We start from the raw sequence: 51,358 nt of genomic DNA on the forward strand, positions 1-51,358 counted from the left end.
CGTGCAGTCAGCGAGCTACGCCGTGCTGGATGACCACCGAATCGGTGCCCAGCTTGGCCATGACCTCGGCCTGGCGGGCTTCGGCTTCCTCACGGGTCGGGAACGGCCCCATCAGCACCACCGGCTTGCCGTTGCGGTACTCCACCGAGGATGGAATGCCCTTCTCGATCAGGCGTGCGGTCATGTCGCTGAGCGCGCCCATGTTGGCGCCCTGGATCACTTCCACATCCCAGCCCTGCGGGGCCGGCTGGCCAGCCAGCGCCTCGGCGCGACGCTGCAGGTCGGCGCCGCCGCACATTTCGCGGATGCGCAGGTTGTTGCCGCTGTCATCGACAATGATTTCGTACTGGCCATCACGCTTGATCGCCACATAGCTGCGGTAGGGCTCGTACTGCCCGGCATCATCCTTGCCGCGCACCTGGCCGCAGATGGTGCCCTGGGTGTCGATCCGCACGTTGCCGAACTTGGCCGTCTTGGGGTTGTGCAGGTGTTCGGCCACCTGTTTGTGCACGCCTTCGACCTCGTTCTCACAGCCCGCCAGGGCGAGCACTGCCATTACCACAGCCAGTTTGCGCACGCGTGTACCTCCAGATTCGAAGGGGCGGATTCTAGCACGCCGGGCAATGCCCCGAAGCGCGACCAAACGTTACAGCCTGCTTCGCGCGCACAGCAAAAAGGGCGATCATTGCTGATCGCCCTTTTCGGATTTGGTAGGCACAATTGGACTCGAACCAACGACCCCCACCATGTCAAGGTGGTGCTCTAACCAACTGAGCTATGTGCCTGTCGTGTGGTGCGCATATTAGAGAGCAAACACACGTCTGTAAAGCGTTTTTTTCAGAAAAATCAAAAACTTTCGCGAACCGCCCAAGGCGAGGCAGCCTCGCGTCACAACCGCCAGCACAGCAGCCCGGCGCCAGGTAGAATCGCAATGAAAAAAGGGGTGACCCTTGCGGATCACCCCTTCTTCGATTTGGTAGGCACAATTGGACTCGAACCAACGACCCCCACCATGTCAAGGTGGTGCTCTAACCAACTGAGCTATGTGCCTGTCGTGTGGTGCGCATTCTACTCATTCCAAAAACCCTGTCAACACTTTTTTTCGCGCTAAGCTACTGAATCATAAACTCTTTATAGAAAGGTGCGCCGGCAAGGGCCGAGTAAAGGATTTTCAACGTACGACTAGCGGGTGTTTATTATTATTGATAGCATCGGTACATTCGTTAAAAATATAAAACACGAGGTTCCTGCAGCATGGCTAACACCCCCTACCCCCAGTCCTACTACGCCGCCTCGGCCAACCCGGTGCCGCCACGTCCGGCGCTGCAGGGTGAGGTGGAAACCGATGTGTGCATCATCGGCGCCGGCTATACCGGCCTGTCCAGCGCCCTGTTCCTGCTGGAGAACGGCTTCAAGGTGAGCATCGTCGAAGCGGCCAAGGTCGGCTTCGGCGCGTCAGGCCGTAACGGTGGCCAGATCGTCAACAGCTACAGCCGTGACATCGATGTGATCGAACGCACGGTCGGCCCCAAGCAGGCGCAACTGCTGGGCCAGATGGCCTTCGAAGGCGGCCGCATCATTCGTGAGCGCGTGGCCAAGTACAACATCCAGTGCGACCTGAAGGACGGCGGCGTGTTCGCGGCCCTCACCAGCAAGCAGATGGGCCACCTGGAGTCGCAAAAACGCCTGTGGGAACGCTTTGGCCACAACCAGCTGGAGCTGATGGACCAGAAGCGTATCCGCGAAGTGGTGGCCTGCGACAACTACGTGGGCGGCATGCTGGACATGAGCGGCGGCCACATCCACCCGCTGAACCTGGCCCTGGGCGAGGCGGCGGCGGTCGAGTCGCTGGGCGGCATCATCTATGAGCAAACCCCGGCCGTACGCATCGAGCGTGGCGCCAACCCGGTGGTGCACACCCCACAAGGCAAGGTCCGCGCCAAGTTCATCATCGTCGCCGGCAACGCCTACCTGGGCAACCTGGTACCGGAGCTGGCCAGCAAGTCCATGCCATGCGGTACCCAGGTGATCACCACCGAGCCGCTGGGCGAGGAGCTGGCGCGCACCCTGCTGCCGCAGGACTACTGCGTCGAGGACTGCAACTACCTGCTCGACTACTACCGCCTGACCAGCGACAAGCGCCTGATCTTCGGCGGTGGCGTGGTGTATGGCGCGCGTGACCCAGCCAACATCGAGGCGATCATCCGTCCGAAGATGCTCAAGGCCTTCCCGCAACTGAAGAACGTGAAGATCGACTACGCCTGGACCGGCAACTTCCTGCTGACCCTGTCGCGCCTGCCGCAGGTCGGCCGTATCGGCGACAACATCTACTACTCGCAGGGCTGCTCGGGCCACGGGGTAACCTATACCCACCTGGCCGGCAAGGTCCTGGCCGAGGCCATGCGTGGCCAGGCCGAGCGCTTCGATGCCTTCGCCGGCCTGCCGCACTACCCGTTCCCGGGCGGGCAGATGCTGCGGGTGCCGTTCAGCGCCCTGGGTGCCTGGTACTACAGCCTGCGCGATCGCCTGGGCTTCTGATGTAGGCAGGCCTGGCCCTGCCGCCGGCAAGCCGGCTTCCACAGGGGTAATGATGTAGAAACCTGTGGCAGCCGGCCTGCCGGCGACAGGGCCGGCGCAGGCAAAGCTATTGGCCCAGGCTAGTGACGGCCTGTTTCGCTGCAATCTCCTGCCCTGCCCGGGCCAGTTCATCGGCAGCCTGCAACCAGCGCTGGCGGTCGACCTGGGCCGGCAGTTGCCGCGGTGGCTGCACCAGCACCGCCCAACTCCCCTGCCTGGCCCACGCCGAAGCAAAGTCATCGAACGCCATCAGCTGCCGCCGGTGCATGCCCGAGCGCAACAGCACGCGCTGCTTGTAACGGTCATAGCCGATCAGCACGGCGTAACGTGGCTCACCCCACCAGGCCGCGCCGTCCTCATAACGCAACAATACCGGGTTGCCAGCTGCCACCTGGGTCAGCAATGCGTCCAGCTGCTTGTCCAGCGGATACACCACCCTGCCGTAGTCACGCGCCACCCGCGGAATGCTGCTGTCCAGTGCGTCGGCGCCCTGGGGCAGGTTCAACGACTTGTCCAGCAGCCCCGGGGTAATCGGCGCACCCTGTTGCGACAGTACTGCCGCCAGGGCCATGGCCCCGCTGTGGTTGGCGTTGCCACGGTAGAACGGCACGCTGCTGATTTCGACCCGCTGCGGCAGGCCATTGAGGCTGGCGGACGGCGTGCCGGCACAGCCTGCCAGGCTGGCTGCCAGCAGGCAGGCCAGCAGCAACCGGCGCGGGCGGGTGGTCGCCGACTTGAAGGAATCTTGCTCCATGGACACTCGCTTGTTCCAACGCCAGGCAGGCAGCGCCCGGCTCTGCCAGCGATCATAGGGCGGACAGCGGCGCGGGTATAGCCCGGCGCCGGCCAAGCGCGAAACGGACCAAGCAATAGACCTTTGGTCAATGGAACGTCACCGGCAAAAGGCTAGACTAAAGCAGTGTCTGTAAGGCAAGCGCCGGCTGGCCGAGCGCGGCCCGTAGAGTTGGAGGCACAAATGAGCCTGACCGTGGCAATTCTCATGCTGGTGGGCATGTGGCTGAGCGTCGCAGCCGCCATGCTGTGGGGTGTAATGCGTATCGTGCGGCGCCATTCCCACCACCACCTGCCGCCGCAGGCTCCTGCCAGGATGCAGCCTGCGCACCGCACACGGCGGCATGCCGGGGTGCACTGACAAAGTTTCCTCATCCCTATTCGCGGGCAAGCCCGCTCCCACAGGGGCAGCACAGGTCTTGAAAGCGGTGCTGTCTGTGGGAGCGGGCTTGCCCGCGAATGGAGCGCAAAGCGCCCCGCGCTACCTCACCCTTGCGCCGCTTCGCGCTTCAACCGCGCCCGGCGGGCCAGGATGTTGAGGATCTCGATCGCCGTCGAGAACGCCATGGCCGCATACACATAGCCCTTCGGCACATGGGCGCCGAAACCTTCGGCAATCAGCGTCATGCCGATCATGATCAGGAAGCCCAGGGCCAGCATCACCACGGTCGGGTTGTCGTTGATGAAGTTGGCCAGCGGGTCGGCGGCCACCATCATGACGATGACGGCGGTGATCACGGCGATGATCATGATCGGCAGGTGCTCGGTCATGCCCACGGCGGTGATGATGCTATCCACCGAGAAGACGATGTCCAGCAACAGGATCTGGAAGATCGCCGCGGCAAAGCCCAGGGTAACCGTCGAGGAAACCTTGGCTTCTTCCTTGGCACCGTGCGGGTCGACGTTTTCGTGAATCTCCTTGGTCGCCTTCCACAGCAGGAACAGGCCACCGGCAATCAGGATCACATCCTTCCAGGAGAAGGCGTTGCCGAACACTTCGAACACCGGGTCGGTCAGCTGGACGATCCAGGCCACCGTGCTGAGCAAGGCCAGGCGCATCACCAGGGCCATGCTGATACCGATACGGCGCGCCTTGGAGCGATATTCCACCGGCAGCTTGTTGGTCAGGATGGAGATGAAGATCAGGTTGTCGATGCCCAGTACAACTTCCATGGCCACCAGCGTAGCCAAGGCAACCCAGGCGGTAGGGCTTGCGACGAGTTCCAGCAAGTATTCCATTGTTCACATCCTGCAGCAGCGGTTATGGGTCAGATTTCCTGGGTGTCTTTTTGCTTGTCGGCGTCCTCGGGCGCACGCCCTTCACTGCCGATGGCCTCGCTCAAGGCCTGCTGGGCGGCCTTGTTGGTGTCGTCGATCGCCTGCTTGGCCGACTGCGCGGCCTGGTCGAGCATCTGCTGGGCAGACTTCTCGGCCTGCTCGCAACCGGCCAGGGTGAACAGGGCCAAGGCTAGTACCAGCGGCGTGCCGATGGATTTGAATTGCAGCATGGGTTCCTCGCTTGTGTGTTCCGGTGGCGCACAGGGCGCCTGATGGAGCGCATTCTAAAATGCGCAATACATCAGGAAAATTCGTATTTTCGGCGGTTATACTTCGGTTTTTACGAATCCGGAAAAACCCCGATGCTCAACTACCGGCAACTGCATTACTTCTGGGCCGTGGCCAAGACCGGCAGCATCGCCCGCGCCAGCGAACAGCTGAACCTGACCCCGCAAACCATCAGCGGGCAGATCAGCCTGTTCGAGCAGACCTATGGCCTGGAGCTGTTCCAGCGCGTCGGGCGCCAGCTGGAGCTGACCGAAACCGGGCGCCAGGCGCTGGTCTATGCCGAACAGATGTTCCAGCTGGGTGGCGAACTGGAGGCCATGCTGCGGGCCGGCCCGCAGGAGCAGATCCTGTTCCGCGTCGGCGTGGCGGACGTGGTGCCCAAGTCGATCGTCTACCGCCTGCTGGCGCCGACCATGGAGCTGGACGATGTGCTGCGCATCAATTGCCGCGAAGACAAGCTGGAACGGTTGCTGGCCGACCTGGCGATCCAGCGCCTGGACCTGGTCATCTCCGACAGCCCCATGCCCAGCCACCTGGACATCAAGGGCTACAGCCAGAAGCTGGGTGAGTGCGGGCTGAGTTTTTTCGCCACCGCGGCCTTGGCCCGCCGGCATGCCGGGCCCTTCCCCGCTTGCCTGCAGGATGCCCCCTTGCTGATCCCTGGCCCGGAGACCGTGGTACGCAGCCGTTTACTGCGCTGGCTGGGCGAGCAGCAGGTGCAGCCGCGTATCGTTGGTGAGTTTGATGACAGCGCGCTGATGCAGGCGTTCGGGCAATCGGGCAGCGGCATCTTCGTCGCCCCCAGCGTGATCGCCGAGGAGGTGTGCCGCCAGTACGGAGTGCAACTGGTCGGGCAGACCGAGGCCGTACACGAATCGTTCTATGCCATTTCCGTGGAGCGCAAGGTCAAGCACCCGGGCATCGTGGCCATTACCGAGGGGGCGCGACGGGAGTTGTTTCACTGGTAGCCATGAGGCTCTCTCGCGGCTAAACCCGCGAAAGGGCCGACACTGCTCGACGAAGGTCTATGGTAAAGTCGCGCCCTTTTCGAACATGCCCGGATCCCGCTGCACATGACCCCAGTCCTCCGCTTCCTCAACCGCACCAGCCTGGTGACCCAGATCGTCATCGGCCTGATCGCCGGTATCGTCCTGGCCCTGCTTGCGCCCGCCATCGCCCGTGACCTGGCCTTCCTCGGCAAGGTGTTCGTCAGCGCCCTCAAGGCGGTGGCACCTGTACTGGTGTTCATCCTGGTCATGGCCTCGATTGCCAACCACCGCCACGGCCAGGAAACCCACATTCGGCCGATTCTCTGGCTGTACCTGCTGGGTACCTTTGGTGCCGCGGTAGTGGCCGTGGTGGCCAGCATGCTGTTCCCCTCGACCCTGGCACTGAGCACCGGCGGGGCCACGCTGAGTGCCCCGGGTGGTATCGGCGAAGTGCTGCAGAACCTGCTGCTGAGCGCGGTCGACAACCCGATCAACGCCCTGCTCAACGCCAACTTCATCGGCGTGCTGACCTGGGCCATCGGCCTGGGCGTGGCCCTGCGCCACGCCGGCGAAACCACCCGCAACGTGGTCGAGGACCTGTCCACTGGCGTCACCTTGATCGTACGCGTGGTCATCCGCTTCGCCCCGCTGGGCATCTTTGGCCTGGTCAGCGCCACCCTCGCCCAGTCCGGCCTGGACGCCCTGCTCGGCTACCTGCACCTGCTGGCGGTGCTGATCGGCTGCATGCTGTTCGTGGCGCTGGTGATGAACCCGTTGATCGTGTTCTGGAAGATTCGCCGCAACCCCTACCCGCTGACCCTGTTGTGCCTGCGTGAAAGCGGCATCACAGCGTTCTTCACCCGCAGCTCGGCGGCCAACATCCCGGTCAACCTGGCCCTGTCGGAACGCCTTGGCTTGCATGAAGACACTTATTCGGTGTCGATCCCGCTGGGCGCGACCATCAACATGGCCGGTGCTGCCATCACCATTACCGTGCTGACCCTGGCAGCGGTGCATACCCTGGGTATCGCGGTGGACCTGCCGACCGCCGTGCTGCTCAGCGTGGTGGCGGCGATCTGTGCCTGTGGTGCGTCGGGGGTGGCCGGCGGCTCGCTGCTGCTGATTCCGCTGGCGGCCAGCCTGTTTGGCATCCCCAGCGAGATTGCCATGCAGGTGGTGGCGGTAGGCTTCATCATCGGCGTGCTGCAGGATTCGGCCGAGACGGCGCTGAATTCCTCGACCGATGTGCTATTCACCGCAGCGGCGTGCCAGGCCGAAGAGCGTAAAGCCTGAGTTGGCCGGCCCCCTGTAGGAGCGGGCTCGCCCCGCGAACACCGGCGCAGCCGGTGCCATGCACCGCGTCGCCTGGTTCGCGGGGTGAACCCGCTCCTACAGGGGGCCAAGTTGCCTAACACGATGGCATTACCTACCCTAGTGGCCTTTCCCCAGCAACGAGGCAGGCCATGTCAGAACACCAAACCGCAGGCGAAGGCCGGTTCAACAGCATCGAGATCCGCATTCTCGGCGCGCTGATCGAAAAGCAGGCCACCAGCCCGGAAAGCTACCCGCTGACCCTCAATGCCCTGGTGCTGGCGTGCAACCAGAAAACCAGCCGCGAGCCGGTGATGAACCTCACCCAAGGCCAGGTCGGCCAGGCCCTGCGCGCCCTCGAAGGGCAAGACATGGCCCGCCTGCAGATGGGCAGCCGCGCCGATCGCTGGGAACACCGGGTGGACAAGGCGCTGGAGCTGGTGCCGGCGCAACTGGTGCTGATGGGCCTGATGTTCCTGCGTGGCCCGCAAACCCTCAACGAACTGCTGACCCGCAGCAACCGCCTGCACGACTTCGATGACATCGAACAGGTCCAGCACCAGCTGGAGCGCCTGATCGCGCGCGGCCTGGCCCTGCACCTGCCACGCCAGGCCGGCCAGCGTGAAGACCGCTATACCCACGCCTTGGGCGACCCGGCGGAAATCGAGGCGATCCTGGCTGCACGGCAGCAGGAAGGCGCTACACGCAGCAGTGGCGGGAGTGTGTCGGAAGAACGTATCGAAGCCCTCGAAGCCCACATTGCCGCGCTGGAGGCCCGCCTGGCCGCGCTGGAAGGCTGAGCCGTCACGGCTCCGGGTCGGGGAAGTTGCGGCAGCTCTTGCGCTCGGCCAGCTCCCGGTCAGTGGGGCGCTGGTCGACGAACACGGTTCGGCCGTCGGCATAGATTTCCAGATAGCCCCAGTGCAGGTCCTGCTCCTGCTGCCCGGGCTTGGGCGGGACTAGCCACCAGGGTTCGCGGCTGATCAGGGTCATGGGTGTGATTCCTGAGGGGGTCTGCAGTAATCATAGACACCCTCGGATATTGCTTTGCCTGCGCCGGCCCTTTCGCGGCTAAAGCCGCTCCCACCGGGTACGACGTCAACTGCAGGAGCGGATTTATCCGCGAAGCAGGCGACGCGGTGGATGGCACGGGCTTCGCCCGTGTTCGCGGGCAAGCCCGCTCCCACAGGGACCGCGCCAGCTTTTAGACATTGAGCAAGACAGTTGCGCCTACCAGTACCGCACAGTTTTCGAAACCTGCGTAGTACCGGTAGGAGCGGCTTCAGCCGCGAAGTGGCCAGTACAGACTTACGCCGGCGCCGAAGTGCGGATCAGGTGATCGAAAGCCGCCAGCGAAGCCTTGGCGCCCTCACCCACTGCAATCACGATCTGCTTGTACGGCACCGTGGTCACGTCACCGGCCGCGAACACACCTGGGATGCTGGTCTGGCCCTTGGCGTCGACGATGATCTCGCCGCGCGGCGACAGCTCGACGGTGCCTTTCAGCCAGTCGGTGTTCGGCAGCAGGCCGATCTGCACGAAGATACCCTCCAGCGCCACCTCGTGCTGCTGTTCGGTGGTGCGGTCCTTGTAGCGCAGGCCGGTCACTTTCTCGCCATTGCCCAACACTTCGGTGGTCAGCGCGCTGGTGATTACCTTGACGTTCGGCAGGCTGTGCAGCTTGCGCTGCAATACCGCATCGGCGCGCAGCTGGCTGTCGAATTCGATCAGGGTCACCTGGGCAACGATGCCGGCCAGGTCGATGGCCGCTTCCACGCCCGAGTTGCCCCCACCAATCACCGCCACGCGCTTGCCCTTGAACAGCGGGCCATCGCAGTGCGGGCAGTAGGCCACGCCACGGGCGCGGTATTCCTGCTCGCCCGGCACGTTCATTTCGCGCCAGCGCGCACCGGTAGCCAGGATCACGGTCTTGGCCTTGAGCGAGGCGCCGCCGGCCAGGCGTATTTCATGCAGACCGCCATCGGTGGCCGGGACCAGCGCCTCACCGCGCTGCAGGTTCATGATGTCGACGTCGTACTGCTTGACGTGTTCTTCCAGGGCCGTGGCCAGTTTCGGCCCTTCGGTCTCCTGCACCGAGATGAAGTTCTCGATGGCCAGGGTATCGAGCACCTGGCCGCCGAACCGCTCGGCCGCGATGCCGGTGCGAATGCCCTTGCGTGCGGCATAGATGGCTGCCGAGGCGCCGGCGGGGCCACCACCGACCACCAGCACGTCGAAGGCGTCCTTGGCGTTGATCTTCTCGGCCTGGCGGCTGCCTGCGTTGGTGTCGATCTTGCCGAGGATTTCTTCCAGGCCCATGCGGCCCTGGCCAAACACTTCGCCGTTCAGGTAGATGCTCGGCACCGCCATGATCTTGCGCGATTCCACTTCGGCCTGGAACAGCGCGCCGTCGATCGCCACGTGGCGCACGTTGGGGTTGAGCACGGCCATCAGGTTCAGCGCCTGGACCACGTCCGGGCAGTTCTGGCACGACAGCGAGAAATAGGTTTCGAAGGTGAATTCGCCTTCCAGTGCCTGGATCTGCTCGATCACTTCGGCACTGGCCTTGGACGGGTGGCCGCCGACCTGCAGCAAGGCCAGCACCAGCGAGGTGAATTCGTGGCCCATGGGGATGCCGGCAAAGCGCAGGCTGATCTGGCCATTCGGGCGGTTGAGCGAGAACGATGGACGACGGGCGTCATCACCATCCACGCGCAGGGTAATCAGGTTCGACAGGCCGGCGATCTCCACCAGCAGGTCGTGCAATTCGCGGGACTTCGCGCCGTCGTCGAGGGAAGCAACGATCTCGATCGGCTGGGTGACCCGCTCCAGGTAGGTTTTCAGTTGCGATTTAAGCGTGGCGTCCAACATACGGGGCGATTCCTTTTTCAAAACGCGGATACAAAAACGCCCAGGCGATAGCGCCCGGGCGTTTATACGGGGCGGTAGAGCATTCAGCTTTGGCGGCTGCTCGCCGCCCACGGCTTACTCACGGACTTAGATCTTGCCGACCAGGTCCAGCGACGGTGCCAGGGTGGCTTCGCCTTCTTTCCACTTGGCCGGGCACACTTCGCCCGGGTGGGCGGCAACGTACTGGGCAGCTTTCACCTTACGCAGCAGTTCGGCAGCATCGCGGCCTACACCACCGTCGTTCAGTTCGACGATCTTGATCTGGCCTTCCGGGTTGATCACGAAGGTACCGCGATCGGCCAGGCCGGCTTCTTCGATCAGCACGTCGAAGTTGCGCGAGATGACGTGGGTCGGGTCACCGATCAGCGGGTACTGGATCTTGCCGATGGTTTCCGAAGTGTCGTGCCAGGCTTTGTGGGTGAAGTGGGTGTCGGTGGACACACCGTAGATTTCCACGCCCAGCTTCTGGAACTCGGCGTAGTTGTCAGCGAGGTCACCCAGTTCGGTCGGGCAGACGAAGGTGAAGTCGGCCGGGTAGAAGAACACGACAGACCACTTGCCTTTCAGGTCGGCTTCGCTGACCTGGACGAACTCGCCCTTGTGGTAGGCGGTGGCGTTGAACGGTTTGACCTGGCTGTTGATGATAGGCATGAGAGACGCTCCTTCATGGGGTTGGAATCAGTTGACGGAGAGAATCCTAACCGCTGGTCGCCGATTAGGCTCATTGGCAAACCTCATGCGTATCATTGGTTTTGGCTATAAAGCCTCTGTCTTGATAGCTACTTTGCTTTCTAAGCCCCGCCGCGCCTGCAGGTGTGCACCCGCTGCAGCGGGCTGTCGTCCAGCTGATACGCCAATGAACATTGCTCATCCGGCGCGTCACCCCACTTGACCAGCAGCGTGCCGCGATCCCTGGCGGTACGCACATGCAGCCGGCTTCCCTGCCCGACCATGCCCAACTCACCGGCCTGCTCACTGGCCTGCCCGGCAAACACCAGCGCGCCGAACGGCAGCGCGCGGCCATCCTCGAAACGCGCCCGCAGGGTGAACTGGCGACCGCTGCGCGTCGGGTAACGCAGCAACGAGGCAGCCCCGGCGCGTGGCACCACCGCTTGGGCGGTCAGTTGCAACTCGGTATCGCGGGACATGCCTTTGGGGTCGAGTTCGACCGTATTGACCTGGTAAGGCAGCAGCGATGGCATGACCGCAAAACCGCGCCGATCGAGACTGATCTGTGGGTGCTGGCGCAGGCGCGCAGCATCGGCGCCGGGCGCATGCACGATGGCAAAGCTCTCGCCCAGCGGCGGTGCGGTAATCAGGCCACCGGCATGGGCGACCACGGCACCTTGCGCGCCCAGCGTCGCCTGGCGATAGCCACGCCGACTCGACAACGACCCCTGGATATCGCCACTCGCCCCGCGGTGCTGCAGGTTGGCGTCGAAGCCACTGTCGGCCCGCTCGCCTTGCTGGCGCACCAGCGCCAGCCCATGGCCCCATTGGCCATACTCACCGCTCACGCCTTGCCAACGAACGCTGGCGCTACCCTGGCCGCGAGCGTCGCGGTTCAGCGCCGTGCTGAGCGAGGAGCGACGGCGCTCGCCAAGCGGCATGCTGGCATTGAACATGATGGCGTCGACGGCATGTCCGGTCACAGCCTGCTCGCGGCTCAGGCTGATGCCATAGCTGAGCGTCCCGATGTGGTTGTTGTAGCCAACGCTGTAGCTCTCGCTACGGCCACCGCCGGCCCAATGCTGTCGCAGGCTGGCGCGCAAAGTGAAACGACCGCCCCGCTCACCCACGGGCTGATCCACACCCAGGCCCGCCTGCCAACGCAGCGGGTCGATGCGCGCACCCGCCACGGCGCGGGCATGGTCGTTGAAGCTGTAGTAGCCAGGCCCCTCGCTGCGGGTCAACGTCGCGCTCAGGTCGGTACCGGTAGCGCTCAAGCGCTGACGCCAGCTCAAGCGCCAAGCCTGGCCACGCACTTGCCGGTTGCGCGCAGGCTCGGCGCTGGCGTGATACCCGGTCAGGCCCAGGGCCCCCAGCCCGGTATTCATGGCCAACCCCATGGCACCGGCCTGGTAGTCCTCGGCCAACCAGCTACCGCCGTGTACGCTCAAGTAATTGTCCAGGCCCTGCTGCCAGCTGCCTTGCACAAAGCCCGGGCCCGAGCGGCCGTACGCTTCACGCCATACGCCACTGGCCAGTTCGAAACGCCTTGCGCCAGGGCGCAGTGCCAGCGGCGCGGCAGCGTAGGGCTGGATGAAGGTGCGTACGCTGCCATCGGCCTCGCGCAGCGTCACCTCGAGGTCATCCTGCAAGTCGTTGGCATGCAGGTCGTCGATCTCGAACGGGCCCGGCGCGACGGTGGATTCATGGATCAGCACACCGCGCTGGCGAATGCTGACCAGCGCGACGCTGTTGGCGACACCTCTCACCACAGGGGCAAAGCCGCGTTGCTGCTCCGGCAACATGCGCTGGTCACTGCCCAGCAGTATGCCGCGCAGGGCGCTGCTCTCGAATACCTCCGAGCGGCTATAGCTATCGCCGATGGTCAACTGCGCAGCCCAGGCGGGAATATCCCGCTGCAACGAGGTTGCAGTGGCTTGATAACGCGAAGGAATGCCGGAGGACGCCTGCCAACTGCCTTCGTGCCGCCAGTACCAGTCACCGATATTGAAGCCGGAGCGCACCCCCAGATAGGCCTGGCGGGTGGCATCGCCCTGCTCCAGGTCCTGCTGCTCATACAGGTTCAGGCGGTAATCGAAGAAGCCGGCAGTGATGCCACTGTCCCAGTTTTCCGCCGGTAGGTACCCGCCGGGCAAGCGCTGCAAGGCTTGCTGCGGGATGCTCAGGTCGAGCCTCAGGTTGGCGAAATCCAGCGTTTCGCGGCTTTGCGCAACGAGGCTACCGAGCCCTGCGCAGGCGCCCTCCTGGGCAAGCAGGTGGGCGCTCTCGCGGCCAAGGCGGCGCAGGTCCACACCCAGCGCCTGCAGCAAGGTCTCGCTGTAGCAAGGTGTCGCCTGGTCACTTTGCCCCTGCGCCCGCAGCAGCACCCGATGACGCCCCAGCCACTGCTGATTCAGCATCACGTCGAGAGAGTACCTGCCCTCGGCCACTGTCGTGTCTTGCTGGTAGCGGCGCAGGTCGGTCGAGGTTCCCTGGCGAAGCAGCCCGGCATCGAACTCGACGGCGCCAGCGGGGGCCGCGAGCAACCCCATCAACACACCCGCGGTTGAATGGCAGCGAAGGTGGAATCGCACTGGCTGAGGCATCGTTCACCGTGCCTCAGTTTGCCAGCTGCACGGTCACCGCTTGCGGCCGGTCACGCACCGCCCCGTAGTCATCGATGAAGGCATAGCGCAGCCGCGCGGGTGACTGGCCAGCCAGGTGCTCGACGTTGAAGCGGGTACTGGCGAACGGCAGCACGTGGTTGGGGCCCAGTTGCAGTGGGGCCTGGCTGGCCTGCTCCACGGTCACCCTGGCCAGGTTGACCACATAAGGGCTGGGATTGCTGGCCGTCAGCACCCAGTGCGGGCCTTCACGCAGCAACTGCCAGGTGATCCGGCGGTGGGCATCCACGGCTTTCCCCGGCAGCCCTGCCGGCCGATAGAGCAATTTGATGCGCGAACGTATCGCCACCTGCAGGGCGTTCCCCGAACCCTTGGGGGGCACTTCAAGCACATTGAGCCAATACAGGCTTTCGCGGTCGGCGGGCATTGCATCGCCGCCATGAAACAGCCTCAGGCTCTGGCCTTTGCCAGCATCGAGGCGAAACATGGCGGGCATCACATCGAACGGAACCTGCAGCTCCTGCACCTGGGCCCGGCCATCGTCGACCCAGGCCTGAACCAGCGAGGGCGTGCTGCCGACATTGCTCAGTTTGACCGTGACTTCGGCCTGATCGGCAGGAAACACAACCCGCGTGTTGGCGATGATCACATTGGCGGCAAGCGGCGGCGATGCCAGGCAAATGGCCAGCAACCATCCGCGCCGCACGGCGTGGGAGAACAAACGCATGATGAAGGTGCTCAGGAACATTGAAAAAGGCAGCCCTGGAACGGGCCGCCCTCAGGGAGATGTCATGGGTAGTCCAGCGAGTACTGCACCCGGGTTGCCACCAGGCCTGGCGTGGTGCCACCGGTTGAGTAGTAGCGTGCGGTGTAACGCAACGTCGCATTACCGCCAACGATCGGCACCACCTGCGAATTCTGCGAGCCTTTTGGCGCCGCCAGGTTCATCGCTGCCTGCTTGTCGTTGAGCAGTTCCACCTGGACGTTCTCGCTACCGCCGGCATCGACGATGAGGCGCCCTTCCGGGCTGATGGTCGGGCCAGGTTCGAAATAGGTCGAGACCTGGGTAACACCTGGGGAGCAATTGCTGAGATTCAGCTGAAAGGGCGTATTTCCGGCGGTTTGGCCGGGGTTGGCAAGCAGTGCTGCGTTCACCGGGGGCAACGACACCGGCAGGTTGCCGTTACCACCATTGATCTGACAGGTTGGCGCCTCTACAAGGCCGTCCAGGCTGATCTGGCCATAATCGGCCTGGGCTGCCTGCGCACAGAAGAACAGCATGCAGCAGCCTGCAAGCAACGACTTCGAGTTCATAGTCACCTTCTTTACTCTTGGAAATAGCCAGGCATTGGTTGCCGGGCCCCTGCCGCTGACTGCGGCGCGGTGCAGTATCAGTAAGGTGACGCGGGAAAAATGTAGGCTGACTCAGCAGCCGAGCAGTTGAAAATAACCCCCTCGAGGTAGGAAGCATGACCTCGTGTACACGAGATCAGGCTTCCCGCCAGGTGCCATCAGCGGGTGATGGTGCGCAGGGTAACGAACTCTTCTGCGGCAGTTGGGTGAACGCCGATGGTCTCGTCGAACTGCTGTTTGGTGGCGCCGGCCTTGAGGGCAATCCCCAGCCCCTGGATGATCTCGCCGGCATCCGGGCCGACCATGTGGCAGCCCAGCACCTTGTCGGTCTCGGCATCGACCACCAGCTTCATCAGGGTTTTTTCCTGAATGTCGGTGAGGGTCAGCTTCATGGCGCGGAAACGGCTTTCGAAGATCTGCACCTTGTGCCCGGCTTCCAGGGCCTGTTCCTCGCTCAGGCCCACGGTGCCGATCGGTGGCTGGCTGAACACTGCCGTGGGGATGTTGCGGTAATCCACCGGGCGGTACTGCTCGGGTTTGAACAAGCGCCGCGCCACGGCCATGCCTTCGGCCAGGGCCACCGGGGTGAGTTGCACGCGGCCAATCACGTCACCGATGGCCAGGATCGATGGTGCGGTCGTCTGGTACTGCTCGTCGACACGGATAAAGCCGCGCGCGTCCAATTCCACCCCGGTGTTCTCCAGGCCCAGGTTGTCGAGCATCGGGCGGCGACCGGTGGCGTAGAACACGCAATCGGCAAACAACTCGCGGCCGTCGTTGAGGGTGGCCTTGAGGCTGCCATCTTCGAGCTTGTCGATGCGCTGGATGTCGGCATTGAACTGCAAGTCCAGGCCGCGCTTTTCCAGCTCTTCCTTGAGGTGGGTGCGCACCGAGCCATCAAAACCGCGCAGGAACAGGTCACCGCGATACAGCAGGGTGGTGTTGGCGCCCAACCCATGGAAGATACCGGCGAACTCGACCGCGATATAACCGCCGCCGACCACCAGCACCCGGCGCGGCAGGTCCTTGAGGTAGAAGGCTTCGTTGGAGGTGATGGCCAGTTCCTTGCCAGGAATGTCCGGCACCTGTGGCCAGCCACCGGTGGCAATGAGAATGTGCTCGGCAGTGTAGCGCTGGCCTTCCACTTCCACTTCATTGGCACCGGTCAGCCGCGCATGGCCCTGCAGCAGGGTCACCCCGCTGTTGAGCAGCAGGTTGCGGTAGATGCCGTTGAGGCGTTCGATTTCGCGGTTCTTGTTGGCAATCAGCGTGCCCCAGTCGAAGTGCCCTTCTTCAAGGGTCCAGCCGAAACCTGCCGCCTGCTCCAGTTCGTCGGCAACGTGCGCGCCATAGACCAGCAGCTTTTTCGGCACGCAGCCGACGTTGACGCAGGTACCGCCCAGGTAGCGGCTTTCGGCCACCGCCACCTTCGCGCCGAAGCCAGCGGCAAAGCGCGCCGCGCGCACACCGCCGGACCCGGCGCCAATCACGAACAGATCAAAATCGTAGGCCATGTATTCAGTCTCCTAGGCAGGCGCCCAGCATAACGCCGTTGGCTGCCGCAAACAAAAAAGCCACCCCGAAGGGTGGCTTTGCGGCCAGCAGGGCTTATCAGTAAGCCTTGCCGGTCTTGTAGTAGTTCTCGAAGCAGAAGTTGGTCGCGTCGATGTAACCTTCGGCACCACCGCAGTCGAAACGCTTGCCCTTGAACTTGTAGGCAATCACGCAGCCGTTCTGTGCCTGCTGCATCAGCGCGTCGGTGATCTGGATCTCGCCGCCTTTGCCCGGCTCGGTGTTGGCGATGATATCGAAGATATCCGGGGTTAGGATGTAGCGGCCGATGATCGCCAGGTTGGACGGGGCGTCTTCCGGCTTCGGCTTCTCGACCATGTTGGTGACGCGGAAGATGTCGTCACGGATCATGTCGCCGGCGATCACGCCGTACTTGTTGGTCTCCTGTGGGTCGACTTCCTGGATGGCGACGATCGAGCAGCGGAACTGGTTGTACAGCTTGACCATCTGGGTCAGCACGCCGTCACCTTCCGGGTTGACGCACAGGTCGTCCGCCAGCACCACGGCGAACGGCTCGTCGCCGATCAGCGGGCGGCCGGTGAGGATGGCGTGGCCCAGGCCTTTCATTTCGGTCTGGCGGGTGTAGGAGAACGAGCACTCGTCGAGCAGGCGACGGATACCGACCAGGTATTTTTCCTTGTCGGTGCCCTTGATCTGGTTTTCCAGCTCGTAGCTGATGTCGAAGTGGTCTTCCAGGGCACGCTTGCCGCGCCCGGTGACGATGGAAATCTCGTTCAGACCGGCATCCAGTGCCTCTTCAACGCCATACTGGATCAGTGGCTTGTTGACCACCGGCAGCATTTCCTTGGGCATGGCTTTGGTAGCGGGCAGGAAGCGAGTGCCGTAACCGGCTGCCGGGAACAAGCATTTTTTGATCATATACGTCCTTACAAAAGGCTAGGCCTGTGGAATTCGGCGCAGTCTAATCAGGCGGCAGTCACCTTACAATGCCCTGCCGCTGGCCGACCGTTGGGAACATAGAGATAACCCCAGTGTAGATAGTTCCAATGGAAGGTAAATATTGCTTTCAAGGATGGCCGTGGTGGCGTTTGTCTGTACCGGCCTCTTCGCGGGAAACCGCTCCCTCTGGGGACTGCAACAGCATCTCACGGCGAAGAGCCCGGTACCGGCCGTCAGCTACCGGTGCCCTGCCCGATCAGCACGCCATCGACCTTCTGCCCATACAGGTTTACCCCGTCATTGGCGTGGAACTTCAGCCGTGTCTTCTCGATAGAGCCTTCGACCAGCCGCGGGTCCTGCGGCCGCTCATGGCGGTTGACCCAGGCTGCCACGTCCCACGCCTGCTGGTCGCTGAGACTGCCCGGCTTGCCCAGCGGCATGTTGTACTTGATGAACGACGCCGCGGTGTTGATGCGGTGCATCCCGGCGCCCCAGTTGTAAGAATCCTTGCCCCACAGTGGCGGCATCACGTACTCACCGGCCACCCGCTGCCCTTCGCCGTTGTCGCCGTGGCAGATCGCGCACTGCTCGCGGTACACCTGCTGGCCACGCTTGAAGTCGTAGCCGCCCTTGGGTTGTGCCACCTCCGGGTAACCGCGCCCGGCAATCTCCACGCCCGTCGGCGCCTTGGTCGACAACCAGTACGAATACACCGCCAACGCCGTCATCTGCGGGCTGTCGGCGGCCGGCGGCTTGCCGTTCATGCTGAACTGGAAACACCCCTGGATACGCTCGGCGTAGGTGTTGACCTTGTCGTTTTTCTTGCGGTACGCGGGGTACATCGGGTACGCCCCCCACATCGGCGCGGAATGCGCCAGCCGGCCCTGGTCAAGGTGGCAGTTGCTGCAGTTCATGCCGTTGCCCACGGCCTCAGGCATCAGCCGACGGGTGTCGACGAACAATGCATGCCCTTCCCGTACCATCTTGCCGAAGGCATTGTCGGGCAAGTCGCTTTCGGCTGGCGGCACGAACTGCGGCGCCGCCTGCACGCCAGGCACTTTCAGCTGGGACTGGTCTTCCATGGCGATCTGCGCGGCCTCGGCGCTGCCCATGGCCAGCAGCAACAGGGTTGGAAACAGCGGTTTCATGGCATGACCTCCTGGCTGGCGGGGCGGGCGAAGAATTCGGCGATGGCCTTGATCTCGGCATCGGTCATGGCCTTGGCCACACCGACCATCAGCTGGTTGGGGTCATTGCTGCGGCTGCCGTCACGCCAGGCATTGAGCTGCGCCACCAGGTAACTGGCGGGCTGCCCAGCCAAAGGTGGGAAGTGTTCGCCAACTCCGCTGCCGCCCGGGCCATGGCACTGCACGCAGCCGGGTATCTGCCGGCTCCAGTCGCCGTACAGGGCCATGCGGGTGGTGGGGTCATGGGCAATCTGCTGGCGGCGCAGTTCGCCGGCGGGGCTGGCCGGCAGGCTGGCCAGGTAGCTGCTGACCGCGTCGATCTCGTCGTCGCTCAAGGCCTTGGCCAACGGCTCCATCACCGGCTGCTTGCGGCTGCCGCTGCGCCAGTCATGCAACTGCTTGCGCAGGTAGCCGGCCGGCAGCCCGGCCAGGCGCGGAAAGCCGGCAGCGGCAATGCCCTTGCCGTCCGCGCCATGGCAACCCAGGCAAGCCATGGCGGCGGGGTTGGCCCCGCCCTGGGTGAACACCTTCTGGCCATCGGCAGCATGCACCGCAGGCCAGGCCAGGATCAGCAGGCTGCCGACCACGACACGTCTCAAGGGTGTCATCACGAATCTCCTTTTCTATTGTTATATGCTTAGGCCCAAAACATATAAGCAAAAGGAGCGTGATCAGTTGCCCTGGATCAACTTCCGGAGATGCATTGGGTGGCTGCGGTGCGCACGTCGCCCAGGCGCAGCGGGAAATTGTTCAACCGCTCGTGCAGCTTGATGCTGCTGCCGCTGCCACGCTTGTCGATGTCAACCAGCGCCGCCGGGCCCACGCCGGAGCTGATCTTCTGCGGCACGATCAGGCGCAGGCCATCGCCGCGCTGCTCTTCCACCAGCGGGTCGCGCGTCTCGGCCAGCTTGTGCTTGACGCAATCGGCATAGGCGCGAGGCGACTTACCGGAAATAACGTCCAGCGTTTCATGCGATTGTTCCAGCTCCGCGACACTCACGCAGCCACCCAGCGTCAGCGCCAACGCCGCCACCATCCACTTCATTTGCAGCACCTCTGCCATCAAGAATCCGCTTCGACCACGACCAGGCGGTTTTGCTCCCTGCTTTGGCAGATTTATCTGCGCCTGGCCGAACAGCGCGGCAGTGTAACCCGACATCGTGGTATCGTTTGCCTTTGCAGAACCAATCCTTGCGGAGCATCACATGAAATTTGTACACCAGCGCGAGCACCTGAACGAGGACGACATCGTCGTCATCGAGTGCTCCCAGCGCTGCAACATCCGCCTGATGAACGACGCCAACTTCCGCAGCTTCAAGAACGGCGGCCGTCACACCTACCACGGCGGCCATTTCGACAAGTTCCCGGCGAAGATCACCGTGCCCAGTACCGGCTTCTGGAACATCACCATCGATACCGTGACCACCCGTCCGATCTCGGTCACCCGCAAGCCGACCTTGACCCACAAGATCAAGATTGTCCGTCGTTCGTCGTCGAAACTCAGGTAAGGCCCCATGACCCAGACCATCAAGTACGTCATCAAATACAAACTCGACGGCCAGCGCCGCTGGGACTTCGCGCAGATGCCCGACGCTTCCCTCGAACAAGCCCTGGAAGCCCTGCGCAAGATCCACGGCGAAGACGCCGCGAAGATCAGCGACATCCAGGTCAGCAAAGCCTTGTAAACCCCGCCCCATTGCATCGCCCGCCCACGCAAGGAGAACCGCATGAGCCACTGGCCCGACCGCCGCATCCTCGACCTGCTGGGCGTTGATCTGCCCATCCTCCAGGCGCCGATGGCGGGGGCAAGCGGTGCGCCCATGGCCATTGCGGTGGGCCTGGCGGGCGGGCTGGGGGCCCTGCCCTGCGCCATGCTCACGGTTGACCAGGTGCGCGACGAAATCGCCGCCTTCCGGGCTGCCTGCCCGGGCCGCCCGCTGAACCTGAACTTCTTCTGCCACCAGCCGCCGGCGCCCGATGCCGAACGCGATGCCCGCTGGAAGCAGGCACTCGAGCCGTATTACCGGGAAGTCGGGGCGGATTTCGCAGCCCCCACGCCGGTGTCCAACCGCGCACCTTTCGACGAACAGAGCTGCCTGCTGGTCGAACAGCTGCGCCCGGAGGTGGTGAGTTTCCACTTCGGCTTGCCCCGGCCCGACCTGCTGCAACGGGTCAAGGCCAGCGGTGCCAAGGTGCTGTCCAGTGCCACTACCGTGGAAGAAGCCGTGTGGCTGGAGCAGCATGGCTGTGACGCGATCATCGCCATGGGCTATGAAGCGGGCGGCCATCGCGGCATGTTCCTCAGCGACGACATCACCAGCCAGATCGGCACCTTTGCCCTGGTGCCACAAGTGGCCGATGCGGTCAGCGTACCGGTGATTGCCGCTGGCGGCATCGCTGACCACCGCGGCCTGGTCGCAGCGCTGGCCCTGGGTGCCTCGGCGGTGCAGGTCGGAACGGCGTACCTGTTCTGCCCCGAGGCCAAGGTGTCGCCGGCGCATCGCCAGGCACTGGACAGTGCATCTGCCAGCGACACAGCGCTGACCAACCTGTTCACCGGCCGCCCGGCGCGCGGTATCAACAACCGCATCATGCGCGAGCTGGGGCCGATGAGCGAGCTGGCACCACGCTTCCCGCTGGCCGGTGGCGCACTGATGCCGTTGCGCGCGATCACCGACCCACAGGGCAACAGCGACTTCAGCAACCTGTGGTCGGGGCAGGCATTGCGCCTGGGCCGGCACAGGCCGGCAGGCGAGCTCACCCGCGAAATGGCCGAGAAAGCGCTGGCCGTGGTCGGGCGAGCGGCATTTTCATAAGCAAGCCTGGCCTGCGCTGTTTGCCTCTTTCAGACTCGCGGTCTATCGCTATATAGTTAAGGCTATAACGATAACCCGAGGAGCTGTGTTCATGCGTAACCGCCTTCCCCATCTGGCCGCCACCACCCTGGCCAGCCTGCTTGCCTGGAACACTGCCTGGGCCGATGAGGTCCAGGTCGCGGTCGCAGCGAACTTCACAGCCCCCATCCAGGCCATCGCCCGGGACTTCGAGCAGGACACCGGCCACAAGCTGGTCGCAGCCTACGGCGCTACCGGGCAGTTCTATGCGCAGATCAGGAATGGCGCGCCATTCGAAGTGTTCCTCGCCGCCGACGACAGTACACCGGCCAAACTCGAGGCGGAAAAGGCCATCGTACCGGGCTCGCGCTTCACCTACGCCATCGGCACCCTGGCCCTGTGGTCAGCCAAACCTGGCTATGTCGACAACCAAGGCCAGGTGCTGCAGAAGAACCAGTACCAGCACCTGTCGATCGCCAACCCGAAAACCGCACCGTACGGCCAGGCTGCCCTGCAGGTACTGGACAAGCTGAAGCTGACCGAGGCCACCCGGCCGAAGCTGGTGGAGGGGCAGAACATCACCCAGGCGTTCCAGTTCGTCTCCACCGGCAACGCCGAGCTGGGCTTCGTCGCCCTGTCGCAAATCTACAAGGACGGCAAGATTGAAAGTGGTTCGGCGTGGATCGTGCCATCGTCCCTGCATGCGCCCATTCGCCAGGATGCGGTGATCCTTGCCAAAGGCAAGGACAACCCCGCCGCCAAGGCGTTGGTCGAGTACCTAAAGGGCCCGAAAGCCGTGGCAGTGATCAAAGCCTACGGTTATGAAATCTGATGCCGTTGGACGCCAGTGACCTGGGGGCCATCTGGCTGACCGTGAAACTGGCCAGCCTGACCACCCTGATCCTGCTCATCGTCGGCACGCCGGTGGCCTGGTGGCTGGCGCGTACGCGTTCATGGCTGCGTGGCCCGGTGGGTGCGTTGGTGGCCTTGCCGCTGGTGTTACCCCCCACGGTGATCGGCTTCTACCTGCTGATCGCCCTCGGCCCGCACGGCTGGCTGGGCCAGGCGACCCAGGCGCTGGGCCTGGGCAGCGTGGTATTCAGCTTCAGCGGCCTGGTGATCGGCTCGGTGATCTATTCCATGCCGTTCATGGTCCAGCCGCTGCAGAACGCCTTTGCCGCGATCGGCCAGCGCCCGCTGGAGGTGGCCGCCACGCTGCGCGCCAGCCCCTGGGACAGCTTTGTCCACGTGGTGCTGCCGCTGGCCCGCCCGGGCTTCATCACCGCCAGCATCCTCGGCTTCGCCCATACCGTGGGCGAGTTCGGCGTGGTGTTGATGATTGGCGGCAATATCCCGGACAAGACCCGCGTGGTCTCGGTGCAGATCTTCGACCATGTCGAGGCCATGGCCTATTCGCAAGCGCACTGGCTGGCTGGCGCCATGCTGCTGTTCTCTTTCCTGGTGCTGCTCCTGCTATACGCTGGACGCCGTGGCAAAGCTGGCTGGAGCTGAAATGAGCGGTTCGATTGTGGCACGCCTGAAACTGGCCCGCGACGACTTCACCCTGGATGTCGGCCTGCACCTGCCGGGGCGCGGCATCAGCGCACTGTTCGGCCACTCGGGCTCCGGCAAGACCAGCTGCCTGCGTTGCCTGGCCGGGCTGGAACGGGCCGCCAGTGCCTATATCGAGGTCAATGGCGAAGTCTGGGAAGACAGCGCGCGCGGCTACTTCCGGCCGCCCCACCTGCGCCCGGTAGGCTATGTGTTCCAGGAGGCCAGCCTGTTCCCGCACCTGTCGGTGCGCGGCAACCTGGAATTCGGCTGGCGCCGGGTAGCCCGCGCCGAACGCAAGGTCAGCCTCGAGCAGGCGTGCCAATTGCTGGGCATAGGCCATTTGCTGGCACGCCGGCCTGCGACCTTGTCCGGTGGCGAGGCGCAGCGGGTGGGCATCGCCCGCGCCCTGCTGAGCAGCCCGCGCCTGCTGTTGATGGACGAGCCGCTGGCGGCGCTGGATGGGCCCCGCAAGCGTGAGATCCTGCCCTACCTGGAACGCCTGCACGGCGAGCTGGACATCCCCGTGGTGTATGTCAGTCATGCCCAGGACGAAGTGGCGCGGTTGGCCGACCACCTGGTGTTGCTGGAACAAGGCCAGGCAGTGGCCAGCGGCCCGGTCGGCGAGACCCTGGCCCGCCTCGACCTGTCGCTGGCCCAGGGCGAGGACGCCGGCGTGGTGTTCGACGGCCTGGTGGTGGGCCACGACCCACACTACGACCTGCTCACCCTGCGCCTGCCTGGCAACAATGGGCCGCTGCTGCGCATCGCCCACCCGGCCCAGGTGATCGGCAGCACCTTGCGGGTCAAGGTGCAGGCGCGTGACATCAGCCTTGCGCTGACGGCTGATGGCACCTCGAGCATCCTCAACCGCCTGCCGGTGCGCGTGTGCGCAAGCCGGGCGGCGGCCAACCCGGCCCATGTGCTGGTCAGCCTGGATGCCGACGGCAATGCCCTGTTGGCGCGGATCACCCGCTTCTCGGCAGACCAGCTCGGCCTGCACCCGGGCCAGGTGCTGTTTGCCCAGATCAAGTCGGTGGCCTTGCTGGGCTGAGCATCCGCCGCATGGCCGCTGTCCATTGATCAGTCACCTGATCGAGGCCTGCTGCCGATGCTTGACTGCCCGCTTCCCGCCACACTGCACTACGTCGATGACAGCCAGCCCGGCCTGACCCGCCGACGCTGGCGCGACCGCTTCATCTACCTGGACGCCGAAGGCCGCCGGGTACGCGACCCGGACACCTTGGCACGCATCGCCGCCCTGGTGATCCCCCCGGCCTACACCGACGTATGGATCTGTGCCGACCCGCAGGGCCACCTGCAAGCGACGGGGCGCGATGCCCGTGGCCGCAAGCAGTACCGCTACCATGCACAGTGGCGGGAAACCCGCGACCAGCACAAGTACGGGCGCATGCTGGCCTTCGCCCAGGCCTTGCCCAAGCTGCGCAAACAGCTGGAGGCGCACCTTGCCCGCCCAGGCCTGGATCGGGAAAAGGTCATGGCCCTGGTGGTCAGCCTGCTGGACCACACCCTGATCCGCATCGGCAACCAACGCTACCTGCGTGACAACAAGTCTTACGGGCTGACCACCCTGCGCAACCGCCACGTACAGGTCAAGGGCAGTACCATTCGTTTCCAGTTCCGTGGCAAGCGTGGCGTCGAACACAACGTCACCCTCAACGACCGGCGCCTGGCCAACCTGCTCAAGCGTTGCATGGAGCTGCCTGGCCAGGCGCTGTTCCAGTACCTGGATGAAAATGGCCAACGGCATAGCGTCGGCTCCAGCGAGGTCAACCAGTTCCTGCAGCAGTTGACCGGCGCCGATTTCACCGCCAAGGACTACCGCACCTGGGCCGGCAGCCGCCTGGCCCTGGAGCTGCTGCGCCCCCTGGCCTGGGAACCCGAAAGCGAAGCCAGGCGCCAGGTCAGCGCCATCGTCCGCCAGGTCGCCACGCGCCTGGGCAACACCCCGGCCGTGTGCAGGCGCTGCTACATCCACCCGGCGGTACTTGAACACTTTGCTGCGGGACGCCTGGCCAACTTGCCAAAAAGCCGCCTGCGCAAAGGCCTGGACCGCGAAGAGGTGGCACTATTGCTATTTCTTCAGGCACTTGCGGAACAGCAGGACCATTGACCCGGTCTATTCAGACCATGAGGCGAAGAAATTTCCCATTGGCCACCAAGCCCCCTATGCTTGCCAGCGAGTACCTTGGCCGACAAACCCCTGGTGGTTTGTTTCGGCACCTGCGACTGAAAGCACGCAACAGAATTTGTCTGTCGGGGAATTACTATCCGCCGAAAGCGTCTTTAATGAGAAGGAAGAGGGACCAGATCCCGCCGCCGTGGCAACTAGCCCGGCGGACTTTTATATCACCAAGGAGAACTACATGCTGATACTCACCCGTAAGGTTGGCGAAAGCATCGTCATCAATGATGACATCAAAGTCACCATTCTGGGCGTAAAGGGGATGCAGGTGAGGATCGGTATCGATGCACCGAAAGATGTCCAGGTCCATCGCGAAGAGATCTTCAAGCGTATCCAGGCCGGCAGCCCGGCCCCGGAAAAGCACGACGACTCGCACTGAACGACCTGCCTCAAGCCGCACGGATGCGCTTGATCGCCGCACGCTTCAGCTGCCCAGCAGCTCGTGCACCTTGGCAATCATACAGTCCATGTCGAACGGTTTGTCGAACACTGCGGCGAACAGGTCCGGGCAGCCCTGGTTGGCTTGTGCGCCACTCATGAGAATGACCGGCAGGTCGCTCAGGGCGGGGTCTTCGCGCATCGAACGCACCAGCTCCTCGCCATTGAGCAGCGGCATCATGTAGTCGGTGATCACCAGCTGAACGCGCTTTTCCTTAAGCGCTTCCAGCGCCTTGCAGCCGTTGCTCGCCTTTTCCACCAGAAAACCTTCATCCTCCAGGGCGAAACCAAGGATGTCGGCAATCAGGTACTCGTCATCGACGATCAGGATGGTGTTCATGGGCCCGCCCCGTCAGCCACTCCCCTGTGGCACCGGCGTTCCCGAAAGCACACCACAGGCGCCTTCGAACGCCTTGCGCAGGGTGACGCCTTGTGGGCCGATCTGCAGCTCATGCAAGGCAGGGTCGTGGTGGCTGTCGCGCACCTTGAGGATCGACAGCATCCGCCGCAGCTGCGACTCCAGTTCGACGAAACGCATCAGCATCAGGTTGTCGACGATGCTCGACAGGTCCGGCGCCGGGGCACTGATTTCCGCGCCGAAGATATCGCGCATTTCCCAGGTCAGCATCACGCTGACATCGCGCGCGCGCAGCTCGCCCGTCAGCGCGCGGAAAAATGCATTGAGCCGCGCCGGGTCGGTGGCCAGGCGGCTGAATGCCCCCAGGCTGTCGATCAGCACGCGCTTGCTGCCTTGTGCCTCGACACGCTCCAGCAGGCGCGCCCCGACCTGGTCGAGCAAGCCCTCGGTAGTAGGCTGCCAGCACAGCTGCAGGCTGCCGGCCTGTTCCATCGCGACAAAGTCGTGCCCCAGCGACGCGGCCTTGATACGCAGCCGCTCGGGCGTTTCGTAGAAGCCGAAATGCAGCCCCGGTGCCTGTGGGCTGCTGGCGCCGAGGAAGGCCAGGCCCAATGAGGTCTTGCCAATGCCGGAGGGGCCGATCAGCAAGCTCACCGAGCCTGTGGCCAGGCCACCACCGAGCATTTCGTCGAGGGTTTCCACCCCGCTGCTGACTCGCTCCCGGGTTGCGCTGCCAGCTTTGCTGGGGTGACTGTACAGCGACTCCAGGCGCGGGTAGACATGCATGCCGGCTTCATCGATAAGGCATTCGTGGCGCCCCGACAGCGCCGCACTGCCGCGTGTCTTGCGCAGCTGGATATGGCGCACGGCACGGCTGCCGAACAGTTGCTCGCCCAGCTCGATCACGCCGTCGACCATGGTGTGCTCCGGGCTGCCTTCTTCCAGCCGGGCGCTGGTCAGCAGCAGCACGGTACAACCGGCAAAGGCCGCATGGCCCTGCAGCTCGGAGACGAACTTCTTGGTGTCCAGGGTGGTTTCCGCGCGGACCCGTGCATTGAGCACGCCATCGACAATCAGCAGGCTGGCCTGCTGGCGAGCGATTTCCTGGCGCAGCAGCCGTACCACCGCGTCGAGGCCTTCCTGTTCCAGGGTGTCAAAGGCACTGACGAACTGGATCGGGTCGCCGACCAGCGCCGGGTCGAAGAATTCCAGGGTTGCCAGGTACTGGAACAGCCGCTCGTGCGACTCGCTCAACAGGGTCGCCACCAGCACCCGGCCGCCGCCGCGCACATGCCCGCAGGCCAGCTGGTTGGCGAGAATGGTCTTGCCGGCCCCCGGCGGGCCCTGAATGATGTAGGACGCACCGGCCACCAGGCCACCCTTGAGCAACGCATCGAGCCCTTCGATGCTGGTCATCAGCCGCCTGAGTGCCTGCGCCATGGTGTCTACCCGTCGAGTTGGCTGTCTGCTGGAGCCTGATAGATTGGCAAGTAAAGCTGCATGCAAGTTCCCTGGCCGGGTTCACTTTTCACGCAGATCGCGCCGCCGCTCTGCCTGGCAAAACCGTACACCTGGCAAAGGCCCAGGCCGGTGCCCTTGCCAAAGGGCTTGGTGGTGAAAAACGGCTCGAAGATGCGCGGCAGTATCGCTGGCGCAATACCCTCGCCGCTGTCTTCCACCTCGAAACGCACGAAACCACCGCGCAGCCCTTCGACCTCGCCGGCCAGTTCGACCACATCGACCGTCAAGCCGATCCGGCCCGCCCCGGCAATGGCATCGCGGGCATTGAACAGCAGGTTGAGCAGCACCATCTGCAACTGCCCGGTGTCGACCTCGATCAGCGGCAGGTCGGGTTGCACCAGCACCGTCAGTTCGATCGAACCTGGCAGCGCATGCTCCAGCAGACCGCGGGTGGCGTCGATCAGGTTGGCCGGGGCGACACGGGTCACATCGAGCTTGCGATGACGGGCAAAGCTGAGCAATTGCTGGGTCAGCTCAGTGCCCCGCTGCCCGGCATCGATGATGTGCTGCAGCATGCGTTGGGCGCGCGCCGGGTCCTTGGTGGACAAGGCCAGGTGCGCCGAGCTGAGGATGATGGTCAGCAGGTTGTTGAAGTCATGGGCCAGGCCACCCGTCAATTGGCCAAGCGCTTCCAGCTTCTGTGCCTGAAACAGCTGGGCACGCACCGCATCCAGTTGCAGCGCCGCCTCGCGGCGGTCGGTGATATCCCGGATCACCTTGGCCACGCCGACTACCTGGCCTTGGTCATCGTGGATCACATGCAGCACGGCCAAGGCCCAGAATTGCGTGCCATCCTTGCGTACGCGCCAGCCTTCATCCTGCGCCCCGCCCTGCTCCAGCGCCTGGCGCAGCAAGCGTTCCGGGCGTCCTTCAGTACAATCCTGGGGCGTGAAGAACATCGAAAAATGCTGGCCGATCACCTCATCGGCACGGTAGCCCTTGATGCGTTGCGCACCGGCATTCCATGACACCACATGGCCGGACGGGTCGATCATATAGATGGCGTAATCCACCACCGACTGGACCAACTGCTCATAGCGGTGGTCAGGCATCACGGGGTTGAAGCGGTCGGCTGAAACCATGCAAACTCCACCGGTACGGCAGGAAAGGGAAAACCGGCTTGGCCGAGCGGGGCCACCAGCCAGCATCCAGGTGGCTGGCCCAGGTAAAGGGAGAAGCTCAGCGCTCGGAATCAATCGATGCCGGGCCAATGCACCACGGCATCGTCACTTTGAGTAGCCACAGGCTGACCAGCACTATGAAGCCACCACCGGCCAAGGCCAACCATTGCTGCGGCTGGGCCTGTTCGGCAGCGAACCCCAGCATCAGCAGGTAAACACCGAGGCTGATCAGCGAAATATACAGGAATGCGCCCAGGACAAGCATCTGCGCGAACACCAGGCGCCAAAAAAGCCGTGGGCACACGCCAGGCTGCGAAACATTGGACCGAGTCATTGCTGCACACTCATTGGTTGCAACCAGAGGGGGAAGTGGCGCAATGACATCAAGGTGTCAATTACCCCTTCGATCGCCCCCTTCTCTGTTGATCATAGGCGCTGCGGTTGACGCAACTATAACGATGGGTTATAAAGCGCGCTTGATTGCGAAGCCCTTCTGCTTAGAAGCGAGCCGGTCGTCACGACCCCTTCAAGCGTGCGAGTGTGGTGGAATTGGTATACACAGCAGACTTAAAATCTGTCGGCGTGAGCCTTGCGGGTTCGAGTCCCGCCACTCGCACCAAACTTTTTGAAAAGGCGCCTTCAGGGCGCCTTTTTATTGCCCGCCAGCAATCCGCGTCGCAACTGCTAGAGTGAGCTTAAACAGGCCCACTGGAACGCTGCCATGCGCTACTCACTGTTCGATGGTCAACGCGACGCCCTGCTATTGATTGCCCGCGTACTGCTGATGGTGCTGTTCATCGTGTCTGGCTGGGCCAAGCTGACCGGTTTCGAAGGCACGGTCGGCTACATGACGTCACTCGGCTCCCCTGCCCCGATGCTGGCCGCAGCAGTCGCCGTGCTCATGGAGTTCGTGGTCGGCATCCTGCTGATCCTCGGTTTCTACACCCGGCCGCTGGCCTTCCTGTTCGCCCTGTTCGTGCTCGGCACCGCGCTGCTGGGCCACCCGTTCTGGAACATGGTCGACCCGGAGCGCAGTGCCAACCTGACTCAGTTTCTGAAAAACCTCAGCATCATGGGCGGCCTCCTGGCGCTGGCCGTCAGCGGCCCCGGGCGTTTTTCAATAGACGGTCGCTGAATCACTCCTCTTCGCAGTCGTCGAACCACGCTGGGTGATCGCGCTCTTCGTCATCAAGGTCATCCAGCGTCTCTTCGTCTTCCTCGATGTCATCTTCGATGCCTCGGGCATCGGCTTCTGCTTCACTGTCGTCGTACAGGAATTCGTGATCAAGCAGGTGATCATGCTCGGGTTCGTGCAGGTCGTCTTCGTCGTGCATGCTGGCTCCTGGGCGGGTGGCAGGCCTATATAGGCTGAACAGTTGCACAGGTCAATGCATGGCGTTTAATGCTGGGTTAACCGGCCAGGCCCACTCTGCAGGCTCTCCCTTCAAACGTTGCTTGCCCGCCTTTCCCGGCGGGCTTTTTTTTGGCCGCCGTTCTCCCTCCGTCCAGTGCAGAGGAATCTCAGGGAACCCCGCCAATGCTGGCCACGCTCGCAAATGATGCAGGACCTTTGTTTTCAAGGAGAACATCCATGACTGTAAACATCGACACCCTGATCATTACCACCCCTGTACCGAAGTCCGCAACCGACCCGGTAGCGCTGGAGCTGACCGGCGCCCAGGCGCTGGCGACGCTGCCCGGGGTGGTTACCCGCCTCAGTGATGGCTCGGTGCGCCTGACGGCTCCGACCAAGGGCGCCTCCAGTAAAAGCACCCACCGCACCCGCTGTGAGTGGAAGGAGCCCGTTTACTGGCCGCTGAACAGCGCCGCTCGCCACCGCAACCACCAGACCATGGTCCTGGAAAAGGTCAACCTGGCTCAGAAAGTGGTGATAGCCCAATTGCATGTCAAGGATGACGACAGCCCGCCTATCAAAGTGTTCTGGAACAAGGCCAGGATAACCGTCGGTTTTCGCACTGAGTTCAACCAGCTCACGACAACCAGCAGCACGGTACTGACCGACGTCCCGCTGGGTGCGCGGTTCGACATCACCATCGAGGTAACGGGGGCCGGCGCCTGCACGGTCAGTGCCAGCTGCAATGGCCGCACAGGTACGACTTCGGGGCTTCAGCTCAGCGGTAGCTGGGCAACGCGCACGCTGAACTTCCACGGCGGGGTGTACAACCAGGTGGACTATACCGACACCACGCCAGCCGAGGACGGGTCGGTGTGCGTCATCAGCCAGCTCGAGCTGAGCCATGCGTGACACCCCCATCACCTGAGCTTCACAAAATGCTGACATGCGGCGGGGCACACTGATCCTGCTCCTTATGTTCTTGCAGCCCGCCGCATTGTTGCCGCGGGCTTTTCTTTTTGTGGCATGCATCGGCCCGCAGACCATGACCTGAAGCAGTTTTACCGTACCAGCCCAGGGCTATGCTTAGCCGGCGATAAGCACGTTCATCCGCATAGGACATGGAGGCTCGTATGAAAGCTGCTGTTGTTGCACCAGGCCGTCGCGTGGAAGTGGTGGAGAAAGCCCTGCGCCCGCTCGAGCACGGCGAGGCGCTGTTGAAGATGCAATGCTGTGGCGTATGCCACACCGACCTGCATGTGAAAAATGGCGATTTCGGTGACAAGACCGGGGTGGTACTGGGCCACGAAGGGATTGGCGTGGTTCAGGAGGTCGGGCCGGGCGTCACCTCGCTCAAGCCAGGCGACCGGGCCAGCGTAGCCTGGTTCTACCAGGGCTGCGGCCATTGCGAATACTGCAACAGCGGCAATGAAACCCTGTGCCGCGAAGTGAAGAACGCCGGCTACACCGTGGACGGCGGCATGGCCGAAGCCTGCATCGTCAAGGCCGATTACTCGGTCAAGGTGCCCGACGGGCTCGACTCCGCGGCTGCCAGCAGCATCACCTGCGCCGGTGTGACCACCTACAAGGCGGTGAAGGTGTCCAACATCCGCCCCGGCCAGTGGATCGCCATCTACGGCCTCGGGGGCCTTGGCAACCTGGCGCTGCAATATGCCAGGAACGTGTTCAATGCCAGGGTGATCGCCATCGATGTCAATGACGAGCAGCTGCGCTTCGCCAGCGAAATGGGCGCCGAGCTGGTGGTCAACCCGCGCACCGAAGATGCCGCCAAGGTCATCCAGGCCAAGACCGGGGGCGCCCATGCCGCCGTAGTGACTGCAGTGGCCAAGGCTGCCTTCAACTCGGCGGTCGACGCCCTGCGCGCCGGGGGACGCCTGGTGGCAGTCGGGCTGCCATCGGAAGCCATGGACCTGAATATCCCCCGTCTGGTGCTGGACGGTATCGAGGTGGTCGGTTCGCTGGTCGGTACCCGACAGGACCTGCAGGAAGCCTTCCAATTTGCCGCAGAAGGGAAAGTGGTGCCGAAGGTCACACTGCGCCCTATCAAAGATATCAACCACATCTTCGAGGAGATGCTGGAAGGCAAGATCAAAGGGCGCATGGTGATTCAGTTCGAAGGTTGAGGTTCACGTGCGCTGGCTGTGATTGCAGCGCACGCTAGCCCTTGATGAAAGCGAACCAACGGGCGCTCGCCGGGCTCTAGTTTGTATATGTGCAGGAATTCCTGCCCGGCATCCAGCCTGGCATGGGTGACACCTGGTTCGAAGGGGGTGGACAGCATGACGGAAGAAGAAGCAAACGATGTGCTTGAGCGAATCGAGTACGAGCTCAGCCTTCATCAGCCGCACACCGCAACGCGCATAATCATTCACGACCTGGGCTTATGGGCTCGTCTGGAGAAAGCCGGCGGCATCATCAATGGCGCTATGCTGTTCGACAGGCCCGTGTGGCTGGAGCCGAAGTGTGATGCTTCCTACACGGTCTTGTGCAAACCGTGAGCGGTGCGGTTGTGCAAACAGAAACCTGAAGGCTACGCCGGGGGTGAAGCTATGGGCATCCGCAGCTTGGCGAAGAATCTGCCACCCGATCCAGGCAATGAGGGCTGGGTGCTTGGCTGGGGTGTACTGAGAGACCGCTACCCCTGGCATTTCGTCGATGTGTATGCCGACCAGAACACTGCCAGGGCCGAGGCGCAGCGCCGTGGTCATGGCTACGTCGTGGAGTTCGGCTCGCACCGCTTGGGGTCGGATGAATTCGTCTGTGGGGTAACCCCGCCTGAAGGCTAGTACTTGCAACCAGGCGAGGTGGCGGGGACGCCTGGGCGCCCCGCCTTTGCTCACACCAACATTCGTCGCATGATCAGCTCGCCATCGATCACTTCGCCAGTCTCGACGAAGCCTTCGCCAGCGTAGAGGCGTCGTGCCCCGATGTTTTCCGGGGCTACGCCAAGGGCCACGCCGGGGCCGCCCGGCAGCTGTTGCAGGTACGCCAGCAGCGCCCGCAAGGCCGCGCGCCCATAACCACGCCCCTGGTGCTGGTGGTCGATCATCAGGCGATAGATCCAGCGGCTGTTCTCATCCGGATCGAGAGCATGCATCAGGAAACCGACCATTTCACCGCTGTGCAGCGCACGCACGGCCAAGGGTTCACACCAGGGGCTATCGGCGGCCTGTTCCAGCGATTCGCTGTTGCTGGCGATGAAGTCAGACTGCTCGTCGCGTACCCGCAGGGCACGGCATTGGGCTTGCTCCTCAGCCGAGCTGAGGGCCACCAGAAGCACTGATGGACAGGGAGTAGACATGTTGGGTTCTCCGCGGGGCAGCAACGGCCCCTCCAGGATTTCGTTGACGGTTCATTGACGGACACATCATTGGAAACTGGGTCATGGGCACCTCCTTGTTCGCGGATGGGAGAGAAGGACAGTCGGCAGCTCCGGCCGACCGGGCCGTGATTCTAAAGCCGTACTTGAAAAATTCAAGCGACAAACGAGGCATTGCAGTGCGGGGGGGGGGGGGGTGGCGACGGCGCAAATGCTGAAATCGGAACGATTAGCCCAGCGCCCATTTGTTCTCACCACTGACCCCGCCTCTCGCTTCTATTTTGAGCAGACGACCCGGTCGAACTGCGGCTGCGTGTCAGTGGCAATGCGGCGAGCCCGGCCCACACCCCAAGCCAAAGCCCTGGTCATGGATTCACCGGGGCGCGATTCAATTGCCTCCTCGTGAAGGGCCATGCCGCCTGCGGCGTACACCCCAATGAACATCTGTGTTTTACCCGTGCGCGACAGTCGCACTTGAACATCTATGTACGTTCCATCGCTGAGGGTCTCGTTGTGAGTGCGGTGGTGAAGGGTCGGATCAGCCCACTCCCAGAAAACTTCACCGCGATTTCTCATGTCAGCCTCCTACGACTTTAGTTGTATGCCATTGGTGAACTTTCACCATAGCGAAAGCGAGGCGGCACGCAATCGCTGTAACCCAGTTCGAGAACGTAATCGGACCACCGGCTGTTTTACCCCTCCTTGGACAGTTGCCGCGATATGGAAACCTTGAAAATGACCGGTGATATCACCTGGACCCTGTTCGCTGTCACTGAACCGCTGGGGTAAGCTTTGCAACTGGCTTCACTGACCAAGGGGAATGAACGGAATGGGCTTGTTCAGTCGATTGTTTGGCGGTCGCTTCACACAACCTCCACCCGATGAACCACGGATGAGCGACGCCGCGATAATGCGAGAGCTTTATCCACTGCGTGCCCAGTTGAAAGTATTCACCCAAGCCTTGTTGGCGCGTCTGCCAGAAAAAGAACGCATGCGTCTCGTCAGAAGGGTATTGCGCTATTACAACCAGGGAGAGGATCCAGCCACCGCGCTCGCAAGCGGTCTTCTGGACGCTGAGAAAGGCCAGCCACTCAATCATCTGATTCTCATGGCCGTGGATGTGCGTGGCTTCGATGATTTCGAGTACCAGGCACCGAAGCTGGTTGAAGCCAGCGGTATTGACCAGGTTTATGCCTACAAGCTGGAAGGTACACAATCACTGATGCAGGTGCTGATCGATTTCGATCAATGGCTAAGCGGGTTCGGAAAGCGCTTTCTGCATATGGACACAGGCGGCGCCGATTACGTGGGCTGCATAATTGAACAAGAAGGCGTCGAAGACCTTATTACTCTGGCCAGGCAGGCCGGCATCGATGCACGGCTCGATCCCTTTTGAGGCACATTGGCAGGCTGAAATGCCATGTGCGCTAGCGCCTTATTCTCGCAGCATCCATGATGCGTCGCCTATGAAGGTCAAGTCCGCAACTCAACGCCCGCAGGGCGCCTTCGGCGGGTTCAGTTATCCCCCCGGGGCCCGATCCTTTCATCAATGCCCATCTACAGCTGGACGTTATTCCAATGGGCGCTTGTGATTACCATAACACTGCGCATGGGATACCCTCGGTGGGTCCGGCGGCCCCTGCTTATGCCCTCTTCGCAAGGGAAGGTGTCGAAGTTGTCGTCACGCCCCTCTTGGCAAACGGTTCCGTTGTGAGCGATTGATCTCTGTAGCGGACCTTCATTACCGGCTGGCTGACAGCACTGTCTTTCGCTATCTACACCATACCTGTCTCTGCACATACGCACCTCTCAATGCTCAGAAGTACTGAGCTATTTGAAGTATGCGCCTCCAACGCTTTCAGGCGGTTTAAAAAGGACCACCGGGACAAGGCTTGGAATGAGCTTGAGTCCAGATCGTATGCTCAATCCAACTCGCTCATACGCCTGTCGCCTGGGTTTTCAGCTTTTACAAGGAGGGTGAAACTGCCAGTAAGGCTGTGGCGAAGCTCGCGGGGCATTGCGAAAGAAAATGGATGAGCCACGAACCATCCTTCAATCGAAATGTATCACCCCGGTAAAGAGCGACATCCGTCTCGCTGACTCCAATCCACCCGGCAATATCCAAATCACTAGGTGCCTCAACATACTTGTGCCCTCGCATTCGCTATGGAGCAACCAAGCAGTGCTGTTTTTGAACGTGCTATCGCTTGTGGATGGGCTTGGCCGTGTGAGGGTTGGTCCAAACGACCTTCGGCTTGCTCGCTAGCACTCCGCTGACTCCAGAGGGAACGCTCTCAATCTGGCCTCCCTGCTTGATGAACCGCTCGGTCTGTTCATTCAAGCGCTCATGGGCACGCTGCGTCTCGGGGGATATGGCCTGGTGCATAAAGCTACCTCAACGTGTAAAGCCGCAGAAAACGGCTAGGCATTCATTATACAGGCAATTGTGCAGAATCCCTGGCAATTAAAGCCAGATACTGAAAAATGCCCGCAAAATAAATACCAAATTCTGCAATTTTGCTCAGAGCCCCAGGAGCCAAACCTGCCGCCGCCGCTCTACCGCTGCATTTGCAGGTGCTCATGGCATTTTCCGACCCATAAAAGAAAAACCCCGCAGACGTTAATCTGCGGGGCTTTCGAATGGTGGAGGCCGAGGTCGGAATCGAACCGGCGTAGACGGATTTGCAATCCGATCCAAGAATCTCCGCTTCATGCGGCTTTGCCAATAAAATCAGTTCCAAAACGAATCGAGATTTTCTAGTCTGTAACCCGCATTCTACAAGGGTCGCCATTTCAGTTTTGGAACTGATTTTCGCTCTCCTTTCTATGGTAGCCTCATGACATCTCGACTTGGAGAATCCGCGATGGCCGATGATGGCAACAATGCTCTGAACGAGTACATAGACCAGCACAACCTAAGCCAAGAAAAGACGGTCGCCAGAGCTACCGACTTGGTCAAAACACTACTGCTTCTCAGTGGGGGTGCCTTGGCGGTATGCGCGAATTTCTTTTCGGCAAAGGTGCAGCTGCCACCCTCCACCGTTACCCCAGTTCAATTCGCATGGGTGTCCCTCACTGCGGCGATCGTTCTATTTGGTATCGTACTGACAGTCATGCTCGGGAGGGATTACCTTTTCGGGGAGATCATTGACCGCCAAATCCGCGCACTCAAACGCGGACTACCCGATCCCGATGAGCCGGAACCATCCAATACTTGGGATGCTGCTATGTGGATTGCCGGCTTGCTGGGCTTCGCGGCATTCATTATCGGCATGGCATGTTTCACCTATGCAGCCTGGCGCTTCCTGCACGAACAGATACCAATCCTGTGTTAACCCTTCCAGTACTGCAGCACTAGTGGAAAAACTCGACCTCAGGCCGCTCGTTTAGTGGCCTATGCGTCGAACCTGTCTAATGTGCATAGGCGAGTCTTTGGGACCTTCGTCCAGAAAACCGAGACTCGTCGGGCATCCATAGCCAGACAGGCTGATATTTCTGAGGCGCACCTGACTAGGCGTTGCAACCTAGTGTTGCTCACGCCAAACTGGATCTGAGCTTACTCAGCCGCCAATCCCAGTAAGGTGCCAACTATGGACCCTGAAATCATCCATATACCAGAACTTGCCACACTACTCGGTCGTTCCGAATCCGCGATACGAAGCGCGCTGCAGAATCATGCATCGTGGCTACCTCCTTCCTTCAAACAAGGGCACCGGATCTGCTGGAGGCTTGAGACGGTCCGGGACTTTCTAAAGGAGTGGGAGCAAACTGGAGGTCAGAAGTCGAAGCCTGGGCGCAAGCGGAAGCCACCACCAACGCTTGCCAGTGTAAGATAGTCAAGTGGATGCTCGGAGGTGAGCATGATTTCGGCTGCGACTGATCGCTTCATGCGGATTGGTGAAGTGATAACCGTAACGGGGCTGGGAAGGAACACCATCTACACGCGAATGCGCGAGGGCACGTTTCCACGCCAGGTTCGGCTTGGGCCGCATTCAGTTGCATGGTTGCAGTCGGACATTTCCGAGTGGATGACCTCGGTGGTAAGTAGCAACTCGTTGCAATCGGAGGTTGAGCGCTAATCCACGGACTATCCTCAGCTTGGTCATCGCGAGAAGGATTCACAATCCTTGGCGCTCGCTGCAAGCACTGCACAGGGCTCGCGATGGCCACTCAGCATCTCTTTCGCTTCTGCGAGCTCAGCATCTATGTAAGCAGCAAGATCGTTGAGGTGCACCCCCCGAGCAGACTTTTGACTACACTCCATGGCCATGAGCGGGAGTACAATTTCACCACGAGCGATTTTTCGCTTCAGTTTTTCAGGGGTGAGCGAAGGAAAGAAGTCAGCGCAAACCCTCTCTAGTGGGATGACTGCTAGGCCGCCGTATAGGGCAAGCAACAGAAAATCGGTCCTCATGATCCATCATCTCTTTCGACGCACTAATTCAAGAGCCTTTTCGAACTCAGCTTGGGATTGCTAAGCACATTTTGGCTCAGCCACTTTGGCCGCGTAATCAGACTTCCTCCCAACCGAACTGTTTTTCTCAGACGAGTGCATAGCTATGTAGTTATCAGCCCACTCATCGAGCTCATACCGATCAAATCCCACACCCCTAGCACCAATAGGAAACTCTCGAACGAACGGCCGGACTGCCTTGTCGAACTCCGCTCTGCACATACCGAGGTAACCAGGAGCCGCCCGGTACCTCAGGACACGCGGGAGGATCTGATGTTCCACTCGTCAGCAGCTCTGGAGCCCTAGTTTTATCGGAGGTGGACGAGCCGGGCTAGAGCATTCTGTCGGCGACGCAACATCACCATACCATTCGGGGGATTCATTTCCCCAGAGATCCCCCAGAATCTTTGATAGCATCACGACACTACACTGGGGGGGGCGAGAGTACCGCCCCTCCAATCGGGGCGAAAGGACTCTAGAAGGGGCCAGGCATGACCGGAAAACTCTTGACAAAAAAGGAAATGTTGTATTTCAAGCTGAGCGCCTACATCAGCAGTGAGAAAAATAAGAAAGCTGTTGCCGAACACAGGAAGCAGAGGTTCGAAGAAAAAACCGGTGAGCTGTATTCGTATGTCTGTGAATTTTTAGCAGATGCACCGGGAATTCAAGTGATTGTCACCGAGCCATTTCTTCAAGACACGGTCGCGAATGTTGGTAATCTTGAGCTCGATATCCTCGGTAAAAAGGTCGAGATTTCGCCGGCTTTGAGGGATGCAGAAATGGTCTTGGAGGTGAACGGCCTCATAAAGGGCGACCTGCATTTCGTACTAGGCGACGACTCAAAATGGCGCGCAGTGAAACAACCTTCGTACGGATGGAGCGCGGTGGATGATGACTTCTGGATCACCCATCTCTCAGCTCTCGTGCCGACGAATCAATAGAATTAGCACATCTGGTACTGCAGCAGTAGTGTGAAAAATCGACTTCAGGCCGCGCCGTTAGCGGCCTATGCGTCGAGCATGTCTAATATGCATTGGCGAGTTTGGGCGACTTTCGCTCAGTAAAACCGAGAAGTTTCTGAACGGTTTTAGACAGCCGACAGCACCATCCTCCGGCGTTCTGCCGACCTACATTCCCTTTCAGATTGGCACCTCGCCCAGCCCCTCATGCTCGAGCGCCCATAGCCGCGCTGCCTCGGCGAATTCCAGCATCTCGGCCAGCTCCCCGTCGCCCACCTGGTTACGGCGACGAGCGGAAAAAGCCATCTCACAAAGAACGGCAGCTCGCCCGTCCGGATCGGTCACCAGAGCGCTTTGGTCATTCAGTTCGGCCAACCAGGCCAGAGGTAGCCCGTCCATCATTCCAACCTGCACCACCACGACTGCGCATACAGCGTGCCGTCGACCTCTTCGACACCGTTGATGTTGATCCCGAGCTGGGCCATGCCATTGACCTTTGCATCGTGCAGGCGTGGGACGATGTCATCGCTGGGTGTCGGGTTGAACACCCACGCCTGGGTCGACTCCCGACCCAGCGACTCGCTGTAGTGGTCGCCGATGTGGATGTCGGCCGGTGCAGAGCACGACAGCCCTGGGCTCGACATGGTCGCTGAGGTCTCAACGGCATGGCGCGCCACTCAGGTAGGTCTGCGGTGGCGCATCAGGATCGACACCGCCTTCATCCGCCAGGGCTTCGATAAGTGCCAGGTTCTGGGTTGCGATCTGCTCGAGCAGGCTTGTCTGCTTCTTCTGCTCTTCCAGCATCTGTTCCAGTAACAAGATTACGGGCTCGCTCATACGCCACCTTTGTCCATTTGTTGATCCACTCGCGCCGGGCGGAGCATCCACTACAGGCCATCAGCCTTGAGCCTTGCGAGACAGGAATAGGTCGGAGTAGCCGCGAAGCTTCTCCACACCCATGAAGCCGACTATGCCGCCGGCGAAGGTGGCCATGCCTTGCGGCAGGCCCATCCATTCGAGCAGCGGCACCAGGGCGAGGGTGATGAGGCCGCACAGGGCACCCTCTAAGAACATCTGCCGGCGGGTGCCGCCGCCATACACCACCCGGAGCGCAGCAATCGCGACCGACAGGCCAGCGGCATACAGCTGAGGCTGGTGAGCCAGCACCCATGCGAGCACAGCGGCCCACAGGCCAGGATCCTTCTCGGGCATGTTTGGCATCTCGGGAATCCCTCTGTAGAGGGCTTAGGAAAATAGATAGCAACTCCAGACCAAAACACGATGGATCCAAAGTTAACGGCGTGCTAATAGGATGAAGTGGCAATCAGCCACTTAACTGGAGCAGTAGAAATGGTTTGGAGCAGTAACGACAACAAGAAGTACCGGGGAAAGATCGACCGGATTTTTGTCTCTCTTACCGAATCTTGGGAGGTCGAGTACTTCATCGACCACTACCTCAAGACGAGAAACTGCACCTTGTCCGACGATAATCGGAGCAAGGTAGCGCACAAGCTTGAGGGCGTTCCAGGAAGGGCACCGCATAAGCGTGAAGATGTGAACGCATGGCTGGATAAGGAGTGGAACTTAAAGGCCGTATAACGAAAAAGCCCGGCGAATATGCCGGGCTTTTTTGCCTCATCCCTCAACACGCGCTGGAATGACGAACGGATGACAGCATTAGAGCCGGGCGAGCAGCTCAGCCTTCTTCTTAGAAAACTCTTCCTCTGTCAGCACTCCATCAGATTTCAGGTCCGCCAGCTTACTCAAAGCGACCATTAGATCGTTTACTACCTCTGGCGCGCTCGCCGCAGCAATGGGTGCTCCAGCATGCCCGCGACCAGCCTCAATGGCTTCAACTAGCGCCTGATCCTGCTCTTTCTTAAAGGACTTGAACTCGAGCGAGTCATGTGAGGTGTGCATGCGAATTGTGCGATGCCCCATGAATGACGTCCGCTCGATTGAGGTGATCGACTTCAGCGGAATGCTCTCGTTCACCTCCCCAAATATGCCAGCACGATAGAAGACTACCCGGGATCCGGTTACAAGCAGAACGCCGTTTTTCTGAGCGTTCTTACCAGAGCCCATCATCTCGCCAATGTAGCCATCGCCCCATGCTTCGATTTGCTCTGCGGACTGCAGGTGCTTATCCCTGAATTTCCTGACGTGTTTTGGTTCCGTGGCCATCTTCGTCTCCTTGTGTTCGGCTCTGTTCACGATCATATCCAAGGACTAAACGGTGCGCCATCCAATAGCCATCACGACACCTATTTCTAACACTGGATCGTAGAATGCGGACGGATGCCTGGTGCATCCCCGACTGATGGTCTGGACTGCGGGGCCACGCACTCCAGACTCACCTCGTAGCCGATCAGCACACGGCTCAGATCCACGCCACTACCGACGTAGCGCAGTAGCCTGGGCGTGTCACCTGCACAAAAAACATGGACGGATAACCAGCTACGCCCATTGACGGCAAATAGCTACTATCAAGCACCCAGTTCACGAAAGAGAGTTTCCATGCAGGTAGACATCTATCGGGATCAAGACCGCATTCTCATTGTTGAGGATGGAAAAGGAATCCCAAGAATCAGCGGAGCCGGATCTGTATTCCTAGACGGCCTAACTTTCGAGCGAAGAGTTGCGATCGAAAGCCTACCTACCGGACTTAAGCAAGCAGAGGTCCTGCAATCATTGCGGGATAAAGGTTTCTACGCCGCTCGACAGCAGGCAACCCTTACCGAAGTCGAAATTCAGGGCTGAGTAGGCAAAACCCCAGAGCGAAATACCTGGATTTTATCTTTGTCGCGTTGCTTGCAAGCTGGACACACTGCGAGGAAAGCAGGCGCCTACCCTCAGTCCGTAGAAGCCGCCCGAGAAGCACGCGTGAGTTGCGAGTTCATCAACTGCCGGCGTTCTTGGTCATGCAGGACTATCGGCTACACCGCGTCCAGGCCCCCCGACGGCCCACCCTGACTGTGGCTTCTCTACACACAAAAAGCCCCGCACTTGGCGGGGCCCTCACATTCTCAGCCTACTTTACATCTACGTCGCCAAGCTTCGCCTCGTTGAACGGAACTGTGGTTGGCGCTGCAAACTTCCAGGTCTCACCTGGGCCGATGTCTTGCCCGGCAGCCATGGTGTTGCCCACGACATTCCCCTCTGTGTCGTACAGCTTGAACTTCACAAACACATTGGAAAGGGTGCCATTCGTGGTGTTTCGAGCAAGTCCCATGACAGCTGGGTAGCCAGCAGGAGCCTTTCCTGTATGAAGGTCAGATACCTCCACTCGCCAGTCTGCATTGGCTGCGGTGGACAGGATGAGTGCGGCTATAGCTAGGATCTTACGCATCAGTGAGGCTCTCAGAAATGACGAAAGCCTCTATCTTGAGCACTTAGAGCGTGATGTCAATGTAGTGGCGATAAAAATTTTACAGATCACATCTGCTGACTTCACCCATCTGCCTGGGCGCGTCATCCACATAAACGAAAAAGCCCAGCACTGGGCTGAGCTGGGCTTTTCGAAGGAGTGCTAATAAATTCTTTGAATCAAAACGCTTTTAGGAATCATCGATCCTTTGTTGAAGTCTTGTGCGTAGGTCACAATGACATCAGCAAACACGCTTTCTTCCCTCGCCGCTTTGCCGGGCGCCATGCCGTCTGCAAAGTATAGCGGTAGGCGCTTTTCCGCCGCGACCGTAGGGAGAATTGCCTTCCAACCGGACTCGACTTTGTCCCGATCCAAGACCTTGATCACTACCTCAGTCTTCTCGTAGCGATGCTCTACATCTCGGACACGGAAATCTGGTTGCGCTGGAGCATCTGTAGCTGCTTCGTGGGAGAACGCAATTCCCGACTCTTTATCCTTGCCAAGGTAGAGTCCACCACCATTTTCGCCAGCTGCAGGACTGACAAAATTCAAAGCTGCCGCCACTACCTTTTTCTTGTCGCCAGTCATGGAGGCGTCAATTGCCTTTTTGAGACGTTCGGCCGGAACGCCTGTAGCGTCCGCACCGATATTGATGATGACGTTATGGTTCGCCTGGATACTGGGGGTATCAGTCTTCGTGAACGTGTCGTATGCGGTAATGGCTTGGCTGGCAATGAGCAAAACAGCTAGCGATGCCAACCCGCCCAAAGCCGCAACTTTCGTCGCCTGTCCCATTTTGGTTCCCCTCAGCCAGGCTTTGAACTTCGCCTTGTCCTCTTCCGATAGAAAGGAGATAGACATCTCCAGGAGCTCTTTGAGGCTTCCAGACTCGATTTTTTCCACTTTGAGGGAATGTAAATCGATCTTAGTTCCACTCAGCTCACCAAGGAGTAATGGAACCTTAGCCGCGAGCTTTTCCAATGCAAGCAGCGACTTCACGATCTCGTCAATCGGTACCGGAAGCTTGCTTTCGTAGTAGAACGCTAAGGGGAAGGTGTAGGTAATCTGGTCGGCCAAAACGTCGCTCTCCCTGCAGGAGGCGAAAATGTACAGATACCAGAAGCAAAATGCCATCGCATCCGACAAAAACGAAAACCCCAGCGCGATGGCCGGGGTTTATCAGTGTGGTGCCGTTGCAAGCTGGACACGCTGCTATGAAAACAGGGTGTTTATCCGCCCGCATAGATATTTTTACGCTGCCTCTCGAATTTCTTCGAGTGCGCAGTCAATCCATGCAACGCCTGCCTTGATGATCTCCCGGGCCTTGCGCTCGGACATGCCTGCTTCCCTTCCGACTCGCATGGCTGGGTGCTTTGATCCGTAGTAGGCCCATACGAAGTCTCCCATCTGCTGATTGTGCTTGGTCAGCCTGGCCACGGCTCCATCGATTATCAGCGCCAGGTCGTCGGTGATGACATGCTGCCGAGCACCGCCCTCGCTGGGTACGTTGTCCATCTAAGGGGGTTGCCCATGACCAAGCTCCACTCACCCTCGACGCCTGAACCAGTTCGCTCCAACAGCTCAAGGGCCAAGGCATCGACTGCAACGTCTACTACCACCTCGACTGAATACCAGCCTGCCGCCACTGGCGGTGTGGAGACCATTCCATGGAAAACGAGATCCTTTCGGACGAAGAGCTGGTGGCCATCACCGGCTACAAGCCACGGGCGTGGCAGCGCCGTTGGCTGACAGAAAAAGGTTGGCACTTCGTCGAGAGCCGCGGCGGCCGGCCACTAGTAGGCCGCCAATACGCCCGCCAGAAGCTCAGCGGCGTAGTGATCGACACCGTTCCAGTCACTGCAGCCCCGCCACCGGCGCCAGCCTGGACCCCTGATTTTTCCCGAGTGAAATGAAATGCGTCCAAGGAAGACCGAGAATCGCGACCTGCCGCCAGGCATGTATCGACGCAAGAGAACAAAAGCCAATGGCAAGGTGTGGGAGGCGCTGTACTACAGAGACAAGTCAGGCAAGGACATCTTCCTCGGCAATGACTTGGTGAAGGCCAAGCTGAAGTGGGCGGAACTGGAGGCCAAGTCGGTACCGAAAGAGCTGACCACGATGAAGGGGATCTTCGACGAGTACCTAATGAAGATCATCCCAGGCAAGGCCGCCAGGACCCAAAAGGACAATATCTACGAGCTCAAGCAGCTGCGAACCGTGTTTGACTCGGCGCCAATCGATGCCATCACGCCGGCGATGATCGCGCAATACCGCGATTCGCGGTCGGCCAAGACCAGGGCAAACAGAGAGATTGCCTTGCTCTCCCATGTGTTCAACACGGCAAGGGAATGGGGTCTGACCACCAGGGACAACCCGTGCCTGGGCGTAAGGAAGAACAAGGAAAAGCCGCGCGACTTCTATGCCAATGAAACGGTGTGGCAAGCGGTATACGAGGAGGCTCCACCAGAGCTCAAGGATGCGATGGACCTGGCGTACCTGACTGGCCAGCGGCCGTCAGACGTGCTGTCCATGCGGAAGGACGATATGGAGGGAATTTACCTGATGGTCAGCCAAGGCAAGACCGGCAAGCGATTGAGGATCGTCTTGGAAGCGGACGGGGTGAAGAACAGTCTGGGCCAACTGCTCGAGCGAATCATACGCAGGACCAGCGAGCACCTGTCGCCGTTCTTCATCCTCAATGAGCACGGTAAGCGCATGAGCTGGCCGATGCTGCGCAACCGGTGGGCAGACGTCCTAGAGGCGGCCAGGGTGAAAGCTGAAGTTGAGAAAAGGCCAGACCTCGCCAACCGAATCGCCCAGTTTCAGTTCCGCGATATCCGACCCAAGGCTGCCTCGGAAATCAACGACCTGAACGATGCGAGCGTGCTGCTGGGGCACTCGAAAGAGGGAATCACACAACGTGTTTACCGGCGCGTCGGAGCCATTGCCAAGCCTTCAAAATGAGGAAGTTTTGGGACTGGTTGTTATTTGTTTTGGGACTTCGGTATTTTCTGGCGCACAAAGAAAAACCCCGCAGACGTTAATCTGCGGGGCTTTCGAATGGTGGAGGCCGAGGTCGGAATCGAACCGGCGTAGACGGATTTGCAATCCGGAGCATAACCACTTTGCTACTCGGCCTCAAAGTTCGGATCTAGCGGCTTACGCTTCGCTATCTCCTTGAAACGCTGAACCTTTTTCAAAGTTTGCTGCGTTTCGATGGGCGCCATTATGTCTGCATTCGTTTAACCTTGCAACCCCCAGAACGAAAAAAAATTTCAACGGGTTCAAGGTGTTAGCGCAGGCGGCCGAGTTTACTCCATAACCCCACCACGGTGTTCTCCACCGTGCCGCTGGCAGCCATGCCGATGCGCTCCTGCAGGCTCTTGCGTTCGGCATAGTGCAAGTGGAACAGGTTGGCCGTGCGCGCACGCTCGCTGAGGTATTCGTCGCTGGTCTGCAACTCGTCCACCAGCTTGCGGTTGAGTGCCGCGACGCCCAGCCAGACTTCGCCGGTGGCCACTTCGTCGATGTGCAACTGCGGGCGATAACGGGCGACGAAATCCTTGAACAGCTGGTGGGTGATGTCCAGGTCTTCCTGGAACTTCTCCCGCCCCTTCTCGGTGTTCTCGCCGAACACGGTCAGGGTGCGCTTGTACTCACCGGCGGTCAGCACTTCGAAATCGATGTCGTGCTTTTTCAGCAGCCGGTTGACGTTGGGCAACTGCGCCACCACGCCGATGGAGCCCAGCACGGCGAACGGTGCGCTGACAATCTTCTCACCGATACACGCCATCATGTAACCGCCGCTGGCGGCCACCTTGTCGATGCACACGGTCAACGGGATGCCGGCCTGGCGGATGCGCGCCAGTTGCGAGGCGGCCAGGCCGTAGCTGTGGACCAGGCCGCCACCACTTTCCAGGCGCAGTACCACTTCGTCCTGCGGGGTGGCCAGGGTCAGCAGCGCGGTGATTTCGTTGCGCAGGCTTTCGGTGGCGGAGGCTTTGATGTCACCGTCGAAGTCCAGGACGAAGACCCGGCCCTTTTCCTCGGCCTTGCCTTTCTTCTTCTGCTGCTGTTTTTCCGCCTTGGCCTGCTGCTTGCGCAACGCCTTGAGTTGGGCCTTGTCGAGCAGGCCGGACTCCAGGCGCTCACGCAGCTCCTTGTAAAATTCGTTCAGGCGGGTGACCTGCAATTGCCCGCCCGGTTTACGCCGCCCTTTGCCACGCAGCCCGGCAATGGCCGACAGCACCACCAGGATGGCGATGACCAGGGTGGCGGTTTTGGCGAGAAAGCTTGCGTATTCGGCAAGAAACTCCACATTGACTCCTTAAATACCTGCGCCACAACGGCGCGTAACTGTAGCAAGCATACCGTTGCGCCTGAGGTGCTGCCAGCCGGTGCAAACGCTGGCAACATCTTTCAAACAACCTTTTCAAACGCTTGTATGTTTTTTCGTTGACAGCCCGTGTGCCGCATCCTAACCTCGCAGCAACCTCCAACAGGCCGGAACCTTCCGTGGGCAACCTCTACCTGATCCGACATGGCCAAGCCTCCTTCGGCGCCGAGGACTACGACGTCCTCTCACCCGTGGGTGTGCGGCAAAGCCAGGCGCTGGGCGAACACCTGGCCCAGCTCGGCGTGCGCCTTGACCGCTGCGTGGCAGGCGACCTGCGCCGCCAGCAGGATACCGCGCGCCTGGCATTGGCAGCCTTGCATGCCAGCGGTTGCCGGGTGCCGGCTGTTGAGACCGATGCCGCGTTCAATGAGTTCGACGCCGACGGCGTGATCCGCGCCCTGTTGCCCGGGCTGCTGCCGGACGAGCCTGACGCCCTGCACATCCTGCGTAATGGTGCACAGCATCGCAGCGAATTCCAGCGCCTGTTCGCACTGATGGTACAGCGCTGGTACGAGGGCGAGCATGCCGACGATGGCCTGGAAACCTGGCAGGCCTTCACCAGTCGGGTGCGCGATGGCCTGCACCGCGTACTCGATGGCGCCGCCGGCAGCGAGAATATCGCCATATTCACCTCGGGTGGCACCATTGCCGCCCTGCTCCACCTGGTTACCCGTATTACCCCCGGCCAGGCGTTCGCGCTGAACTGGCAGATCATCAACACGTCGCTCAGCCAGCTGAAGTTCCGCGGCCGCGACGTGGCACTGGCTTCCTTCAACAGCCAGGCCCATGTGCAGCTGTTGAAGGCGCCGGAGCTTGTCACCTACCGATGAGCCCGGCTTGTTGTGTCCCTGCGGGGACGTGTAAATCACTCTATAAGGAATGCGCCATGACCTCCGTAGCTGATGCCGTCAAAAAGATGCAAGAGAAGTTCAACCCATCCGCTGCCGCCGGCCTGGACCTGGTGTTCGGCTTCAACATCACCGACGAAGGCAAGCACTACGCGCTGATCGTCAAGGATGGCACCTGCGACCTGCAGGAAGGTGAAAACCCGGATGCCAACTGCACGCTGGTGATGGACAGCGAAACCCTGAAGGGTATCGTCAGCGGCGAAACCGACGGCATGCAGGCGTTCATGAGCGGCAAGCTGCGCGTTGAAGGCGACATGATGCTGTCGATGAAGCTCAGCGAGCTGTTCCCGTCCTGAGGGCTGGGGATACCGCCTGATCGAAAACCGAAGCCTGAATGGCTTCGGTTTTTTTTTGCCCTCGGCAGGCTGCGCTGGCTTTTTGTAGCAGCGCGCCAGGCGATCTGTGCAGCTCCATTAAGGCAGTTGATCGAGCAGCAACACCCCCACCTATTTGGCACTTGGCACGCTTGTTCCAACCTCATCAGCGCATTAGATTAGCCAATAGTCCTTGCGATCGAGAATAAGGAAAACGCATGACGCTCACCGACCAGTCCACCCAGGTACGCCCCGGCGAAGAACTCGACGCGGCCGTCATCGACCCTTACCTCAAGGCTAATATTCCCGGCCTGGACGGCCTGCCGCGCATCACCCAGTTCCCCGGCGGCGCCTCCAACCTCACCTACCTGGTCAGCTACCCGGGCCGCGACTTCGTGCTGCGCCGCCCGCCGTTCGGCCAGAAGGCCAAGTCGGCCCACGACATGGGCCGCGAATTCCGTATCCTCAACCAGCTGAACAGCGGCTTCCCGTATTGCCCCAAGGCCTACGTGCACTGCACCGACAGCAGCCTGATTGGCGGCGAGTTCTACGTCATGGAGCGTGTCAACGGCATCATCCTGCGCTCGGACATCCCGGCCGAACTGGACCTCGATGCTGCGCGCACCGAGGCCCTGTGCAAAAGCTTCATTGATCGCCTGGTAGAGCTGCACCAGGTTGACTACCACGCCTGCGGCCTTGCCGACCTCGGCAAGCCACAAGGCTACGTGCAGCGCCAGATAGAAGGCTGGACCAGCCGCTATGAAAAGGCCCTGACCGCGGACGCCCCGCGCTGGGAACAGGTGATCGCCTGGCTGCACGAAAAGATGCCTGCCGACCACCCACGCCCGGCCATCGTGCACAACGACTACCGTTTCGACAACGTGATCCTCGATGCCGCCAACCCCATGCGCATCATCGGTGTACTGGACTGGGAAATGGCCACCCTCGGCGACCCGCTGATGGACCTGGGCAACAGCCTGGCCTACTGGATCGAGGCCGACGACCCGGCGCCGGTGCAACTGATGCGCCGCCAGCCCAGTAACGCGCCGGGCATGCTCACCCGCCGCCAGTTCGTCGACTACTATGCCGAGCGCGCCGGCATCCGCCTGGACAACTTCGACTTCTACTATTGCTATGGCCTGTTCCGCCTGGCCGGCATCGTCCAGCAGATCTACTACCGCTATTACCACGGCCAGACCCAGGACAAGCGTTTCGCCCAGTTCATCCACATGAACAGCCTGCTGGAGCACATGACCCTGCAGGTCATTGCCAAGTCCAGCCTCTGAGCACCGACCTCGACGACGGATAACAAGGAAAACAGCATGTCCAAGACCCACCTGTTCGACCTCGACGGCAAGATCGCCTTCGTTTCCGGCGCCAGCCGCGGCATTGGCGAGGCGATTGCCCACCTGCTGGCGCAGCAGGGCGCCCATGTGATCGTGTCCAGCCGCAAGCTCGACGGCTGCCAGCAGGTCGCCGAGGCCATCATCGCCGCCGGGGGCAAGGCCACGGCTGTGGCTTGCCACATTGGCGAACTGGAGCAGATCCAGCAGGTGTTCGCCGGCATCCGCGAACAGTTCGGCCGGCTGGATATCCTGGTCAACAATGCGGCGACCAACCCGCAGTTCTGCAACGTGCTGGATACCGACCCGGGCGCCTTCCAGAAGACCGTGGACGTCAACATCCGTGGTTACTTCTTCATGTCGGTGGAGGCCGGCAAGCTGATGCGCGAACAAGGTGGCGGCAGCATCATCAACGTCGCCTCGATCAACGGGGTTTCGCCGGGCCTGTTCCAGGGCATCTATTCGGTGACCAAGGCGGCGGTCATCAACATGACCAAGGTCTTCGCCAAGGAATGCGCGCCCTTCGGCATCCGCTGCAACGCCCTGTTGCCGGGCCTCACCGATACCAAGTTCGCATCGGCACTGGTAAAGAACGATGCCATCCGCAACGCCGCGTTGCAGCAGATCCCGCTCAAGCGCGTGGCCGACCCTCAAGAGATGGCCGGTGCCGTGTTGTACCTGGCCAGCGATGCCTCCAGCTACACCACCGGCACGGCGCTCAATGTCGACGGGGGCTATCTGTCCTGATCAGGCTTTGATTGCCATCAGCGTATAACTCAGCGGCAGGCGTGCAGGCTGGTCACGCAAGCGCCACTCGCCATCGTTACCCTTGACCATCTGACCCGGCAACGCCTCCCACGGAATGCTCTGGTGCTCGACCAGGGCAGTCAATTGCAAGCCCTGGCCCAGCAAAGCGCTAATGACTTCACCCAGGCCATGGTTCCATTCGTGGGTTTCGCAGTGGGTGAGGCGCTGCTCGGTCTCGACGTAGGTCTGGTCGCTATACCATACCGTCGGTGCTTCCTGCTCGAAGTAGGGGTATTCCAGCTGCAGGCAATCCTGACGGTCTTCATTGACTGCCATCAGCATCGGGTGGCCGTCACGCAGGAGCAGGCGCCCGCCTGGTTTCAGCAATGCTGAGACGGTACGCGCCCACGGCTCGATACGCGGCAACCAGCAGAGCGCACCAATGCCGGTGTACACCAGATCGAAGGTACCGGCAGGCAACACCTCGTCGGCGGTGTAGACGTCGGCCTCGACATACGCAATCGAGGCAGCACAACGCTGAGCCAAAGCCCGCGCCTCGGCCAGCGATGCTGCGGAATAGTCCAGGCCACAGACCTTGGCGCCGAGGCGCGCCAGCGAGAGGGTGTCGGTGCCGATATGACACTGCAGGTGGACGGTATTGAGCCCATTGATATTGCCGAGCAGTGGCAGATCAAAGCGTACTGTTTCGGACAAGTGCCCAGAATGCAGGACAAACCGATCGATCTGGTAGTCCTTCGAGGCGGCGTGCAGCGGGGCGCGTTCGTCCCAGCTAGCGCGGTTAAGTAGCAGTGAGGTGTGCATGGTGCCTTCCTTGAGCCGTGTGGGCTCATGCTAGTCTCCACCAGGCCCACGGCGACACAACTACCTTGCGAAAAATTGTAAAGCTCACGCGGTCCCTGTGGGCGCGGATAAACTCGCACAGGGACTGGCGCCATACGTTCGGTCTGCTATCGGCTCGTTACAGGCAGGTCGCCGCCGCCGCCCGGCGCTGCAGCGCCACGCCGTCGTTGTTCTGCGCGTAGAAATCCACCCGTGCCCCACCCGCTTGTGGGTACACATCCACGAACGCTTCGGCTTCACGGGTATAAACCGTGAAGCCGCCCTGCTTGCGCGGTTCCAGGTAGCCGCTGGCGTCATCGCCGAACACCTTCTCCTCCTGCCAGCTGAACTGGATGCACTGGGCCACCAGTTCCGGCGCCTTGTGCGAGTCGAGCTGCGCGGTCGGCTTGCCGCCGCGGGCCGTTTCCATGGTTGCAGAAGCACAACCCACCAGCATCAGCGCCGCGGCCATCGGCAGAATCGCACGCATGTTCCATCCTCAGGGTTAAAAAAGAAGGCGACTCTAGCATTGGCAGGCATCGCGAGTGAATTGCCGGGCGCAAACCGCTGTCGCAGCTAAGACCTATCGTTACGAGGAATCGTCATGAAACTGCACTATCTGCTACTCGCCGCACTGCCCTGCCTGCCCCTGGCCGTCGGCGCCGCGCCGTCCAGCGAAGAAAGCATCACCGCCCCGGAAACCCACAACCGCGAGCTCAAGGTCGGCGACAAGGCGCCTGACCAGTACAAGCGCGATGACCAGGCCGTGAAGGACTGGAAAGGCCAAGGCCTGCCGGCACCGGAGAAGGAAAGCCACTGGGTGCGCATGGGCGATCACTACGTGCTGGTGCAGATCAC

66 protein-coding genes, 4 tRNA genes and 1 pseudogene (1 of these 71 running past the window's edge) are annotated in these 51,358 nt (G+C 61.3%); 32 read left to right on the forward strand and 39 right to left on the reverse strand.

The genetic code is table 11. The features are described from left to right. Nucleotides 1–7: 7 nt before the first annotated feature. From QSV36_RS15545 to QSV36_RS15555, 3 genes are all read right to left on the reverse strand, one after another. Nucleotides 8–577 carry an SPOR domain-containing protein gene (locus tag QSV36_RS15545; protein WP_289132999.1) on the reverse strand — a complete coding sequence of 190 codons (570 nt, stop codon included), beginning with the start codon at nucleotides 575–577 and terminating at the stop codon, nucleotides 8–10. 131 nt (nucleotides 578–708) lie between these two features. After that, a tRNA-Val gene (locus QSV36_RS15550) sits at nucleotides 709–785 on the reverse strand. Between the two features lie 189 nt (nucleotides 786–974). Next, nucleotides 975–1,051: transfer RNA gene (locus QSV36_RS15555), tRNA-Val, on the reverse strand. Between the two features lie 203 nt (nucleotides 1,052–1,254). On the opposite strand from QSV36_RS15555, the gene QSV36_RS15560 reads away from it, so the two are divergent. Further along, complete coding sequence (locus QSV36_RS15560; protein ID WP_186674499.1) at nucleotides 1,255–2,538, forward strand: NAD(P)/FAD-dependent oxidoreductase; 1,284 nt, start codon at nucleotides 1,255–1,257, stop codon at nucleotides 2,536–2,538. A gap of 106 nt (nucleotides 2,539–2,644) precedes the next feature. Here QSV36_RS15560 and QSV36_RS15565 read toward each other — a convergent pair whose 3' ends face one another. Beyond that, on the reverse strand, nucleotides 2,645–3,331 hold the full coding sequence (locus QSV36_RS15565) for a peptidase C39 family protein (RefSeq protein ID WP_289133003.1): 687 nt from the start codon (nucleotides 3,329–3,331) through the stop codon (nucleotides 2,645–2,647). Nucleotides 3,332–3,553: 222 nt separating this feature from the next. On the opposite strand from QSV36_RS15565, the gene QSV36_RS15570 reads away from it, so the two are divergent. Continuing rightward, a complete protein-coding gene (locus tag QSV36_RS15570) occupies nucleotides 3,554–3,730 on the forward strand; it encodes a hypothetical protein (protein ID WP_289133004.1) in 177 nt (58 codons plus the stop codon). 125 nt (nucleotides 3,731–3,855) lie between these two features. On the opposite strand, the gene QSV36_RS15575 is transcribed toward QSV36_RS15570, so the two are convergent. Further along, nucleotides 3,856–4,608 (reverse strand): TerC family protein, encoded by a 753-nt coding sequence (locus QSV36_RS15575; protein ID WP_186674503.1) that lies wholly within the window; start codon nucleotides 4,606–4,608, stop codon nucleotides 3,856–3,858. A 29-nt stretch (nucleotides 4,609–4,637) separates the two neighbouring features. Then, nucleotides 4,638–4,877, reverse strand: coding sequence for a hypothetical protein (locus QSV36_RS15580; protein ID WP_289133007.1), 240 nt, complete (start codon nucleotides 4,875–4,877; stop codon nucleotides 4,638–4,640). Between the two features lie 132 nt (nucleotides 4,878–5,009). Between QSV36_RS15580 and nhaR the strand changes: the two genes are divergently transcribed. The 3 genes from nhaR (at nucleotide 5,010) to QSV36_RS15595 (ending at nucleotide 8,035) form a co-directional block, all read left to right on the forward strand. Then, the gene (gene nhaR / locus QSV36_RS15585) at nucleotides 5,010–5,903 is read left to right on the forward strand and encodes a transcriptional activator NhaR (RefSeq protein WP_289133009.1); all 894 of its coding nucleotides are present in this window, start codon (nucleotides 5,010–5,012) and stop codon (nucleotides 5,901–5,903) included. Nucleotides 5,904–6,008: 105 nt separating this feature from the next. Further along, nucleotides 6,009–7,217, forward strand: a complete 1,209-nt coding sequence (gene sstT / locus QSV36_RS15590; protein WP_289133013.1) for a serine/threonine transporter SstT — start codon at nucleotides 6,009–6,011, stop codon at nucleotides 7,215–7,217. 170 nt (nucleotides 7,218–7,387) lie between these two features. Next, nucleotides 7,388–8,035: a YceH family protein gene (locus tag QSV36_RS15595; protein WP_289133016.1), complete on the forward strand. Its 648-nt coding sequence runs from the start codon at nucleotides 7,388–7,390 to the stop codon at nucleotides 8,033–8,035. A gap of 4 nt (nucleotides 8,036–8,039) precedes the next feature. Here the strand turns inward: QSV36_RS15595 and QSV36_RS15600 are convergent, their stop codons facing one another. The 11 genes from QSV36_RS15600 to QSV36_RS15650 all read right to left on the reverse strand — a co-directional run bounded on the left by QSV36_RS15600 (nucleotide 8,040) and on the right by QSV36_RS15650 (nucleotide 19,495). Then, on the reverse strand, nucleotides 8,040–8,228 hold the full coding sequence (locus tag QSV36_RS15600) for a hypothetical protein (protein ID WP_170030426.1): 189 nt from the start codon (nucleotides 8,226–8,228) through the stop codon (nucleotides 8,040–8,042). Nucleotides 8,229–8,543: 315 nt separating this feature from the next. Continuing rightward, nucleotides 8,544–10,106 (reverse strand): alkyl hydroperoxide reductase subunit F, encoded by a 1,563-nt coding sequence (gene ahpF / locus QSV36_RS15605; protein ID WP_289133021.1) that lies wholly within the window; start codon nucleotides 10,104–10,106, stop codon nucleotides 8,544–8,546. Nucleotides 10,107–10,232: 126 nt separating this feature from the next. Beyond that, nucleotides 10,233–10,796, reverse strand: coding sequence for an alkyl hydroperoxide reductase subunit C (ahpC, locus tag QSV36_RS15610; RefSeq protein WP_054884952.1), 564 nt, complete (start codon nucleotides 10,794–10,796; stop codon nucleotides 10,233–10,235). Between the two features lie 140 nt (nucleotides 10,797–10,936). Continuing rightward, entirely contained in the window at nucleotides 10,937–13,366 is a 2,430-nt protein-coding gene (locus tag QSV36_RS15615; RefSeq protein ID WP_289133024.1) for a fimbria/pilus outer membrane usher protein, read from the reverse strand. Between the two features lie 67 nt (nucleotides 13,367–13,433). Beyond that, entirely contained in the window at nucleotides 13,434–14,165 is a 732-nt protein-coding gene (locus QSV36_RS15620; protein ID WP_289133026.1) for a fimbrial biogenesis chaperone, read from the reverse strand. Between the two features lie 62 nt (nucleotides 14,166–14,227). Continuing rightward, complete coding sequence (locus QSV36_RS15625) at nucleotides 14,228–14,752, reverse strand: fimbrial protein (protein WP_289133028.1); 525 nt, start codon at nucleotides 14,750–14,752, stop codon at nucleotides 14,228–14,230. Between the two features lie 197 nt (nucleotides 14,753–14,949). Beyond that, nucleotides 14,950–16,305 carry a glutathione-disulfide reductase gene (gene gorA, locus QSV36_RS15630; protein WP_289133029.1) on the reverse strand — a complete coding sequence of 452 codons (1,356 nt, stop codon included), beginning with the start codon at nucleotides 16,303–16,305 and terminating at the stop codon, nucleotides 14,950–14,952. A gap of 97 nt (nucleotides 16,306–16,402) precedes the next feature. Next, complete coding sequence (gene galU, locus QSV36_RS15635; RefSeq protein ID WP_013973181.1) at nucleotides 16,403–17,242, reverse strand: UTP--glucose-1-phosphate uridylyltransferase GalU; 840 nt, start codon at nucleotides 17,240–17,242, stop codon at nucleotides 16,403–16,405. Nucleotides 17,243–17,496: 254 nt separating this feature from the next. After that, complete coding sequence (locus tag QSV36_RS15640; RefSeq protein ID WP_289133030.1) at nucleotides 17,497–18,411, reverse strand: c-type cytochrome; 915 nt, start codon at nucleotides 18,409–18,411, stop codon at nucleotides 17,497–17,499. After that, nucleotides 18,408–19,058 carry a c-type cytochrome gene (locus QSV36_RS15645; RefSeq protein WP_289133032.1) on the reverse strand — a complete coding sequence of 217 codons (651 nt, stop codon included), beginning with the start codon at nucleotides 19,056–19,058 and terminating at the stop codon, nucleotides 18,408–18,410. The genes QSV36_RS15640 and QSV36_RS15645 overlap by 4 nt, the downstream gene beginning before the upstream one ends. A 77-nt stretch (nucleotides 19,059–19,135) precedes the next feature. Further along, on the reverse strand, nucleotides 19,136–19,495 hold the full coding sequence (locus QSV36_RS15650) for a hypothetical protein (RefSeq protein WP_225778349.1): 360 nt from the start codon (nucleotides 19,493–19,495) through the stop codon (nucleotides 19,136–19,138). 160 nt (nucleotides 19,496–19,655) lie between these two features. On the opposite strand from QSV36_RS15650, the gene QSV36_RS15655 reads away from it, so the two are divergent. The 8 genes from QSV36_RS15655 to csrA all read left to right on the forward strand — a co-directional run bounded on the left by QSV36_RS15655 (nucleotide 19,656) and on the right by csrA (nucleotide 25,420). Continuing rightward, nucleotides 19,656–19,958: a DUF1883 domain-containing protein gene (locus tag QSV36_RS15655; RefSeq protein WP_004375922.1), complete on the forward strand. Its 303-nt coding sequence runs from the start codon at nucleotides 19,656–19,658 to the stop codon at nucleotides 19,956–19,958. 6 nt (nucleotides 19,959–19,964) lie between these two features. Beyond that, nucleotides 19,965–20,135, forward strand: coding sequence for a hypothetical protein (locus QSV36_RS15660; protein WP_289133034.1), 171 nt, complete (start codon nucleotides 19,965–19,967; stop codon nucleotides 20,133–20,135). A 42-nt stretch (nucleotides 20,136–20,177) separates the two neighbouring features. Next, complete coding sequence (locus QSV36_RS15665) at nucleotides 20,178–21,266, forward strand: NAD(P)H-dependent flavin oxidoreductase (protein WP_289133036.1); 1,089 nt, start codon at nucleotides 20,178–20,180, stop codon at nucleotides 21,264–21,266. Between the two features lie 91 nt (nucleotides 21,267–21,357). Next, entirely contained in the window at nucleotides 21,358–22,116 is a 759-nt protein-coding gene (gene modA, locus QSV36_RS15670) for a molybdate ABC transporter substrate-binding protein (protein WP_289133038.1), read from the forward strand. After that, on the forward strand, nucleotides 22,116–22,796 hold the full coding sequence (gene modB, locus QSV36_RS15675; RefSeq protein ID WP_289133040.1) for a molybdate ABC transporter permease subunit: 681 nt from the start codon (nucleotides 22,116–22,118) through the stop codon (nucleotides 22,794–22,796). The genes modA and modB overlap by 1 nt, the downstream gene beginning before the upstream one ends. Nucleotide 22,797: 1 nt before the next feature. After that, a complete protein-coding gene (gene modC / locus QSV36_RS15680) occupies nucleotides 22,798–23,889 on the forward strand; it encodes a molybdenum ABC transporter ATP-binding protein (protein ID WP_289133042.1) in 1,092 nt (363 codons plus the stop codon). A 57-nt stretch (nucleotides 23,890–23,946) separates the two neighbouring features. Continuing rightward, nucleotides 23,947–24,969 (forward strand): DNA topoisomerase IB, encoded by a 1,023-nt coding sequence (locus tag QSV36_RS15685; protein ID WP_225778353.1) that lies wholly within the window; start codon nucleotides 23,947–23,949, stop codon nucleotides 24,967–24,969. A 253-nt stretch (nucleotides 24,970–25,222) separates the two neighbouring features. Beyond that, entirely contained in the window at nucleotides 25,223–25,420 is a 198-nt protein-coding gene (gene csrA / locus QSV36_RS15690; protein ID WP_004375914.1) for a carbon storage regulator CsrA, read from the forward strand. A 45-nt stretch (nucleotides 25,421–25,465) separates the two neighbouring features. On the opposite strand, the gene QSV36_RS15695 is transcribed toward csrA, so the two are convergent. The 4 genes from QSV36_RS15695 to QSV36_RS15710 all read right to left on the reverse strand — a co-directional run bounded on the left by QSV36_RS15695 (nucleotide 25,466) and on the right by QSV36_RS15710 (nucleotide 28,813). Next, entirely contained in the window at nucleotides 25,466–25,819 is a 354-nt protein-coding gene (locus tag QSV36_RS15695; RefSeq protein WP_289133045.1) for a response regulator, read from the reverse strand. Between the two features lie 12 nt (nucleotides 25,820–25,831). Then, nucleotides 25,832–27,277, reverse strand: coding sequence for an ATPase domain-containing protein (locus tag QSV36_RS15700; RefSeq protein WP_289133046.1), 1,446 nt, complete (start codon nucleotides 27,275–27,277; stop codon nucleotides 25,832–25,834). A 5-nt stretch (nucleotides 27,278–27,282) separates the two neighbouring features. Then, a complete protein-coding gene (locus QSV36_RS15705; protein WP_289133048.1) occupies nucleotides 27,283–28,440 on the reverse strand; it encodes a two-component system sensor histidine kinase NtrB in 1,158 nt (385 codons plus the stop codon). 97 nt (nucleotides 28,441–28,537) lie between these two features. Then, nucleotides 28,538–28,813 (reverse strand): hypothetical protein, encoded by a 276-nt coding sequence (locus QSV36_RS15710; RefSeq protein ID WP_289133050.1) that lies wholly within the window; start codon nucleotides 28,811–28,813, stop codon nucleotides 28,538–28,540. A 200-nt stretch (nucleotides 28,814–29,013) separates the two neighbouring features. Between QSV36_RS15710 and QSV36_RS15715 the strand changes: the two genes are divergently transcribed. After that, nucleotides 29,014–29,098 (forward strand) — tRNA-Leu (locus QSV36_RS15715). Nucleotides 29,099–29,200: 102 nt separating this feature from the next. Continuing rightward, nucleotides 29,201–29,614: a DoxX family protein gene (locus QSV36_RS15720; protein WP_289133052.1), complete on the forward strand. Its 414-nt coding sequence runs from the start codon at nucleotides 29,201–29,203 to the stop codon at nucleotides 29,612–29,614. Between the two features lies 1 nt (nucleotide 29,615). Here the strand turns inward: QSV36_RS15720 and QSV36_RS15725 are convergent, their stop codons facing one another. Continuing rightward, on the reverse strand, nucleotides 29,616–29,813 hold the full coding sequence (locus QSV36_RS15725) for a hypothetical protein (RefSeq protein WP_289133054.1): 198 nt from the start codon (nucleotides 29,811–29,813) through the stop codon (nucleotides 29,616–29,618). A 257-nt stretch (nucleotides 29,814–30,070) separates the two neighbouring features. Between QSV36_RS15725 and QSV36_RS15730 the strand changes: the two genes are divergently transcribed. The 4 genes from QSV36_RS15730 (at nucleotide 30,071) to QSV36_RS15745 (ending at nucleotide 32,640) form a co-directional block, all read left to right on the forward strand. Then, a complete protein-coding gene (locus tag QSV36_RS15730; protein WP_289133057.1) occupies nucleotides 30,071–30,745 on the forward strand; it encodes a polysaccharide lyase family 7 protein in 675 nt (224 codons plus the stop codon). A gap of 221 nt (nucleotides 30,746–30,966) precedes the next feature. Then, the gene (gene adhP, locus QSV36_RS15735) at nucleotides 30,967–31,977 is read left to right on the forward strand and encodes an alcohol dehydrogenase AdhP (protein WP_289133059.1); all 1,011 of its coding nucleotides are present in this window, start codon (nucleotides 30,967–30,969) and stop codon (nucleotides 31,975–31,977) included. A gap of 156 nt (nucleotides 31,978–32,133) precedes the next feature. Beyond that, nucleotides 32,134–32,352: a hypothetical protein gene (locus tag QSV36_RS15740; RefSeq protein ID WP_289133062.1), complete on the forward strand. Its 219-nt coding sequence runs from the start codon at nucleotides 32,134–32,136 to the stop codon at nucleotides 32,350–32,352. A gap of 51 nt (nucleotides 32,353–32,403) precedes the next feature. Next, entirely contained in the window at nucleotides 32,404–32,640 is a 237-nt protein-coding gene (locus tag QSV36_RS15745; RefSeq protein WP_289133065.1) for a hypothetical protein, read from the forward strand. A gap of 50 nt (nucleotides 32,641–32,690) precedes the next feature. Here QSV36_RS15745 and QSV36_RS15750 read toward each other — a convergent pair whose 3' ends face one another. Together QSV36_RS15750 and QSV36_RS15755 are read right to left on the reverse strand one after the other, a co-directional pair. After that, on the reverse strand, nucleotides 32,691–33,155 hold the full coding sequence (locus QSV36_RS15750; protein ID WP_289133067.1) for a GNAT family N-acetyltransferase: 465 nt from the start codon (nucleotides 33,153–33,155) through the stop codon (nucleotides 32,691–32,693). A gap of 294 nt (nucleotides 33,156–33,449) precedes the next feature. Beyond that, nucleotides 33,450–33,749 (reverse strand): hypothetical protein, encoded by a 300-nt coding sequence (locus QSV36_RS15755; RefSeq protein WP_289133070.1) that lies wholly within the window; start codon nucleotides 33,747–33,749, stop codon nucleotides 33,450–33,452. Between the two features lie 316 nt (nucleotides 33,750–34,065). On the opposite strand from QSV36_RS15755, the gene QSV36_RS15760 reads away from it, so the two are divergent. Continuing rightward, nucleotides 34,066–34,569 (forward strand): DUF6630 family protein, encoded by a 504-nt coding sequence (locus QSV36_RS15760; RefSeq protein ID WP_349679065.1) that lies wholly within the window; start codon nucleotides 34,066–34,068, stop codon nucleotides 34,567–34,569. 804 nt (nucleotides 34,570–35,373) lie between these two features. On the opposite strand, the gene QSV36_RS25935 is transcribed toward QSV36_RS15760, so the two are convergent. Both QSV36_RS25935 and QSV36_RS15765 read right to left on the reverse strand, forming a co-directional pair. Further along, nucleotides 35,374–35,559, reverse strand: coding sequence for a hypothetical protein (locus QSV36_RS25935; protein WP_353853243.1), 186 nt, complete (start codon nucleotides 35,557–35,559; stop codon nucleotides 35,374–35,376). A gap of 46 nt (nucleotides 35,560–35,605) precedes the next feature. After that, entirely contained in the window at nucleotides 35,606–35,914 is a 309-nt protein-coding gene (locus tag QSV36_RS15765) for a hypothetical protein (protein ID WP_289133075.1), read from the reverse strand. Nucleotides 35,915–36,037: 123 nt separating this feature from the next. On the opposite strand from QSV36_RS15765, the gene QSV36_RS15770 reads away from it, so the two are divergent. Next, nucleotides 36,038–36,508, forward strand: a complete 471-nt coding sequence (locus QSV36_RS15770) for a hypothetical protein (protein WP_289133077.1) — start codon at nucleotides 36,038–36,040, stop codon at nucleotides 36,506–36,508. A gap of 552 nt (nucleotides 36,509–37,060) precedes the next feature. Next, nucleotides 37,061–37,252, forward strand: coding sequence for an AlpA family phage regulatory protein (locus QSV36_RS15775; RefSeq protein ID WP_502945672.1), 192 nt, complete (start codon nucleotides 37,061–37,063; stop codon nucleotides 37,250–37,252). Between the two features lie 23 nt (nucleotides 37,253–37,275). Here QSV36_RS15775 and QSV36_RS15780 read toward each other — a convergent pair whose 3' ends face one another. Beyond that, nucleotides 37,276–37,587: a pyocin activator PrtN family protein gene (locus QSV36_RS15780; RefSeq protein ID WP_289133082.1), complete on the reverse strand. Its 312-nt coding sequence runs from the start codon at nucleotides 37,585–37,587 to the stop codon at nucleotides 37,276–37,278. A 530-nt stretch (nucleotides 37,588–38,117) separates the two neighbouring features. Here QSV36_RS15780 and QSV36_RS15785 point away from each other — a divergent pair. Then, complete coding sequence (locus QSV36_RS15785; protein WP_289133084.1) at nucleotides 38,118–38,567, forward strand: hypothetical protein; 450 nt, start codon at nucleotides 38,118–38,120, stop codon at nucleotides 38,565–38,567. A gap of 198 nt (nucleotides 38,568–38,765) precedes the next feature. Here QSV36_RS15785 and QSV36_RS15790 read toward each other — a convergent pair whose 3' ends face one another. From QSV36_RS15790 to QSV36_RS15805, 4 genes are read right to left on the reverse strand one after another with little or no spacing between them, the layout of a single operon-like run. After that, on the reverse strand, nucleotides 38,766–38,984 hold the full coding sequence (locus QSV36_RS15790; RefSeq protein WP_353853245.1) for a hypothetical protein: 219 nt from the start codon (nucleotides 38,982–38,984) through the stop codon (nucleotides 38,766–38,768). Continuing rightward, on the reverse strand, nucleotides 38,984–39,229 hold the full coding sequence (locus QSV36_RS15795; protein WP_289133089.1) for a hypothetical protein: 246 nt from the start codon (nucleotides 39,227–39,229) through the stop codon (nucleotides 38,984–38,986). Before QSV36_RS15795 ends, QSV36_RS15790 begins: the two co-directional genes overlap by 1 nt. A gap of 13 nt (nucleotides 39,230–39,242) precedes the next feature. Continuing rightward, nucleotides 39,243–39,422, reverse strand: a complete 180-nt coding sequence (locus QSV36_RS15800; protein ID WP_289133092.1) for a YebO family protein — start codon at nucleotides 39,420–39,422, stop codon at nucleotides 39,243–39,245. A gap of 60 nt (nucleotides 39,423–39,482) precedes the next feature. After that, nucleotides 39,483–39,806: a phage holin, lambda family gene (locus QSV36_RS15805; protein ID WP_289133095.1), complete on the reverse strand. Its 324-nt coding sequence runs from the start codon at nucleotides 39,804–39,806 to the stop codon at nucleotides 39,483–39,485. Between the two features lie 129 nt (nucleotides 39,807–39,935). On the opposite strand from QSV36_RS15805, the gene QSV36_RS15810 reads away from it, so the two are divergent. Further along, nucleotides 39,936–40,184, forward strand: a complete 249-nt coding sequence (locus tag QSV36_RS15810) for a hypothetical protein (RefSeq protein ID WP_289133097.1) — start codon at nucleotides 39,936–39,938, stop codon at nucleotides 40,182–40,184. A gap of 78 nt (nucleotides 40,185–40,262) precedes the next feature. Here QSV36_RS15810 and QSV36_RS15815 read toward each other — a convergent pair whose 3' ends face one another. Next, nucleotides 40,263–40,769: a PH domain-containing protein gene (locus QSV36_RS15815; protein ID WP_289133099.1), complete on the reverse strand. Its 507-nt coding sequence runs from the start codon at nucleotides 40,767–40,769 to the stop codon at nucleotides 40,263–40,265. Between the two features lie 333 nt (nucleotides 40,770–41,102). Here QSV36_RS15815 and QSV36_RS15820 point away from each other — a divergent pair, with 333 nt between their 5' ends. Further along, nucleotides 41,103–41,345 carry a hypothetical protein gene (locus QSV36_RS15820; RefSeq protein ID WP_289133101.1) on the forward strand — a complete coding sequence of 81 codons (243 nt, stop codon included), beginning with the start codon at nucleotides 41,103–41,105 and terminating at the stop codon, nucleotides 41,343–41,345. Nucleotides 41,346–41,616: 271 nt separating this feature from the next. On the opposite strand, the gene QSV36_RS15825 is transcribed toward QSV36_RS15820, so the two are convergent. From QSV36_RS15825 to QSV36_RS15835, 3 genes and pseudogenes are all read right to left on the reverse strand, one after another. After that, entirely contained in the window at nucleotides 41,617–41,934 is a 318-nt protein-coding gene (locus QSV36_RS15825; RefSeq protein WP_289133104.1) for an FxLYD domain-containing protein, read from the reverse strand. Nucleotides 41,935–42,114: 180 nt separating this feature from the next. Further along, complete coding sequence (locus QSV36_RS15830; RefSeq protein ID WP_289133106.1) at nucleotides 42,115–43,029, reverse strand: hypothetical protein; 915 nt, start codon at nucleotides 43,027–43,029, stop codon at nucleotides 42,115–42,117. Nucleotides 43,030–43,203: 174 nt separating this feature from the next. Then, nucleotides 43,204–43,464, reverse strand: a pseudogene (locus QSV36_RS15835) (antiterminator Q family protein); the annotation flags it as partial. Between the two features lie 155 nt (nucleotides 43,465–43,619). Here QSV36_RS15835 and QSV36_RS15840 point away from each other — a divergent pair. Together QSV36_RS15840 and QSV36_RS15845 are read left to right on the forward strand one after the other, a co-directional pair. Beyond that, nucleotides 43,620–43,865 (forward strand): DUF4224 domain-containing protein, encoded by a 246-nt coding sequence (locus tag QSV36_RS15840; RefSeq protein ID WP_289133108.1) that lies wholly within the window; start codon nucleotides 43,620–43,622, stop codon nucleotides 43,863–43,865. Nucleotide 43,866: 1 nt separating this feature from the next. Next, nucleotides 43,867–44,916 carry a tyrosine-type recombinase/integrase gene (locus tag QSV36_RS15845; RefSeq protein WP_289133111.1) on the forward strand — a complete coding sequence of 350 codons (1,050 nt, stop codon included), beginning with the start codon at nucleotides 43,867–43,869 and terminating at the stop codon, nucleotides 44,914–44,916. Nucleotides 44,917–45,016: 100 nt separating this feature from the next. On the opposite strand, the gene QSV36_RS15850 is transcribed toward QSV36_RS15845, so the two are convergent. Both QSV36_RS15850 and sohB read right to left on the reverse strand, forming a co-directional pair. Continuing rightward, nucleotides 45,017–45,090: transfer RNA gene (locus QSV36_RS15850), tRNA-Cys, on the reverse strand. A 154-nt stretch (nucleotides 45,091–45,244) separates the two neighbouring features. Continuing rightward, complete coding sequence (gene sohB / locus QSV36_RS15855) at nucleotides 45,245–46,270, reverse strand: protease SohB (RefSeq protein ID WP_289133113.1); 1,026 nt, start codon at nucleotides 46,268–46,270, stop codon at nucleotides 45,245–45,247. A gap of 197 nt (nucleotides 46,271–46,467) precedes the next feature. Here sohB and QSV36_RS15860 point away from each other — a divergent pair, with 197 nt between their 5' ends. The 4 genes from QSV36_RS15860 to QSV36_RS15875 all read left to right on the forward strand — a co-directional run bounded on the left by QSV36_RS15860 (nucleotide 46,468) and on the right by QSV36_RS15875 (nucleotide 49,660). Continuing rightward, a complete protein-coding gene (locus QSV36_RS15860) occupies nucleotides 46,468–47,178 on the forward strand; it encodes a histidine phosphatase family protein (protein ID WP_289133115.1) in 711 nt (236 codons plus the stop codon). A gap of 56 nt (nucleotides 47,179–47,234) precedes the next feature. After that, complete coding sequence (locus QSV36_RS15865) at nucleotides 47,235–47,552, forward strand: SCP2 sterol-binding domain-containing protein (protein WP_225778368.1); 318 nt, start codon at nucleotides 47,235–47,237, stop codon at nucleotides 47,550–47,552. Nucleotides 47,553–47,788: 236 nt separating this feature from the next. Then, nucleotides 47,789–48,856 (forward strand): phosphotransferase family protein, encoded by a 1,068-nt coding sequence (locus tag QSV36_RS15870; RefSeq protein WP_289133118.1) that lies wholly within the window; start codon nucleotides 47,789–47,791, stop codon nucleotides 48,854–48,856. 36 nt (nucleotides 48,857–48,892) lie between these two features. Then, a complete protein-coding gene (locus QSV36_RS15875; RefSeq protein WP_289133120.1) occupies nucleotides 48,893–49,660 on the forward strand; it encodes an SDR family oxidoreductase in 768 nt (255 codons plus the stop codon). Here the strand turns inward: QSV36_RS15875 and QSV36_RS15880 are convergent, their stop codons facing one another. Together QSV36_RS15880 and QSV36_RS15885 are read right to left on the reverse strand one after the other, a co-directional pair. Continuing rightward, nucleotides 49,661–50,482 (reverse strand): class I SAM-dependent methyltransferase, encoded by an 822-nt coding sequence (locus tag QSV36_RS15880; RefSeq protein ID WP_289133121.1) that lies wholly within the window; start codon nucleotides 50,480–50,482, stop codon nucleotides 49,661–49,663. Between the two features lie 157 nt (nucleotides 50,483–50,639). Beyond that, nucleotides 50,640–50,990: a hypothetical protein gene (locus tag QSV36_RS15885; RefSeq protein ID WP_225778372.1), complete on the reverse strand. Its 351-nt coding sequence runs from the start codon at nucleotides 50,988–50,990 to the stop codon at nucleotides 50,640–50,642. A 114-nt stretch (nucleotides 50,991–51,104) separates the two neighbouring features. Between QSV36_RS15885 and QSV36_RS15890 the strand changes: the two genes are divergently transcribed. Continuing rightward, on the forward strand, nucleotides 51,105–51,358 hold the 5' portion of the coding sequence (locus QSV36_RS15890; protein ID WP_289133122.1) for an RcnB family protein. Its footprint extends 37 nt past the window's final position; only the first 254 of its 291 coding nucleotides appear in the window; its start codon is at nucleotides 51,105–51,107; the stop codon falls past the right edge of the window.

This window comes from Pseudomonas sp. BCRC 81390 (assembly GCF_030341915.1).
Classification (GTDB): domain Bacteria; phylum Pseudomonadota; class Gammaproteobacteria; order Pseudomonadales; family Pseudomonadaceae; genus Aquipseudomonas.

What these genes read in the sequence shown, in the direction of transcription:
- QSV36_RS15560 (WP_186674499.1), top strand. Translation starts at nt 1,255, where the DNA reads ATGGCTAACACCCCCTACCCCCAGTCCTACTACGCCGCCTCGGCCAAC.
- QSV36_RS15565 (WP_289133003.1), bottom strand. Translation starts at nt 3,331, where the DNA reads ATGGAGCAAGATTCCTTCAAGTCGGCGACCACCCGCCCGCGCCGGTTG.
- QSV36_RS15570 (WP_289133004.1), top strand. Translation starts at nt 3,554, where the DNA reads ATGAGCCTGACCGTGGCAATTCTCATGCTGGTGGGCATGTGGCTGAGC.
- QSV36_RS15575 (WP_186674503.1), bottom strand. Translation starts at nt 4,608, where the DNA reads ATGGAATACTTGCTGGAACTCGTCGCAAGCCCTACCGCCTGGGTTGCC.
- QSV36_RS15580 (WP_289133007.1), bottom strand. Translation starts at nt 4,877, where the DNA reads ATGCTGCAATTCAAATCCATCGGCACGCCGCTGGTACTAGCCTTGGCC.
- nhaR (WP_289133009.1), top strand. Translation starts at nt 5,010, where the DNA reads ATGCTCAACTACCGGCAACTGCATTACTTCTGGGCCGTGGCCAAGACC.
- sstT (WP_289133013.1), top strand. Translation starts at nt 6,009, where the DNA reads ATGACCCCAGTCCTCCGCTTCCTCAACCGCACCAGCCTGGTGACCCAG.
- QSV36_RS15595 (WP_289133016.1), top strand. Translation starts at nt 7,388, where the DNA reads ATGTCAGAACACCAAACCGCAGGCGAAGGCCGGTTCAACAGCATCGAG.
- QSV36_RS15600 (WP_170030426.1), bottom strand. Translation starts at nt 8,228, where the DNA reads ATGACCCTGATCAGCCGCGAACCCTGGTGGCTAGTCCCGCCCAAGCCC.
- ahpF (WP_289133021.1), bottom strand. Translation starts at nt 10,106, where the DNA reads ATGTTGGACGCCACGCTTAAATCGCAACTGAAAACCTACCTGGAGCGG.
- ahpC (WP_054884952.1), bottom strand. Translation starts at nt 10,796, where the DNA reads ATGCCTATCATCAACAGCCAGGTCAAACCGTTCAACGCCACCGCCTAC.
- QSV36_RS15615 (WP_289133024.1), bottom strand. Translation starts at nt 13,366, where the DNA reads ATGGGGTTGCTCGCGGCCCCCGCTGGCGCCGTCGAGTTCGATGCCGGG.
- QSV36_RS15620 (WP_289133026.1), bottom strand. Translation starts at nt 14,165, where the DNA reads ATGCGTTTGTTCTCCCACGCCGTGCGGCGCGGATGGTTGCTGGCCATT.
- QSV36_RS15625 (WP_289133028.1), bottom strand. Translation starts at nt 14,752, where the DNA reads ATGAACTCGAAGTCGTTGCTTGCAGGCTGCTGCATGCTGTTCTTCTGT.
- gorA (WP_289133029.1), bottom strand. Translation starts at nt 16,305, where the DNA reads ATGGCCTACGATTTTGATCTGTTCGTGATTGGCGCCGGGTCCGGCGGT.
- galU (WP_013973181.1), bottom strand. Translation starts at nt 17,242, where the DNA reads ATGATCAAAAAATGCTTGTTCCCGGCAGCCGGTTACGGCACTCGCTTC.
- QSV36_RS15640 (WP_289133030.1), bottom strand. Translation starts at nt 18,411, where the DNA reads ATGAAACCGCTGTTTCCAACCCTGTTGCTGCTGGCCATGGGCAGCGCC.
- QSV36_RS15645 (WP_289133032.1), bottom strand. Translation starts at nt 19,058, where the DNA reads ATGACACCCTTGAGACGTGTCGTGGTCGGCAGCCTGCTGATCCTGGCC.
- QSV36_RS15650 (WP_225778349.1), bottom strand. Translation starts at nt 19,495, where the DNA reads ATGAAGTGGATGGTGGCGGCGTTGGCGCTGACGCTGGGTGGCTGCGTG.
- QSV36_RS15655 (WP_004375922.1), top strand. Translation starts at nt 19,656, where the DNA reads ATGAAATTTGTACACCAGCGCGAGCACCTGAACGAGGACGACATCGTC.
- QSV36_RS15660 (WP_289133034.1), top strand. Translation starts at nt 19,965, where the DNA reads ATGACCCAGACCATCAAGTACGTCATCAAATACAAACTCGACGGCCAG.
- QSV36_RS15665 (WP_289133036.1), top strand. Translation starts at nt 20,178, where the DNA reads ATGAGCCACTGGCCCGACCGCCGCATCCTCGACCTGCTGGGCGTTGAT.
- modA (WP_289133038.1), top strand. Translation starts at nt 21,358, where the DNA reads ATGCGTAACCGCCTTCCCCATCTGGCCGCCACCACCCTGGCCAGCCTG.
- modB (WP_289133040.1), top strand. Translation starts at nt 22,116, where the DNA reads ATGCCGTTGGACGCCAGTGACCTGGGGGCCATCTGGCTGACCGTGAAA.
- modC (WP_289133042.1), top strand. Translation starts at nt 22,798, where the DNA reads ATGAGCGGTTCGATTGTGGCACGCCTGAAACTGGCCCGCGACGACTTC.
- QSV36_RS15685 (WP_225778353.1), top strand. Translation starts at nt 23,947, where the DNA reads ATGCTTGACTGCCCGCTTCCCGCCACACTGCACTACGTCGATGACAGC.
- csrA (WP_004375914.1), top strand. Translation starts at nt 25,223, where the DNA reads ATGCTGATACTCACCCGTAAGGTTGGCGAAAGCATCGTCATCAATGAT.
- QSV36_RS15695 (WP_289133045.1), bottom strand. Translation starts at nt 25,819, where the DNA reads ATGAACACCATCCTGATCGTCGATGACGAGTACCTGATTGCCGACATC.
- QSV36_RS15700 (WP_289133046.1), bottom strand. Translation starts at nt 27,277, where the DNA reads ATGGCGCAGGCACTCAGGCGGCTGATGACCAGCATCGAAGGGCTCGAT.
- QSV36_RS15705 (WP_289133048.1), bottom strand. Translation starts at nt 28,440, where the DNA reads ATGGTTTCAGCCGACCGCTTCAACCCCGTGATGCCTGACCACCGCTAT.
- QSV36_RS15710 (WP_289133050.1), bottom strand. Translation starts at nt 28,813, where the DNA reads ATGACTCGGTCCAATGTTTCGCAGCCTGGCGTGTGCCCACGGCTTTTT.
- QSV36_RS15720 (WP_289133052.1), top strand. Translation starts at nt 29,201, where the DNA reads ATGCGCTACTCACTGTTCGATGGTCAACGCGACGCCCTGCTATTGATT.
- QSV36_RS15725 (WP_289133054.1), bottom strand. Translation starts at nt 29,813, where the DNA reads ATGCACGACGAAGACGACCTGCACGAACCCGAGCATGATCACCTGCTT.
- QSV36_RS15730 (WP_289133057.1), top strand. Translation starts at nt 30,071, where the DNA reads ATGACTGTAAACATCGACACCCTGATCATTACCACCCCTGTACCGAAG.
- adhP (WP_289133059.1), top strand. Translation starts at nt 30,967, where the DNA reads ATGAAAGCTGCTGTTGTTGCACCAGGCCGTCGCGTGGAAGTGGTGGAG.
- QSV36_RS15740 (WP_289133062.1), top strand. Translation starts at nt 32,134, where the DNA reads ATGACGGAAGAAGAAGCAAACGATGTGCTTGAGCGAATCGAGTACGAG.
- QSV36_RS15745 (WP_289133065.1), top strand. Translation starts at nt 32,404, where the DNA reads ATGGGCATCCGCAGCTTGGCGAAGAATCTGCCACCCGATCCAGGCAAT.
- QSV36_RS15750 (WP_289133067.1), bottom strand. Translation starts at nt 33,155, where the DNA reads ATGTCTACTCCCTGTCCATCAGTGCTTCTGGTGGCCCTCAGCTCGGCT.
- QSV36_RS15755 (WP_289133070.1), bottom strand. Translation starts at nt 33,749, where the DNA reads ATGAGAAATCGCGGTGAAGTTTTCTGGGAGTGGGCTGATCCGACCCTT.
- QSV36_RS15760 (WP_349679065.1), top strand. Translation starts at nt 34,066, where the DNA reads ATGAGCGACGCCGCGATAATGCGAGAGCTTTATCCACTGCGTGCCCAG.
- QSV36_RS25935 (WP_353853243.1), bottom strand. Translation starts at nt 35,559, where the DNA reads ATGCACCAGGCCATATCCCCCGAGACGCAGCGTGCCCATGAGCGCTTG.
- QSV36_RS15770 (WP_289133077.1), top strand. Translation starts at nt 36,038, where the DNA reads ATGGCCGATGATGGCAACAATGCTCTGAACGAGTACATAGACCAGCAC.
- QSV36_RS15775 (WP_502945672.1), top strand. Translation starts at nt 37,061, where the DNA reads ATGCGGATTGGTGAAGTGATAACCGTAACGGGGCTGGGAAGGAACACC.
- QSV36_RS15780 (WP_289133082.1), bottom strand. Translation starts at nt 37,587, where the DNA reads ATGAGGACCGATTTTCTGTTGCTTGCCCTATACGGCGGCCTAGCAGTC.
- QSV36_RS15785 (WP_289133084.1), top strand. Translation starts at nt 38,118, where the DNA reads ATGACCGGAAAACTCTTGACAAAAAAGGAAATGTTGTATTTCAAGCTG.
- QSV36_RS15790 (WP_353853245.1), bottom strand. Translation starts at nt 38,984, where the DNA reads ATGGACGGGCTACCTCTGGCCTGGTTGGCCGAACTGAATGACCAAAGC.
- QSV36_RS15795 (WP_289133089.1), bottom strand. Translation starts at nt 39,229, where the DNA reads ATGTCGAGCCCAGGGCTGTCGTGCTCTGCACCGGCCGACATCCACATC.
- QSV36_RS15800 (WP_289133092.1), bottom strand. Translation starts at nt 39,422, where the DNA reads ATGAGCGAGCCCGTAATCTTGTTACTGGAACAGATGCTGGAAGAGCAG.
- QSV36_RS15805 (WP_289133095.1), bottom strand. Translation starts at nt 39,806, where the DNA reads ATGCCAAACATGCCCGAGAAGGATCCTGGCCTGTGGGCCGCTGTGCTC.
- QSV36_RS15810 (WP_289133097.1), top strand. Translation starts at nt 39,936, where the DNA reads ATGGTTTGGAGCAGTAACGACAACAAGAAGTACCGGGGAAAGATCGAC.
- QSV36_RS15815 (WP_289133099.1), bottom strand. Translation starts at nt 40,769, where the DNA reads ATGGCCACGGAACCAAAACACGTCAGGAAATTCAGGGATAAGCACCTG.
- QSV36_RS15820 (WP_289133101.1), top strand. Translation starts at nt 41,103, where the DNA reads ATGCAGGTAGACATCTATCGGGATCAAGACCGCATTCTCATTGTTGAG.
- QSV36_RS15825 (WP_289133104.1), bottom strand. Translation starts at nt 41,934, where the DNA reads ATGCGTAAGATCCTAGCTATAGCCGCACTCATCCTGTCCACCGCAGCC.
- QSV36_RS15840 (WP_289133108.1), top strand. Translation starts at nt 43,620, where the DNA reads ATGGAAAACGAGATCCTTTCGGACGAAGAGCTGGTGGCCATCACCGGC.
- QSV36_RS15845 (WP_289133111.1), top strand. Translation starts at nt 43,867, where the DNA reads ATGCGTCCAAGGAAGACCGAGAATCGCGACCTGCCGCCAGGCATGTAT.
- QSV36_RS15865 (WP_225778368.1), top strand. Translation starts at nt 47,235, where the DNA reads ATGACCTCCGTAGCTGATGCCGTCAAAAAGATGCAAGAGAAGTTCAAC.
- QSV36_RS15870 (WP_289133118.1), top strand. Translation starts at nt 47,789, where the DNA reads ATGACGCTCACCGACCAGTCCACCCAGGTACGCCCCGGCGAAGAACTC.
- QSV36_RS15875 (WP_289133120.1), top strand. Translation starts at nt 48,893, where the DNA reads ATGTCCAAGACCCACCTGTTCGACCTCGACGGCAAGATCGCCTTCGTT.
- QSV36_RS15880 (WP_289133121.1), bottom strand. Translation starts at nt 50,482, where the DNA reads ATGCACACCTCACTGCTACTTAACCGCGCTAGCTGGGACGAACGCGCC.
- QSV36_RS15885 (WP_225778372.1), bottom strand. Translation starts at nt 50,990, where the DNA reads ATGCGTGCGATTCTGCCGATGGCCGCGGCGCTGATGCTGGTGGGTTGT.